We start from the raw sequence: 55925 nt of genomic DNA, 5'->3' as shown, positions 1-55925 counted from the left end.
CCGCCCCCATTGCGGGGCGCGCCGCTTGGCGCTACCCAAGCGGGCATGGCCGACACCCCTTCCGAACGCGTCCCTTCCGATCAGCCGGGGGCCGAGCCGCGCGGGCTTCAGATCGCGCTGGTCGATGATGATCGCAACATCCTCACCACGGTTGCCATCGCACTTCAGGCCGAAGGCTTCGCCACGCGGCTCTATTCCGATGGCGAGACCGCGCTGAAGGCCCTGCTCGACAACCCGCCCGATCTCGCCGTGTTCGACATCAAGATGCCCAAGATGGACGGGATGGAGCTGCTGCGCCGCTTGCGTGAGAATTCCGCGCTCCCCGTCATCTTCCTCACCAGCAAGGACGACGAAAGCGACGAGGAAGCAGGGCTGCAACTGGGTGCGGATGATTACATCGCCAAGCCGTTCAGTCTGCGCCTGCTGATCGCCCGCATCCGCGCGATCCTGCGCCGGGCCGAGCCGCTGGCCCCCGGCACCGCCGCCGCCGCCATGCCCGAGCCCGCGCCCGCGACGCTCACCCGGGGGCGATTGTTCATGGACCCGGCGCGCCATCAGGTGATGTGGGACGGGCAGGCGGTCAGCCTCACGGTCACCGAATTCCTGATCCTCGAAGCGCTCGCCATTCGCCCCGGCGTGATCAAGAGCCGCAACCAGTTGATGGACGCGGCCTATCCCGACGATGTCTTCGTCGATGATCGCACCGTCGACAGCCATATCAAGCGGATGCGCCGCAAGTTCCGGCTGGTCGATCCCACCTTCGATGCGATCGATACGCTCTATGGCGCGGGCTACAGCTTTACCGATGGCTGAGGCCGCCCCGCGCGCCAGCGCCAACGCCAGCGAGCAGATGACCGCCACCGGGCGCTTTGCCCTGACTGGACGCATCCTCGCGGTCAACATCCTGCCGCTGCTGGTGCTGGGCGGCGGGCTGTTCTACCTCGACAGCTACCGCACCCAGCTCATCAACGAGCGCTTCAAGCTTGCCCGGATCGAGGCGCAGATCACCGCCGAAGCGCTGGCCGGTGCGTCGCGCGCCCGGCAAGAAGCGCTGCTGGTGCAGATCGGCAAGGAACAGCGGATGCGCCTGCGCCTGTTCGACGCCGATGGCCGCTTGGCCGCAGACAGCTTCGCGCTGGATGACCCCGCCTTCCGCTTCAACGACATCAGCGACGATGACTGGGAACAGCAATTCGCGCGCTGGATGGATCGCACGGTCGACACCATCGTCGCCGCCGAGCCGGTGCAGGACTATGTCGAGCCCGAAGCGCAGGAGGCCGATGCCTGGCCCGAACTCGCCCGCGCGCGCGAACTCGGCCTGTCGCAGATCAGGCTCTACGACTGGCGCGACGGCACCCCGGTGATCACCGCCGCCGCCCCCGTCGGCCTGCAAGGCGCGACGCTGCTGACCGTGCGCAACGCGGTCGACATCACTGAAAGCGTGCGCGCGGCGCGCTCCACCTTGTTCATCGCCATGCTGCTCGTGCTGGGTGTTTCGGCGGCGCTCTCGCTGTTCCTCGCTCGCACCATCGTCACCCCGCTGCGGCTGCTGGCACGCGCGGCGGTGCGGGTGAAGCAGGGCCGCGACCGCGAGGTGGAGGTGCCGCGCCTGCCCCAGCGCAGCGACGAGATCGGCCTGCTTGCCCGCGCGGTGTCGGACATGACCGGTGCCCTGCGCGGCCGGATCGACGCGGTCGACAGCTTCGCGGCCGATGTGGCGCACGAGATCAAGAACCCGCTCGCCAGCTTGCGCAACGCGATCGACACCCTGCCGCGGGTCGAGGATCCCGCCCTGCGCGCCCAGCTTACAGAGATCGCCGCGCATGATGTGCGCCGGATCGACCGGCTCGTCACCGAAATCTCCGCCGCGAGCCGGGTCGATGCCGAAATCAGCCGCGCGACCCTTGAACGGGTCGACCTGGCCGAACTCTTCGCGAACCTCATCCGCAGCCGCGAGGATCGCGGGATGAATGGTGGGCGGAAGTTGGTGCTCGACGCCGCGCCCGGCCGCCATGTCGTGCGCGGGGTGCCGACCCAGTTGGAGCGCGTTGCCGAAAATCTGCTCGACAACGCCGTGTCCTTCTCGCCGCCCGATGGCGAGGTGCAGGTGCGCCTGCGCCAGAGCGAGCGCACGGTCATCGCCGAGGTGTGCGATTCCGGCCCCGGTATCGCCCCCGACCGGCGCGAGGCGGTGTTCCGGCGGTTCCATTCCGACCGGCCCGAGGGCGAAAGCTTCGGCAATCACTCGGGCCTCGGCCTTGCCATCGGCCGCGCGATTGCCGAGGCGCATGACGGCGCGCTCACCGCAGAAGACCGGCCCGACGGCGCGCCCGGTGCCTGCCTGCGGCTGCGCCTGCCGGTCGCGGCATGAGCCTCGTCTTTGCCGCCAGCGCCGTCGCCATCGGGGGCCGCGCACTGCTGATCGCGGGCCCGCCGGGCAGCGGCAAGTCGAGCCTCGCGCTCGCCCTGATTGATCGCGGCGCGGGGCTGATCGGGGATGATGCGGTGACGCTGCGACAGGAGGGCGAGGCGCTGATCGCCGCGCCGCCGCCCAATATTGCCGGACTGCTGGAGGTGCGCGGGGTCGGGATCATCACCCTGCCAACCGCCCCGCCCGCGCCGGTCGCACTGTTGCTCGACCTGTCGGGCGACCCCGCCGAACGCCTGCCGCCCGATCCCCTGCCGACGCGGGTGATCGCAGGCGTCGCCGTGCCGGTGCTCGCCTTCGACCCCGCCCCCCCCGCACCGGCCCTGCGCGCCGAATGGGCGCTGCGCCTCCACGGCATTGGACATGATCCCGCTTCCCTTTGCTCCGCTGACACGCCAGAATCGTGCCCATGACCGACCCCGCCTCCCCCCCGCGCCCGCTGCTGCTGGTCACCGGCCTTGCCGGGGCGGGCAAATCGACCGCGCTTGCCGTGCTCGAAGACCTCGGCTGGGAGACGATCGACAACTTCCCGGTGCGCCTGCTGAAGCGCCTCGTCACCATGCCCGACGATGCGCGCGGGCCGCTCGCCATCGGCTTCGATTCGCGCACCCGCGGCTTCGTACCCGCCGATATCATCGCGCTGGTGAAAGACCTGAGCCAGCGCCCCGACGTCGCTCTCAGCTTCCTGTTCCTCGACTGCGCCGGGCATGAGCTCGAGCGCCGCTTCAACGAGACCCGCCGCCGTCACCCGATGGCCGATGGCCGCCCGGTGCAGGAGGGCATTGCCGCCGAGCGCGAGCTGCTCGAACCGCTGCGCCGCTGGGCCGAGCTGATGATCGACACCACGGCGATGACCAGCAACGATTTGCAGGGCAAGATCCGCGAGCTCTTCGCCCCCGCCGATCCCGCTGCTGCGACCACGCTCACCCTGTCGAGCTTCGGCTTTGCCCGCGGGATGCCGCCGCTCGCCGATCTGGTGTTCGACATGCGCTTTCTCGACAATCCGCACTGGGTGCCGGGCCTCAAGGAGCAGACCGGGCAGGACGCTGCGGTGGGCGAGCATATCGAGCGTGACCCCGCCTTTGCGGAAAGCTTCGCGCGCATCCGCGACCTGCTGCTGCTGCTGCTCCCGCGCTACGCCGCGCAAGGCAAACCCTATGTCCACGTAGCCTTCGGCTGTACCGGAGGGAGACACCGCTCGGTCTACACCGCCGAGTCCATGGCCAAGGCCTTGCGCGCCGCGGGCTTTTCGCCCACTGTCCGGCACCGCAATCTGGCATCGCGCGCCACCGATGCGATCGAGCGGGATCGGCGCTAGGCCCCTCCCGCATCACCGTCGGCGTTTGGGCATTGTCGGTCAGCGTAGAAACGCGTAAGGCACCCGCCCCGGGTGGGAAGTTAACGGACCCCTATTCACGCATGATCGGCTTGATCCTGGTAACCCATGGCCGCCTCGCGGACCAATTCGTCGAGGCGATGGAGCACGTTGTCGGCCCGCAAGAGGGCATCGTCACGGTCTGCATCGGCCCGCATGACGACATGGAACAGCGCCGCGCCGACATCGCCGAGGCGATTGCCGCGGTGGACGCGGGCACGGGCGTCATCATCCTCACCGACCTGTTCGGCGGCACCCCGTCGAACCTCGCGATCTCGCTGCTCGATGCGGGCCATGTCGAGGTGATCGCGGGGATCAACCTGCCGATGCTGATCCGCCTCGCCGGTGCGCGCAAGGCGATGGACGTGACCGCCGCGGTCCATGCTGCGCAGACCGCCGGGCGCAACTACATCACCATCGCCAGCGAGCTGCTGGGGCAGGACACCGCCCCGGCGCGGGCCAAGGCCTGAGGGCGAACCGCGGGTGGGGGAAGCACGGCAGAGCGTCGAAATCGTCAACCGCCGGGGCCTCCACGCCCGGGCGAGCGCCAAGTTCGTCGGCGCGGTCGCCGCGCTGCCCGATGGCCTGAAGGTCACCGTCAGCAAGGCCCCGCACAGCGCGGCGGGCGGCTCGATCCTCGGGCTGATGATGCTAGGCGCGGCCAAGGGCGACACGGTCGAAGTCGCGGTCGAGGGCGAGAATGCGCAAAACGTGCTTGCCGATCTCGTCGCGCTGATCGCCGACGGCTTCGGCGAGGACTAGTGCCAGCGCCCGCGTTGGCGTAGGCGGCCTGCCATGCGCAAGCACATCACCGGCTTTTCCAATCCGACGGTCAAATACCTGCGGAGCCTGCGGGACAAGAAGCACCGCAAGCGCGCGGGCCAGTTTCTGGTCGAGGGGCTGCGGTTGCTCGAGGACGCACGCGCCTCGGGCCGCGTGCCGCAGACGCTGGTGATGGCCGAGGGGCGCGAACACCCGCTACTCGAACGGCTCGAGGCTGACGTCATGGCGGCAGGCGGCGAGGTGATCGCGACCACGCCCGATATCCTCTCCAAGATCACCGGAAAGGAGAATGCGCAGGCGGTCGCGGGGGTGTTCGACGAGTGGAACACCGGCCTCGCCGCGCTCGACCGCAGCGCCGCGCCGATCTGGCTCGCCGCGCAGGCGCTGCGTGATCCGGGCAACCTCGGCACGATGCTGCGCACCTGCGATGCGGTGGGTGCGGGCGGGCTGATCCTGATCGACGACTGCGCCGACCCCTTCAGCGCCGAGGCCGTGCGCGCCAGTATGGGGGCCGTTTTTACGGTGGGGCTGGCACAGGCGAGGTGGGAGGAGTTCCTGCCATGGCTGCGCGGCGGATCGGGCCAGTTGGTCGCAGCGTCCTTGCGCGATGCGGTGCCCTATCGCGGAGCGCCCTACGCCGCGCCGTGCTTCATTCTGGTCGGCAACGAGTCGCAAGGCCTGCCCGAGGATTACGAGACGGCCTGCGACCTGCGTGTCACCATGCCGATGAAAGGCCGCGCGGATTCGCTGAATGCCGCTGTGGCAGGCGCGGTGCTCGCTTACGAAGTGCTGGCGGGGCTGGAATAAGCGTTACAAAGGTGACACAGTGTCCGCTTCAATCCTGATCATATTATCACATGAATTCAATTATTTGATCCGTAATTTGAAAAGCGGACGGACAGGGTAACGAGGCCTCTTCTGCCAGCGCGAACACGGAGGTCGGGGGCGGACGTCGGGGCGGACGATGCGAAAGAGCGGGCCATGTGATGGCCCGCCAAGCGCGAGTAGGAAAGTCCGGCCTCACACGTTGCCGATGCACCACGGATCGGGCTTCATATCGACTGGCGGCGTCCCCTCGCCCGGCTTGGGGAAGCGCGCCTTGAAGGTGAAGCTCTGCGGGGTCGGGCCGTAGCGGTCGAGCATCCACAGGCGCGACAGGCCCTCGTCGATGCTCGGACGGTGGCCCGCGGGCACCCACCACAAGGCCTGATAGGCACCCTCGAAACGATGGAAATACTCGCGCCGCCGCGCCATTTCGGGGGTGTGAGCCGAGCGGTAGACGAAATCGAACAGGCTCTCGGCGTCTTGCCACACGGACATGTTGACCAGCAGCAGCGGATCAGCGGCGGCGACTTCGAAGTCGGTGGCGTCGCCGCTGTCGCTCTGAAGCCGCCAGACGAAACCGGGGAGGCCATCAGCGATGGCGTTGATCCGGTCGAGCGCATCGAAGAACGGCTGCACAACCGGAGCGCCCTTTGGCGCGACCATCTTGCCGATGTTGATCTGGGCCAAATGCCAGCCCGCACCGCCGTCATTCATCCGCCTTACTCCGCCGCGTCGCGCTTCTCGCTTTCGTCCAGCATATCAGGCGCTTCGAGCGCTGCAACATCTTCGGCATTGTAGCGCGGCGCGCTCGCGACCAGCGGCACCTCGTCGATCTCGCGCTTGCCGATCTCGACACCCTTCTCCGCCAGCCGCCGCCCAGAGGACAGCACATTGCGCTCGAAGCTGCCGACGAACTTGTTGTAATTGTTGACCGCGCTCTCAAGCCCGCCGCCCACGCGCTTCAGGTGCTCGGCGGCGGTCGCGAGGCGATCATAGAGTTCCGCCCCCATCCGGCCGATGGCCTGCGCTTCCTTCGCCAACCCGTCCTGCCGCCAGACCTGCGCCACGGTGCGCGCAATCGCGACGAGGTTGGTCGGCGTCGCCAGCAGCACCCGGCGCTCGAAAGCGAAATCCCACAACGTCGGATCGGCTTCGAGCGCCGCGGTGACGAAATGTTCGCCGGGGACGAACATGATGACGTAATCGGGCGCTTCCTCGAACTGGCTCTGGTAGCTTTTCGCGCCCAGCGTCTGCACGTGGTTGCGCATCGACTTCGCGTGAAGCTCCATCTGCTGCTTGCGCACCGCGTCGTCATCGGCCTCGAAGGCGGCCTGATAGGCGTTGAGCGAGACCTTGGAATCGATCACCAGCTTCTTCTGGCCGGGCACATTGATGATCGCATCGGGGCGCAGCCGGCCCTCTTCGGTGTCGATCGAGTGCTCCATGATGAAGTCGGTGTGCTGCGCCAGCCCGCATTGTTCAAGCAGGTTCTGCAGCGCCCGCTCCCCCCAGCGCCCGCGCGCCTTGGGGGCGTTGGTGAGCGAATTGCCCAGCCGCTGCGCCTCGCGCCGCACCTGTTCCTGCCCTTCCTTCATCGACTGGATCAGACCCGCCAGCTGCCCGAAGGCATCGGTGCGCTTGGCTTCCAGATCGGCGACCTGCCGCTCGTAATTCGCCAGCTTCTCGCCCACCGGCGAAAGCAGCGCCTTCAGCTTCTCCTCGCTCGCCTTTTCGGAATGGCCGAGCCGTTCCTCGGCGCGCTTGAGGAAAGCCTCCTGCGCGCGATTCAACACCTGTGCGCCGGTGTTCTCGAATTCCTTGAGCAGGTTTGCGCGCGATTCTTCCAGCAGCCGCTTCTGCTCCTCGAAAGCGGCACGCTCGGCGCGGAAGCGGGAATTTTCCTCACGCGCGGCATCGAGCTGCTGCGCCAACCCGTCCGCCCGCGCGGCGCGCTCGCCCAGCGTCGCGACCTCGATCCGCGCCTCGCCCAGCTCGGCAACGGCGCGCTTGAACTCGGCCTCGCGCTCACCCCCTGAGCGCTCGGCATCGGCGAGCCGCTGGCGCAAATCGGCAAGCGGGCGCGCGCCGAAAAACCAGCCCGCGGCCATGCCGAGGGCGAGCCCGATAAGAAGGATGGCGAGCGGCAGGACAAGATCGGTCATCGGCGGAACATAGCCTGAACATGATCGCCCGCCAAGCCCATGAATCGCGCAAAAAGGGGAACAATGCCGCCGCGCTCCGCTTGGAATGGGCAGCAAGGAGAATCGATATGTCCATCAAGGAAATGATCGCCGAGCACCCGCAGGTCGGTGCCGACTACAACGAAGCGCTGGCCGAGGCGGTGCGCCACGCGATGTATTGCGCCGCGATCTGCAACTCTTGCGCCGATGCCTGCTCCGCCGAGAAGGGCGACATGAGCGCCTGCATCCGCACCTGCATGGATTGCGCCGACATCTGCACCGCGACCTACCGCGTCGCCACGCGGCGCACCGGCGGCAATGTCGCCGTGATCGAAGCGCAGCTGCGCGCCTGCATCACGGCCTGCGAACAGTGCATCGAGGAATGCAGCAAGCACGACAACGACCATTGTCGCCGCTGCGCGCAGATGTGCCGCGAATGTGCCGACGATTGCCTCAAGGCGCTGAACGGAATGATGCAGGCCGCCTAACTGGACTGCGGCGTGCGGTGGGGAGCGGTCCGGACGAGCCCGCGATCACATCCGGGGCTCGGGCGCTCCCTGTGCCGCCAGCCGGCGCGCTTCGCGCAGCAGGCTGACGAGCTTGAACAGCGCTTCAATGAGTGCCAACGACAGCAAGCCGAGCCAGAACCAGCTTCGGTCCTGCGCCTGCCATTCGCCGACGACCATGTAACTGCACAACCCCATCACGAACAGCCATGCGGCAGCATCGCCGAGGGCGTTCGCAGCCGTGCGGGGCGGTTCGTCGCGCGGGTCGCGGGGGTCGATCGACTCGAGCAGGAAGCCGCCGACCAGCCAGACCAGCGGAAAGAGCAGCAGGATCGGCAGTGCGGTCCCCACCCAATCTGCGATCTCGGCGATCATGCCGCTACGCCGCCCGGCGGATTTTCTCGAGCTTCTTCAGCACCATCGCGCGTTTGAGGCGCGAAAGGTGGTCGATGAAGAGAATGCCTTCGAGGTGGTCCATCTCGTGCTGCAGGCAGGTCGCCATCAGCCCTTCGAGCGCTTCCTCGTGGGTGTTGCCGTCCAGATCCTGATAGCGCACGCGGCAGGTCGCCGGGCGATCGACATCGGCGTAGATCTCGGGGACCGAGAGGCAGCCTTCCTGATAGGTCGAAAGCTCGTCCGCCGGATCGAGGATCACGGGGTTGATGAACACCCGCGGTTCCTTCTTCGTGGCGGGGTGCGTGTGCTTGTGGCCGTCGTGCGAGCATTCCACCGGCGGCGCGTCGGGATCGTCGGGCTGGAGGTCGATCACCAGCACCCGCTTGGGCACGCCGACCTGGATCGCGGCGAGGCCGATGCCGGGGGCATCATACATCGTCTCGAACATGTCTTCGACAAGCGTGCGCAGATCGTCGCCGAACTCGTGCGGTTCGACCGGGGTCGAGATGGTTTTCAGCCGGGGGTCCGGCACTTCAAGGATTTCGCGGATAGCCATGCATGCGATTTAGTGCGCGCGAGCCAAAACCTCAAGTGAGTCCCCGCGCAGGCGGGGACCTCAGGCCAAAACGAAAGAGGTCCCCGCCTACGCGGGGACTCACCTCGCTATTGAACAGGCCGCCTTGCCCGCAGGGCCTGCGCCAGCGTGCCCTCGTCGAGATAGTCGAGCTCTCCTCCCACCGGCAACCCATGCGCAAGCTGCGTGACGCGCACCGGGTGAGCTTCGAGGCGCTCGGCGATGTAGTGCGCGGTGGTCTGGCCTTCGAGCGTGGCATTCATCGCGAGCACCACTTCGTCTACCGCGCCGCCCTCCACCCGGGCGAGCAGGCTGGCGATGTTGAGATTGTCGGGGCCGATGCCGTCGAGCGCCGAAAGCCTGCCGCCGAGAACGTGGTAGCGTCCGGGAAAAAGCCGCGAACGGTCGAGTGCCCAGACGTCGGAGACTTCCTCCACCACGCACAAGGACCGCGCGTCGCGGCGCGGGTCGGCGCAGATGGCGCAAGGGTCGCGCGTGTCGACATTGCCGCAGGTCTGGCATTCGACCAGCGTCTCGGCGACGCCCGCCAGTGCCTCAAGCAGCGCGGGGAGTGCAGACTCGCGGTGCTTGACCAGCCACAGCACCGCGCGCCGCGCCGAACGCGGGCCGAGGCCTGGCAGCCGGGCCAGCGCGGAACTCAGAGCTTCGATCTCTTGCGATGCCATGCCTCTCTCCTAACCGTTCGCCCTGAGCTTGTCGAAGGGCTGCTCTTTTCTTTTCCGTGGTCGAAAGTAAGGACGGCCCTTCGACAGGCTCAGGGCGAACGGACGTTATCTAGTGCGCATCATCTTCATGGGAACGCCCGATTTCGCGGTGCCGGCGCTACGGGCGCTGCACGAGGCGGGGTACGACGTCGCTTGCGTCTACACCCAGCCGCCGCGTCCGGCGGGGCGGGGGAAGAAGCTGATGCCCTCCCCCGTGCAGATCGAAGCCGAGCGGCTGGGGGTGCCGGTGCGAAGCCCCAAGTCTTTGAAGGGCAAGGCCGAGCAGGCGGAACTCGCCGCCTTGCAGGCCGATGTTGCGGTGGTTGCAGCCTATGGCCTGATTCTGCCGCAGCCGGTGCTGGACGCGCCCCGCCACGGCTGCCTCAACATCCACGCCAGCCTGCTGCCGCGCTGGCGCGGGGCGGCGCCGATCCACCGCGCGGTGATGGCGGGCGACGCCGAGACGGGCGTCACGATCATGCAGATGGAAGCGGGGCTGGATACCGGGCCGATGCTCCACACAGTGACCGTGCCGATCGGGCGCAAGACCACGGGCGAGCTGTTCGAGGAACTGGGTGCGGTGGGCGCGGCGGCGATGGTGGAGGTGCTGGCCGACCTCGCCGCCTTCCCGCCCGAGCCGCAGGATGACAGCGCGGCGATCTCCGCCCCCAAGATCGACAAGGCCGAGGCCAGGATCGACTGGGCGCAGCCCGCCGAGGTGATTGAGCGCAAGGTGCGCGGCCTCGCCCCCTTCCCCGGCGCGTGGTTCGAGCTGGAAGGCGAGCGCGTGAAGCTGCTGCTCGCCGAGGTAGTCGAGGGCAAGGGTGCACCGGGCACCGTGCTCGACAACGACTTAGCCATCGCCTGCGGCACGGGCGCGATCCGGCCGGTCAGGCTCCAGCGCGCAGGCAAGCCGGCGATGGCGCGCGGCGATTTTCTGCGCGGGAACCCGGTACTAACAGGCATTGTCATCCCATAGCCGCCCTCCCCCCATTGACCCCGATCGCGGCGGATGGGATCACCGCCCCGTCGAAGTAAAGGGGGGCGCGGCAATGCGATCGATCACTCTGGCGGGCCTGTGCGTGATGGCCCTGGCATCCTGCGGACAAACCCAGCAGGGCGAGCCCGCAACCAGCGCGCCGAGCGGCGGCGGGGCCATTTCGGTGACCACCACCAGCCTGTCGCCCACCCGCAGCAACCCGCCCGAAGACCAGTATATCGAATGCGTCAGCAAGACGGCGGCGGGCAACACCACGCGGCATTTCTTCATCATCTACGCTGGCGGGTTGAAGAGCTATTCCTCGTTCCGCAACTATGCCCGCGACCTGTGCGATCCCGGACAGCCCGATTGCGCGATGGGGTGGCAGGGCGACAAGATCGGCTCCTACAGCCGCAACGGCAACGGCGTGGTCAATCAATTGCTGGTCGATCTCGACAGCATGACGATGGAGCGCGCGGTGACGACTGCCACGCGCGGGGTCGAGATCAGTCAGGCGATCTGCACCGCCTCGCCGCTTCCCGAAGGTATCGTCATCGACTAAGGGCGGCGGCATGTCCCTTGCTGCCGCGCCTTACCGATGACCCGCTTTGCCCTCACGCTCGAATTCGACGGCACGCCCTTCTTCGGGCTGCAACGCCAGAGCCACGGGCCGAGCGTGCAGCAATCCATCGAGGATGCGCTGCACCGGATCACGGGCGAGCGCGTTGTGATGCATTCGGCCGGGCGCACCGATGCGGGCGTCCATGCGCTGGCGATGCGCAGTCATGTCGATGTGGAGAAACCCTTCGACCCCTTCCGCCTCGCCGCCGCGCTCAACGCGCAGCTGCGCCCCGATCCCATCGCGGTGACGGCCTGCGAGGTGGTGCCGGATGATTGGCACGCGCGCTTTTCCTGCACCGGGCGGCGCTATCTCTACCGCATCGTCAATCGCCGCGCCCCGCTGACGCTGCTGCGCGACAAGGCGTGGCACGTGCCCCAGCCGCTCGATGCAGACGCGATGCACCGCGCCGCGCAGGCGCTGGTGGGGCGGCATGACTTCACCACTTTCCGTTCGGTCCATTGTCAGGCCGCCGATCCGGTGAAATCGCTCGACGAGCTGCGGGTCGAGCGTGCCGGCGAGGAAATCCATATCCACGCCGCCGCGCGCTCTTTTCTGCACCATCAGGTGAGGAGCATGGTGGGCTGCCTCAAACTGGTGGGCGCGGGGACATGGGCCGAGAGCCGCATCGCCGAGGCGCTCGCGGCGCGGGATCGCGGCGCGCTCGGGCTAAACGCGCCGCCGCACGGGCTCTATTTCGTCGAGGCGACCTATCCGCAGGACCTGACGTAAGGTCACCCTAGCCTTCTCGTCATTGCGAGCGTAGCGGTAGCGTAACCTCGAACAACAAGAAGGACAGGCAGGATGACCACCGGAAAGCAGCTTTTCACCACCCTCACCGCCGACGGCAAGCTGACGCTGGAGGTGGCGGAAAGCACCTTCCCCGCGCCGACCGGCAATCAGGTGCTGGTCAAGATGGAGGCCGCGCCGATCAACCCTTCCGATCTCGCGATCCTCACCAGCGCCGCCGATTTCGCCACTGCCGACTACACCCCCGGCAAGGTCGTCGCCGAGATGCCCGAGCCCTTCCTCACCGGCAACAAGGCGCGCCACGGGCAGCGGCTTCCGGCGGGCAACGAAGGCGCGGGCACTGTCGTCGCCACGGGTGACGGCGACATGGCCAAGGCGTTGATGGGCCAGCGCGTCGCCTGCGTTCCGGGCCATGCCTTCAGCCAGTATGCCATCGCCGATGCGATGATGTGCCTGCCGCTGGGCGACCATTCGGCAGAGGTCGGCGCCTCGAGCTTCGTCAACCCGATGACCGCGCTCGGCTTTGTCGAGACCGCGAAGATGGAAGGCCACTCGGCTATCGTCCACCTCGCCGCCGCCTCCAACCTCGGCCAAATGCTCAACCGCATCTGCATCGAGGACGGGATGAAGCTGGTCAACATCGTGCGCAGCGAGAGCCACGTCGAACTCCTGAAGTCGCAGGGCGCGCAATATGTCGTGAACTCCTCGGCCCCGACCTACATGGCCGACCTGCGCGCCGCGATTGCCGAGACCGGGGCCTTCCTCGGCTTCGATCCGATCGGCGGCGGGCAGGCGAGCGATGGCGTGCTGAAGGCGATGGAGCAGGTCGCGGTAAGCCAGATGAGCGAGTTTTCGCGCTACGGCTCGAACCAGCAGAAGAAGATGTACATCTACGGCCGTCTCGACCTCTCGCCGACGATCCTGACGCCGTCCTACGGGCTGCAATGGAGCGTGGCGGGCTGGCTGCTCACCCCGTTCCTCGCCCGCGCGGGCATGGAAACCGTGGTGCGGATGCGCAAGCGCGTGATCGACAACCTCACCACCACCTTCGCCTCGCATTACAAGGCCAAGGTGACGCTGGAGGAGATGCTGGAGAAGGACGCAATCTGCGACTACCGCCAGATGAAGACCGGCGAGAAATATCTGGTCACGCCCTGGGGGTGATTTGTCCCACCGTCGTCGCCCCGTGCTAGACACGGGGCGACGGATGGGGTGTGGCCATGGCCCCCGTCAGCTGCGCCCGATCGACGGGAACGGCCCCGATGCGAGCTGTCCCAGAATGCGTTGCAGCGCTGCGACATTGCTGTCGTCCTCGGCGCTCTCGAGCGCGCTTTCCAGCACTTCGCGCAGGTCATCGGCCTCGACCGGCTCCATGTCCCAATGCGGATAGAGGCGCTCCCGCATATCGACGCTCTGGTCGAGCGTGACGATATCGAAATGCCGCGTGTCGCCATGCAGATTGGCGATCAGCGTTCGCACCTCGGCAGGCGGCCCTTCGATCCATTGGAAGAACACGCCGCTGCCGAAGACCAGCACGCCGGTAATGCCGCGGGCGACATTGCGAGCTTGAGAGAACGCGACAAGACGGCTGACCTCATCGGCATCGACACCCTCGGCGGCGCGGCTGCAATAGACGAAGGTTTCCAGCAAGGTTGCGTCCGGGTCCAGCTCGTCATCCATCGAGAAACCGGGTTCGTCGAACATGGGGAAGGCTCACTTTGTCTTTGGCGGGTGGAGGCTGCCTCCCGGTTTCTGGCGGGGGGTTAGCGCATCTGGTTGGAATATGTAAGGAAGCGGTGGCGCATCGGGGGCAATGATCGCCTCACCCCGCGTCAAACGCCGCCTGCACGCTCGCCGCATCTGTAATCCCGTTCGCCACCAGCACCATCAGCAGCACCCGCGCCTTGGCCGGGCCGAGCGCGCGGGCCGCCACCAGCCCCAGCGCGTCATCATCGACCTCGACATTGCGGTCGACGAGCCCCTCGTCGACCCGGGTTGCGCGCACCACCGGGACGCCGCTTGCCGCCGCGCAGGCGAGGGCTTCGATCACGACGCGCGGCGCATTGCCCTGCCCCATCCCGGCGAGGACGATGCCCTTCGCGCCGATGCCGAGCAGCGCCTCGACCGGCTGTTCGTCCATCCCCGCGCCCGCGGTGAGGATCGCGACGCGCGGCAACGCCGCCGGGAAGGCAAAGCGCGCAAGCTCGCCCTCGCGGTGCGGCGGGCCGAACCAGTCGATCCGCGCCGGGGTCACCCGTGCGAGGGGGCCGCGCGGGAAGCTCCTGAAGGCATCGACCGCCGAGGTCGCGGCCTTCCGCGCATCGCGCGCGGCGAGCACCGCGTCGCCCATCACCAGCATCACCCCGCGCCCCGCCGCTTGCCCATCACCCGCGACCTTCACCGCGTTGGCGAAGTTGCGCATCCCGTCCGCCCCCACCGCATCGGCGGGGCGCATCGCGCCGACCAGCACCACGGGCTTCGTCGTCGGCAAGGTGAGGTCGAGCAGGAAGGCAGTCTCCTCCGCCGTGTCGGTGCCGTGGGTGATGATCACCGCGTCCACCGCCGGATCGCCCATCGCGCCCGCACAGGCGGCGTGGAGCGCCTGCCACTCGGCAAAACCGATGTCCTGCGAACCGATCCGCGCGACCTCCTGCGGGAGCAAGTCCACCGCGAGGCCCAGATCGGCGAGGTGGCCAACCAGCACCTCCAGCGCGAGGCCCCCAGGACGATAGGCCGCCCCCGTCCCGCCCGCGCCCGCGCCCGCAATCGTGCCGCCGGTGCCGAGGACGAGGATGCGAGGGGTCTTGCTCATGCCCCCGCCCTAGCCGCCCGCACCGCCCGCGCCTAGGCCTCGGCGTCGAACTGGTCGAACACCGCCGCCAGCCCCGGCACGTCCCTCTCGGCCCTGAGCGCCGCCAGCGCTGCGGCGATGTCGATCTCCAGCACCGAGACCCCCGCTGCATATCCCACCCCTTCCGCCCCGAGCGAGCGGGCGAGCGTCAGCGCGGGGCGGTTTTCGGGGAGGACGTGAACGGTGAACTGCGCCAGCCCCTCGCGCGCGCAATCGAGCAGCAGCACCGCGGTCAGCAGCCGCGCGAGGCCGCGCCCGTGGTATTCGTCGATCACCGCGACCGAGAACTCCGCCATGTCGGGATCATCGGCATCGCGGAAGGCGTGGACCACGCCCAGCGCAGGCGTATCGGCAGAATCGCTGCGCAGCGCGCCCCAGGCGATGTGATCGTGGCCATCGGGGCTCGCCAGCGCGCGCAGCACCTGCGGCGGCGGCTCGCGCATCCCGGAAAAGAACCGCAGATAGCGCGACTGGGGCGAAAGCTGCGCGATCCCGTCGCGCAGCCGCGCCTCGTCCTCGGCCCGCACCCGGCGGATGCACACGGGGGTACCATCATTGAGATGCGTGTGAATGGTCATCGCGCGGCCTATCTACCACACTTGACCGGCGCGCGGACACGGCTAAACCGCGCCGCGTATCGCCAAGCGTGGGGCGGTTAGCTCAGTTGGTAGAGCATCTCGTTTACACCGAGAGGGTCGGCGGTTCGAGCCCGTCACCGCCCACCATGGTCCCGGCCTTTCAAGGCCGCCAAACCGGCCTGCCGCGCCCCAACGGCTTTCGGTTAAATCCGCGCCCGGACGGAACACCCCGAAGGCTGCGCTCTTGTTCCTGCAAGACACGAAACAAGAACGGGAGCAGCGCGTGCAGCAGCATCATCACGATTTCTGGAACTTCAGAGGGTCTTTCAAGATCGCCAAGGTGGTCGATATCGGCACGCAGATGTCGCTCGTCCGGCGCGCGAACGGGCGCTTTCTGGTGCTCGACAGCTACGATATCGACGATGCGGACCGCACCAGCCTGCTCGCCCTGACGGAGGGTGGCCGACTGGTCGATGCGATCATCAACGTTCACCCCTTCCACACCATCCACTGCACCGCGATGGCCAAGCTGCTGCCCGATGCGCGGCTGATCGGCACCGCGCGCCACCGTGACGAAGTGAGCGAGCTCGAATGGGAGCGCGGGGTGATCGAAGACCCCGCCGCGCAGGCCGAATTCGCCGAGGATCTCGAATTCTCCGTCCCCGATGGGCTCGACTTCGTGCCCGATGACAAGAGTGTCCATACTGCCTCGGTGCTGGTGCGCCACCGGGCGAGCCGGATCGTCCACGTCGATGACACAATCATGGTGCTCGCCCCGCCGAGCCTTATCGAAGCCGTGCTGCCCGAGCCGCGGATGCGCTTCCACCCGGCGCTGGGCAAGGCGCTGAAGAACGAAGCGGGGGCCGCGGATGCCTATGCGAACTGGGCGCGGCGGATCGCTGCCGAATGGGCCGACACGCCGCTGGTCTGCGCCGCGCATACCGCCGCGCGCGAGCTGCCCCCCGGCGGCTGGTCGGAAGAAATCCTCGAGGCCTTGGAGAAGGTCGAGAAGGTGCTCGACAAGCATCGCGCCGAACATGGGTGAGCGCATGACGGATAATGAAACGCTGACCTGCGATGTCGCGGTGATCGGCGCGGGCACCGCCGGGCTCGCCGCCGAGCGCGCCGCGCGCAAGAACGGTGCGACCACGTTGCTGATCGACCCGGCGTTTGCGGGCACGACCTGCGCCACGGTCGGCTGCATGCCCTCCAAGCTGCTGATCGCCGCCGCCAAGGCGCGTCACGCGGTCGCGCGCGCCGACAGTTTTGGCATTCGCACCGCAGGGGTGACGATCGACGAGGCCGCGCTGTTCGAGCGCGTGCGGGCCGAGCGCGACCGCTTCGTCCGGTTGACGCGCGAATCAATCGCGAAAATCCCCGATGGCATCCGGATCGAGGCGATGGCGCGCTTCACCGGCCCCGACAGTCTGGAACTGGACAATGGCCAGCGCGTGAAGGCGCGCGCCATCGTTATCGCCACGGGATCGCGCCCGGTCATGCCCGATGCCTTCGCGGCGCTGGGCGACCTTGCGCTCACCAACGAGAATGTCTTCGAGCTTGAGAAGCTGCCGCGCCGCCTCGCGGTGGTCGGCTCCGGCGCGATCGGGCTGGAGTTGGCGCAGGCCTTCGCCCACCTCGGCGTTGAGGTGTCGCTGTTCGACAAGGCCGACACGATAGCGAAAATCCGCTGCCCGCGCGTCCACAAGGCGATGAAGGACATCATCGCCGAGGACATCGACCTCCATCTCGGGGTCGATATCACGCCCTCGCGTGAGGGTGACGAGGTCGCGGTGACGTGGAAGGGCGCAAGCTCCGGCACCGCGCGGTTCGACCGGCTGCTGGTCGCCGTAGGGCGCACGCCGATCCTCGACACGCTCGATCTCACCAAGGCCGGGCTCGAATGCGACGACAAGGGCGTGCCCTGCCACGACCGCGCAACGATGCGCTGCGGCGAGAGCGCGGTCTTCATCGCGGGCGATGTCGCGGCGGATATTCCGCTGCTGCACGAAGCCTCGCACGACGGCGCCATTGCCGGGCGCAACGCGGCCGCCCTGCCCGCCCCGGTCCGCACCGAGCGCCACGTGCCCTTCAGCATCATCTTCACCGAGCCGCCGATCGTCAGCATCGGCAAGGCCGAGGCCGATGGCGCGGTCAGCGGCTACACCGATTACGGCAATCAGGGCCGCGCAAGGGTCGAGGCGCGCAACGAAGGCGCGCTTACGCTCTACGCCGCCGCGCCCGATGGCGTGCTGATCGGCGCGGACATCGCCGCGCCGGGGGCCGAACACCTCGGCCACCTGCTCGCCTGGGTGATCGAACAGGGGATGACCGCGACCGAGGTCTTGGCCTTTCCCTTCTACCACCCCACCATCGAGGAAGGATTGAAATCGGCCCTGCGCACCGTCTGCGCGGCGACACCGATTCCCATCCCCGAGGATCAGGACAGCGGCTCGCCCGCCGGGGCCTGAGCGCCGGGGCGCGGACAGGAGGGACACGGACATGGATCTGCAACTCGGCGGGAAGACCGCGCTGGTGCTCGGCGCGAGCAAGGGGCTGGGCCGCGCGATTGCCGCAGCGCTGGCGGCGGAGGGCGCGGAGGTCATCACCGTCGCGCGTTCGGATCAAGGGCCTGAGGGCGCGCTGGCGCATATTGCCGCCGATCTCGACGATCCCGCCGCGCCCGAAGCGATCATCGCCAAGGTGCGCGCCACCGGGCGCTCGCTCGATATCCTCCTTCTCAACGCAGGCGGCCCGCCGACCGGCGCGGCGGCGACCACCACCCCTGCCGATTTTGCCGCCGTGATGCCGCGGATGTTCGATGCGCAGCTGACGCTCGCCCAAGCCTTCCTCCCCGCGATGCGCGAGCGCGGCTTCGGGCGGATCATCGCGGTCGCTTCGACCAGCCTGATTACGCCGATCGCGGGCCTCGTGCTCTCCAATGCGGTGCGCGCGATGCTGGCTTCGTGGTGCAAGACGCTCGCCGCCGAGGTCGCTGGCGATGGAGTGACGGTGAACCTGCTGCTCCCCGGCCAGATCGCGACCGACCGCCTCTCCAGCCTCCACGCCGGGATGGCGGCGGCGCAGGGGCTTGAGAAAGAACAGGTCACCGCCCGCTCGATCGCGGCGATTCCGGTAGGCCGGCTCGGGCGACCGGAGGAGTTCGGCGATATCGCCGCCTTCCTCGCTAGCCCACGCGCGGGTTTCATCACCGGCAGCGCGATCAAGGTCGATGGCGGGCAGACGGTGACGCTGTGACAAGACTTCCGCCCGCCGCCGCGCTTGCGCACGCCCTCGCCCCGCTCTAGCGCCAGCCCCATGTCCTCCCTCTTCATCGCGCTCCAGCATATCGTCCCGCAACACGCCCTCTCGCGCCTTGCCGGAAGCATCGCCGCGAGCGAGACGCCATGGCTGCGCGACCGGCTGATCCGGCGCTTCGTCGCGGCCTATGGCGTCGACCTGTCGCAGGCGGCGCGCGGGATCGGGGAGTTCAGAAGCTTCAACGACTTCTTCACGCGCGAGCTAAAGCCCGGCGCGCGTCCGCTGGCCGATGCCACGCAAGCCATTCTCTCCCCCGCCGATGGCGCGGTGAGCCAGCTTGGCCCGATCAGTGGCGGGCGGATCATTCAGGCCAAGGGGCGCGACTACAGCGTCGCCGAAATCCTCGGCTGCGGGGCCGAGGACGCCGCGCGGTTCGAAGGCGGCAGCTTCATCACCATCTACCTCAGCCCCAAGGATTACCACCGCGTCCACATGCCCGCCGCGGGCACGCTGGCTGAGACCACCTATATTCCGGGCGACCTCTATTCGGTCAACACCGCCACCGCGGGCGGGGTCGACCGGCTGTTCGCCCGCAACGAGCGGCTGTCGTGCCGGTTCGACGGGCCGGACGGGCATTTCGCCAGCATCATGGTCGGCGCGATGATCGTCGCCGGGATCGACACGGTCTGGCCCAACCAGTTCCGCACCCATGCCAGCGCGCCGGTGCACGAGGATTTCGCCGGGGCTGGCCATGTCTTCGCACCGGGCGAGGAGATGGGCCGCTTCTACCTCGGCTCGACCGTGGTGCTGCTGTTCGAGCCCGGTCGCGTGACATGGCGCGAGGATCTTAAACCGGGCGACCCGCTGCGGATGGGTGAAGGGATCGGCCAGCGGCTGACCGTCTGACGCGCCGAATTCGCGCAAGTTTGCAAGAAATTCACTCGCATCGGGCAGGCCCGCGGATAAGACAAAACCGCGCACGGGGCGCGAGGGGGCACATGATGCAGCCGCTTGACATTGCGGTCATCGGCTGCGGCCCGGCGGGGCTGGCCGCCGCGCTGCTGCTGGCGCGGCAGGGGCACGACGTCCACATCTTCGACCAGTTCCTTGCACCCGGCCCGGTCGGATCGGGGCTGATGATCCAGCCGAGCGGGCTCGCAGTGCTGGACGCGCTGGGACTGGCAGGGGAAATCCTGCGGCGGGCTGCGCGGATCGATGCGCTGGAGGGGATCGAGGAACGCGGGCGCTGCGTGCTCGATGCGCCCTATGCGGCGCTCGGCCTGCCGGGGGCTTTCGGCATCGGCATCCACCGCGCCAGCCTGTTCGGCGTGTTGCTTGAGGCGGCGAGCGCGCAGGCCGGGATCACCTTGCACGCCGATCACGCCGTCACCGGCAGCCTTTGCGAGCCGGCGGGCCGCCGCCTGATCTTCGCAGGCCGCGAAGCCAGCTCGCGCTTCGATCTGGTGGTCGATGCGAGCGGCTGGCGCACGCATTTCGACCCCGCGCCCAAGGGCATTCTCCCCTTCGGCGCGCTGTGGGCGAGCCTGCCTCTGGAACCGGGCGATCCCTTTGCGGGCAATCTGCTCGAACAGCGCTACCGCCGCGCGTCGCAGATGGCGGGTGTGCTGCCGATCGGCCAGCGCGCGGGGGCGGCGGGGCCGGAGGTCGCCTTCTTCTGGTCGCTGAAGGCCGAGGATTATCCGGTCTGGGCCGAGACGCCGCTGGATGACTGGAAGGCCGAAGTGCTGCGCCTGTGGCCCGCGCTGGAAGGCTTGCTCGCCCGGATCGGGGACCGCAGCCAGCTCACCTTCGCGCGTTATGCCCATCGCACCCACCCCGCCCCGGTCATCGAGCGGATGATCGCCATCGGCGACGCATGGCACTCGGCCAGCCCGCAGCTCGGCCAGGGCGCGAACATGGCGCTGCTGGACGCGTGGAGCCTTGCGCGCGGGCTCGCCGAGGGGCGCACCCTTGGCGAAAAGCTGCGGCTGGCGACAAGCTGGCGGCGCGATCACGTGTGGCTTTACCAGATCGTGACGCGGGCCTTCACTCCGCTCTACCAGTCGGAATCGCGCATGCTGCCGAGCCTTCGCGACCGGTTGCTCGCCCCGCTGTCGCGCCACTGGCCCGCGCGCGGCATTCAGGCGCAGCTGATGAGCGGGCTGTTCGGTTTCCCGCTAGGCCCCCTCGGCCTCGCCCTGCCCGATTACGAGGCTTTGAGCGCGTCCCTCACCAGCGCCGCGGCTTCGGGCGAGTCCCATTCATAGGCCCCCGCCACCCGCAGCACTTCCTTGCCCGAAGCGTCGAACAGAATCGTCAGCGGCAGCGCGCCTTCGGGGGTGAACTGGGCCGACAGCGCCGCATCGGGATCAAGCCACGGCTCCAGCCGGGCATAGCCGCCCTTGGCGAAGAATGGCGCGACGACCTCAGCCCCGCGCACATCCTGACTGACGGTGACGACCCGCACCTCGTCCCCCAGCTCCGCCGCCAGCGCATCGAGCTGCGGCATCTCCTTGACGCAAGGCGCGCACCATGTGGCCCAGAGGTTGAGGAGCACCGGGCCATCCTGCGCGCCGAGATCGAGCGTCGCCCCGTCAGGATCGGCGAATTGCATCGCCGGCAGCGGCGTTCCCGCAAATTGCCGCACAACTTCGCCCGTCGGCGTGCTCTCGCCTGCGCTGGCCGGTTGCGCCGGGGCCTCGGCGGCCCTATCGCAGCCCCCGATCAGCAGGAGCGCGACAGCAAGGATGAGCGGCGAGCGGGACATGACAGGCTCCGATAACAGCACGACCAACGCCATGTGGGGCGGGCGCTTCGCTGACGGCCCTAGCGCCATCATGCGCGAAATCAACGCCTCGATCCCCTTCGACAAGGCGCTGTGGCGGCAGGACATCGCCGCGAGCAAGGCGCACGTCGCCATGCTGGGCGCGCAGGGGATCGTGTCGGGCGAAGATGCTTTGGTGATCGCCAACGGCCTCGATGCGGTTGCCGCCGAATACGAGCGCGACGGCGTGCCCGAGGATTGGGACCGCGAAGACATCCACATGACCACCGAGGCGCGGCTGGCCGAACTGATCGGCCCGGTCGCCGGGCGCCTCCATACCGCGCGCAGCCGCAATGATCAGGTCGCGACCGATTTTCGCCTGTGGGTGCGCGATGCCTTCACCCAGATGGACGAAGGCCTCGCCGCGCTGCAACGCGCGCTGGTGACGCGGGCGGGTGAGCATTCGGGCAGCATCATGCCCGGCTTCACCCACTTGCAGACCGCGCAGCCGGTGACGCTCGGCCACCACCTCATGGCCTATTACGAGATGTTCCGCCGCGACCGTGCGCGCATCAGCGATGCAAGGGCACGGATGAACGAATGTCCGCTCGGCTCGGCAGCGCTGGCGGGCACGGGCTTTCCGATCGACCGCGAGACGACCGCGCAGGCGCTCGGCTTCGACCGGCCCACCGCCAACTCGCTCGACGCCGTCTCCGACCGCGATTTCGCGATGGATTTCCTCTACGCCTGCTCGGCCACCGCACTGCACTTGTCGCGGCTTGCCGAAGAGCTGATCCTGTGGGCGAGCCAGCCCTTTGGCTTCATCCGCCTGCCCGACAGCCTCTCGACCGGCTCTTCGATCATGCCGCAAAAGAAGAACCCCGACGCGGCCGAACTGGTGCGCGGGCACAGCGGGCGGGTGATCGGCAGCCTCACCAGCCTGATGATCACGATGAAGGGCCTGCCGCTCGCCTATTCCAAGGACATGCAGGACGACAAGCCGCCGGTGTTCGAAGCCGCCGGGCTGATGGGCCTCAGCATCGCGGCGATGACCGGGATGATCGCGGGCGCCACCTTCAACACCGCCCGGATGCGCGCCGCCGCAGAACTCGGCTATGCCACCGCCACCGATCTGGCCGACTGGCTGGTGCGGCAGGCAGGCATCCCGTTCCGCGAGGCGCATCACATCACCGGGGCCGCCGTGAAACTCGCCGAAAGCCGCGGGATCGCGCTCGACCAGCTGCCGATTGACGACTTGAAGGCGATCGATGCGCGGATCGACGAAAGCGTCTATGCTGCGCTCTCGGTCGATGCCTCGGTCGCGGCGCGCGCGTCTTATGGCGGAACCGCGCCCGATCAGGTCCGTTTGCAGGTCGCCCGCGCGCGCGCCGCGTTGGGCATGGAGGAATGATGCGCCACTTCGCCACTTTCGGCCTTGCCGCCCTGCTCGCCGCCTGCGGGTCGGAAGCGCCGCTGACCCCGCCCGAGGGCGCGAGCCTGCCCGACAAGCCCTATGGCGCGGCGGCGACCCCGTCGGCCGAGGAACTGCTGCGCCGCGATGCCCTCGCCGCGCCGGAACGCTCTGTGGAATTGCGCCGCCGCTCGGAAGAACGGCAGGACGACCCCTTCGATCTCCCCCCGGAATAGACGAGACCCATGGACCATTTTGCCCTTCGTGACGGCGTGATGCACGCCGAGGACGTACCCCTGCCGCTGATCGCAGACGCAGTCGGCACGCCGGTCTATGTCTATTCGCGCGCGACGCTGGAACGCCACGCGCGCGTCTTCCGCGAGGCGCTGGCCGATGTGCCCGACAAGCTGATCGCCTTTGCGGTCAAGTCCAACCCCAACCTCGCCGTGCTCAAGGTGCTCGGCGCGGCTGGCATGGGCGCGGATGTCGTCTCGGTCGGCGAAATGCGCCGCGCGCTCGCAGCCGGGATCGCGCCGGAGATGATCGTCTTCTCGGGCGTGGGCAAGACCGCTGCCGAGATGGTCGCCGCGCTCGAAGCGGGGATCGGCCAGTTCAATATCGAGAGCGAGGAAGAGGGCGTCGAGCTCGCCGAAATCGCCGCCGCGCGCGGGATGACGGCGCAGTGCACCCTGCGGATCAACCCCGATGTCGATGCGGGCACGCACGACAAGATCTCGACCGGCAAGGCCGACAACAAGTTCGGTGTGCCGATCAGCGAGGCGGGGCAGATCTTCGGCAAGCTGGCGGGCCTGCCGGGCGTGAACCTGCGCGGTGTGGCGGTGCATATCGGCAGCCAGCTGGCCGATCTTGCGCCGCTGGAGGTGGCTTTCGAAAAGCTCGGCGAGCTGATGCGGGCGCTGCGCGGCGCAGGGCATGAGATTACCCACGTCGACCTCGGCGGGGGCCTTGGCGTGCCCTATATGGTCGGCGAGGTGCTGCCTGCGCCTGCCGAATATGGCGCGATGGTCGCCCGCGTCACCAAGGACTGGGGGGTCAAACTGATCTTCGAGCCCGGCCGCGTGATCGCGGGCAATGCGGGCGTGCTGCTGACCCGCGTGGTGCGGGTGAAGCGCGGGATCAAGGACCCCTTCGTGATCGTCGATGCGGCGATGAACGATCTGGCGCGGCCCGCGCTCTACGGAGCCTATCACCACTTCGAGGCGGTCGAACCCAAAGGCGCGCGCATGACCGCGAACATCGTCGGCCCGATCTGCGAGACCGGCGACACCTTCGCCATGGGCCGCGAGTGCGATGCGCTGGCGGCTGGCGAGCTTGCGGTGTTCCGCACCGCCGGGGCTTACGGCGCGACGATGGCCTCGTCCTACAATTCGCGCGGATTTGTCGCCGAGGTGCTGGTCGATGGCGACCGGTTCGCCGTGGTCGCCGACCGGATCGAAGCGGGCGCGATCATGGATGCCGAGCGCGTGCCCGAATGGCTCGCCTGAGCCTTCCATGAGCAAAATCGCCAGCCTGCCGCTGTTCCACCAGATCACCGGACAGCAGGTGCTGGTGCTGGGCGATGGCCCGGCGGCCGAGCCCAAGCGGAGGCTGGTCGAGCGCGCAGGCGGCGTGATCGTCGACGATCTCGCCCGCGCGATTGACGAAGGCGTTCGGCTGGCCTTCATCGCCTATGAGGACGCGGCTGCCTGCGAGGTCGCGGCGATCAATGCGCGCTGTGCCGGGATGCTGGTCAACGTGGTCGACCGGCCCGAGCTGTGCGACTTCACTACGCCCTCGATCCTTGACCGCGACCCGCTGCTGGTGGCGATCGGCACGGGGGGCGCGTCGGCGGGGCTGGCGAAACACGTGCGGCTGCGGCTGGAGCAGGTGCTGCCGCAGACGCTGGGCGCGCTGGCGCGGGCGCTGGAGGCGGCGCGGCCAGCCTTGCGCGCGCGCTTTCCCGACGGTGCCGACCGGCGCCGCGCGGTGGACGCCGCCTTGCGCGAGGGCGGTCCGCTCGATCCACTTGACCCCGCCGCGCATGAGCGGGTGAGCGCATGGGCCGAGGTATCATCGCCTGCGCCAGATACGGCCCGGGTGGTGGAGATCGTGCTGCGCTCCGACGATCCAGAAGACCTCACCCTGCGCGAGGCGCGGCTGCTCGGGGTCGCCGATACGCTGCTGATCGCAGAAGGCGTGCCCGCCGCCATTCTAGCCAGGGCCCGGGCGGATGCACGGCGGCTGCCGCTCACCCGCGCCGGGGAGGCAAGCGGAATGACGCTTGCGATCCGCTTCGGGAGCGCGGAGACTGCGGCGGACTGAGACGTTTCCTGAGAGGGGATCATCAAACCATGCCATTGTCTGCCTTGCTCGTGCCGTTGCTCGCTGCACAAATCGTGTTCGAACCGCGCCCGGTCCCGCCGCCCGCGCCGCTCCCGGGTTCGGAATGGTATGAGCAGCAGGCAGAGCGCTATCGCCGCGATCTGGCTGCGGAGTGCATTTCGCCTGCGGGGATCGAGGTCATCCTCACCGTACAGGCCCGTGATCGGCTTGCCGCCTCGTCCGAACCGCAGGAGTGGCGTATTCACCAGCAGGCGGTGGCGCAGGCTGCATGGGCCGAGCCGTTCGACGCCGAGGTTTTCGCCAAAGCCGTCCGCGCCGAAGCCGCGTTCCGGGCCGAACGGGAAATCGCAATGGCCGAGGCCAACCTTGCTACGCTGAGCGCGCTTTCGGGACGGGATCGCGAAATCTACGCCCACCGCATGACCACCGAGGTCAAGGCAGGCTACAGAAAGCCTTGCTGATCCGGCAGCCGCTCAGGCCGCCTGCAAGATCGGCGCGCGCAGGCTGGCGAAATAGGCCGACATCGCCGCAATCGCCTTGTCGCTCAGCGCGATGAAGGCGCGGCGGCGGTCGGCCGGGTCGGGCACGCGCTGGAAGATGCCGCTTTCGACCATCTGGCTCAGCCAGCGCAGCGCGGTGGTCGCGGGAACGCCCGCGGCAATGCACAGCGACGTGACCGAGACCTGCGTGCCCTCGCCATGAGCCGCCGTCAGATCGAGCAGCATATCCCATGCCGGATCGCCAAACAGCGCGGCATCGAAGAACCGGCTGCGCGCCTGACGGCCGGCAATGATCTGACGCACCACTTGCGGATCGGGGAGCGCGGGGCCGAAGCCATGATCGGCCGGACGGGTGCTGCCGAACCCGGCCACCAGCCCGCCTTCGGGCCCGCGATAATCGCGCTTCATCTCGCCAAGAGTGCGATCGGATGACGGGGCAGGTGCAACGGCAGGCCTATGGCCCATCCGGTCGAGCGAATGGGCAATCGCCTCGACCTGCTGCGACAGGCGCAGCAGCGCCACGCGGTCTTCCTCGCCCATCTCGCGCAGGCGCGCCGCCCCCGCTTCGCCCATCACCCGGCCAACCGCGATCACGCGTTCGGCGCGACTGGGCGAGACCAGAATTTGCGGGTTCGACTGGTCGAGCACCGCGAAGACATCATCCAGCCCCGCCATGTTGGTCGCCACGATCAGCTTCGCGCCCGAGCGCGCCACCCGCATATCGAGCCGCGCGAGACCTGCGAGCATCATCCCGTCGATCCCGCGCGTGCCGGTGACCGGGCAATCGACCACCACCACATCGCCAAGCATCGCGATCGGCCCTTCGAGCAGCGCGCGCAATCCGCCCCCGTCGATCGCCCGGAACCCGGCGCCGCCAAGGTCAGCCGCGATCTGGTGGCGCAGGCCTTCATCCTCGCCGAAAATCGCGGCACGGGCGGGAAGCCCGGCACCGTCATCGACGACGTCATAGGCAAAATCGGCTTGATGGCTCGCGCCATTGGTAGGGGAGGTCAGCATCGACTCGACTCCAACAATGTTGGAACGAGAATAGAACAAAACCGGATCAGGTCAAGTATAACTGCCTAGAGACAGCGTGTTACCTGATCTCACGGCCTGATTTCGATCACCGTCCCGTCGGGAACGATGTGCCACAGCTCCTCGATCTCGGCGTTGGAGAGCGCGATGCAGCCGTCGGTCCAGTCGCCCGGCACCCGGCCCGCTGGCAAGCCGTTGGGCTGGCCGTGGAGGAAGATGTCACCCCCCGGTGAGCGGCCATATTGCGCGGCAATGGCGCGGTCGGCGGCGTTGGGGTAGGAGATTTTCAGGCTGAGGTGATAGGCACTGCCGGGATTGCGCCCCTCGATCACGTAGCGCCCCTCGGGCGTGCGCTCGTCCCCTTCGAACCGCTTGTGGCCCTGCGGCGCATCGCCGAATTGCAGCCCCCGCCAGACCCTGACCGGCTGCCCCCCGGCATAGCCGATCATCATCCGCTCGGACTTGTCGACGATGAGGTAATCGAGCGTGGCAATGCGCCGCTGCGGCACAATCCGCGCCGCCTCACGCGCCAGCGAGGGCTGCGCCGAGGGTGCCTCGGCCTGCTTGGGCGCAGGCTGGGCGCAGGCGGCAAGAGCCAGCAGCGGAAGGAAGGCGAGGCGCTTCACGGGTGCAAAGATAACCTCGCACCCTGTGAAAACTCAATCCACAAAGGGATCGCGCATCAGGATCGTGTCGTCACGCTCCGGCGAGGTGCTCACCAGCGCCACCGGGCATTCGATCAGTTCCTGAATGCGTTGGATATACTTGATTGCCGCCGCCGGAAGATCGGCATAGGAGCGCGCGCCCGCGGTGCTCTCGCTCCAGCCGGGCATTTCCTCGTAGATCGGCTCGCATTCGGCCTGATCGGCAGCGTGGCTGGGGAGATAGTCATAGACCTTCCCGCGCAGGCGGTAGCCGGTGCAGATCTTCACCTTCTCCATCCCGTCGAGCACGTCGATCTTGGTGAGCGCGATGCCGGTGACGCCGCTGATCGCGCAGGACTGGCGCACCAACACGGCATCAAACCAGCCGACCCGGCGCTTGCGTCCGGTGACGGTGCCGAATTCATGGCCGCGCTCGCCCAGGCCCTGCCCGATTTCGTCTTCCAGTTCCGTCGGGAACGGGCCGGAGCCAACGCGGGTGGTGTAGGCCTTGACGATCCCGAGCACGAAGCCGGTCGAATTGGGGCCGAGGCCGCTGCCCGATGCCGCCGTGCCGCTCACCGTGTTGGAGCTTGTGACGAAGGGATAGGTGCCGTGATCGACATCGAGCAGCACGCCCTGCGCGCCCTCGAACAGGATTTTCGCGCCCGCGCGGCGGACCTTCTTCAAACGCTTCCACACCGGCTGGGCGAACTTGAGCACGAAGGGCGCAATCTCGCGCAGTTCCTCAAGCAGCGCGGCGCGGTCGACCGGCGGCTGGCCGAAGCCTGCGCGCAGGGCATCGTGATGCGCGCAGAGGCGATCAAGCTGCGGCTCGAGCGTGTCGAGATGCGCCAGATCGCACACCCGGATCGCGCGGCGGCCGACCTTGTCTTCATAGGCCGGGCCGATGCCGCGCCCGGTGGTGCCGATCTTGCCCTTGCCCGCAGCGGTTTCGCGCAGGCCATCTAGGTCGCGGTGGAGCGGCAGGATCAGCGGGCAATTGTCGGCGATGGCGAGGTTCTCGTCGGTGATCGACACCCCCTGCCCTTCGACCTTGGCGACCTCGTCGCGCAGCGCCCAGGGGTCGAGCACCACGCCGTTGCCGATCACCGAGAGGGTGCCCGAGACGATCCCCGAAGGCAGCAGCGAGAGCTTGTAGGTCTTGCCGTCGATCACCAGCGTGTGGCCGGCATTGTGCCCGCCCTGAAAGCGCACCACGGCATCGGCGCGGCTCGCCAGCCAGTCGACGATCTTGCCCTTGCCCTCATCGCCCCACTGGGCGCCGATCACGGTGACGTTGGCCATTTCAATCCTTATCCGACAGGCGGGAAACCGCGCGGGGGCCTAGGCGTTCGGGGCGGTCGGTGCAAGCGGCCTGCGAAGGGTTTGCGCGCCTGCGGCGTTGACGCGGCAGGACTGCCACAAGGATTGCTTCATGAACACCGCCGCCAAGACCCTCACCATCCTTGCCGCCGCCGCGGTGCTCGCCACCCCGATCCTCGCCCAGCAGCGGCGCGGTGGCGGGGGCGAGCGTTTGCCCGAGATGTGCCGCACGGAGATCGTGCAGCTGTGCGGCAGCGACCGCAGCCAATTGCGCACGTGCCTGCGCGAGAAAGCCGCGGACCTGTCCGAAGGGTGCCGCACCGCGTTGCGCGAGCGGATGGGCGCGCGTGAGGGTGCCGCAGGACGCCGCTCGGGACCTGCCGCGAGCACCGCGCCTGCGCCGCAGACGCTCGCCTATGGCAGCGATGCCTTGCAGGGCCTCGACCTGTGGGTGCCCGAGGGCGCGCGGCCCGCGCCGCTGGTGCTGTTCGTCCACGGCGGCGGGTGGAAGCGCGGGTCGAAGGACAATGCGATGGGCCGCGCGATGCCTGCGCACATGATGGAACAGGGCTATGCCTTTGCCTCGATCGACTACCGGCTAGTGCCAGCCGCGACGGTGGAGCAGCAGGCGGCGGATGTCGCGGCGGCGCTCGCCTACCTGCTGAAGCGGGCGGATGAAATCGGCATCGACCGCAATCGCGTGGTCCTCACCGGGCATTCCGCCGGCGCGCATCTGGTCGCACTGGTGGGGACCGACGAGCGCTATCTGACAGCGGCGGGCCTCAGCTTCGCCGATATCGACGGAGTGATGCCCAATGACGGCGCGGCCTATGATGTGGCGGCGCAGATGAAGCAGGCTGGGCCCATGATGAAGGGCACCTACGAACAGGCCTTCGGCACCGACCCCGCGCGCCAGCAGGCGCTCTCACCGCTGTTTCACGCCCCTGCCCCCAATGCCCCCGCCTTCCTGCTGATCCACGTCCAGCGTGAAGACGGCGTGGCGCAGAACGCCGCGCTTGCCGAGGCGCTGCGTCGCGCCGGAACGCAGGTCGAGGTCGGCAGCTTCCCCGGCGATGGCCTGCGCGGCCACGCCGAAATCAACCGCAAGCTCGGCGAGCCCGACTACCCGGCAACCCCGGTGATGGATGCGTGGCTGGCGAAGGTGCTGCGTTGAGTTTCGGCGCTATCTGTGCGCCAGTTCCGTGCGCAGGACTAGCCAGCGACGTTGGGGTCCTTCGCGCAGGGGCCCTTGGTGAAGCGCACCCAATCGACCGAAGTGCCCTCCGGCTGAGAGCGGTCTGGCGAGCCGCCCGTGGTCACGACCACCAGACAGCGATCTGCGCGCCGGAACCTCATGTCGCAATAGCCCAGCCCAGTGCCCGAACAATTGCCGATTTCCGGAAACTCGGCGCACAGGGCATCATCGGTTATGCCTTCACACGGCCCACCCAGCGGCTGCCAGCCAAGATCGAGGATGACCTTGCGCGCCTCGAGGTAGGTCATGTCCTCCAGCCTTGGCGCTGCGTCGGCTCTGCCGAAAATTTCGCGCAAGGTTCTGGGGCTGAAAGCAATGTCGCACGCAGCCCGGTTGCCGTCGCGGCAGGCCACGAAATAGCAGGATTTTGCGTGCCTTGGGCCAGAACCCGATCCGTCGCCGCAATCGACCTTGTCGAGGATGTCGGTGGGATAAAGGTTGCCGTTGAAGCTCTCGGCCATCCGGCACGCCTCGGCATCGCCCTTTGCACAGATTGCGGAGTAGCATTCCTTGGCGTTGCCGTAGCCGCCATTTTCCTCATCCAGACAATTGATGGGGCGGGCGTCAGAGGTCGGTTCTGGCGAAGGTGTGGATGCAGCCGGGGTCGGAGCGGTCTGCGGAGCCTCAGAAACGCGCTCCTCCTCTGCCGAACACGCCGCGAGACTCAGGGCAAGGAGCAGGGCTGCCGCACGCATGACCCATCCTAACACAGCAAATTCAGAGTTCTATCGGATTGTCGCCCGCCAGCACCCAGCCGCAGCCCAATGCCTTGGCATCCTCGGCCTCGGCAAGCTGCGCAACCGTGCGCCAGCCTTCGGCACGTAGCCGCGCCGCTGCCGCGCGGTCGTGGCCCAGCGGGAGGTAGCAGGTCCGTGCAGCCTCGGGTTGAGGCGCGCCTTCGGCGAGGCGGTCGACGTAGAGCGTGAAGCCGGTCGCGGGCTCGTCGCTTCCGGCGATCCGGTAGGTACCGCCCCGTCCCACGGCGCGGCGCAGGCCTTCGGAGTACAGAGTGAAGCCGAACCAGCTCTGATATTCGAAACCGTGGCGCTCGGTCGGGTCGAGGGTGATGCGGGCGGCATCGCCGATCGACGCCGCGATCTTTTCAAGCCCGTCGAGCCGGGTCTTGAGCGCCCCGCCCGCGTCCACCGCCCGCAGCGCGGCGAGCGCGCTGTCGAAGGGCCCGGTGGCATAGAGCAGCGGCAGATAGGCGCTGCCTCCGGCGCTGCGCAATCCGCCCGCGTCCTTGGTGTCGAGCTCGCGGCGCACGGCCTCGATCTGCTCGGGCGCGAGGGGGAAGGCCTTTTCGGCAAGCGTGTCGACAAGGTCGGGCAGCGTCATATCGACCGAAATGCCGGTGAGCCCCGCCGCCTTCATCGCTTCGATCGCCAGCATCACCGCCTCGCTCGCCGCGGCAACGCTATCGCTGCCGATCAGCTCGGCGCCCAGTTGCAGCCGCTCGCGCGCAGGGTCGAGCTGGCTCGCCTTTATCACCACGGTGTCACCGCAATAGGCCAGCCTGAGTGGGCGCGGGGCGGCAGCGAGGCTGGTGGCGGCGATGCGGCCGACCTGCGGGGTCATGTCGCTGCGCAGCGCGAGGGTGCGCAAGCTCGCCGGATCGACGAAGCGGAACATGGTGCTGGTCTCGCCCACCGTCACCCCCGCCATGCGGCCCGCGAGCGAGGCTTCGAACTCAAGCAGCGGCGGGCGCACGCGGTCATAGCCATGCGCGCCGAGCACATCGAGAGAGGCGCGCATCGCGGCGGTGATCCGCGCGGCCTCGGCAGGCAGGCGGTCTTCGAGACCTTCAGGGAGGAGATCGTTGGGCTGGGTCATATTCTCAGGCCCCTACCCAAATCGTCATCCCGGCGAAAGCCGGGATCGCTGTCGGCAGGCGCAGCGCCATGTCTTGAGCGATCCCGGATCCCCGATTTGCATCGGGGCAGGCAAGTCGGGGATGACGCGAGTAGGCAGGAGATCAGAACGCCAAAGCCTTGACCAGCTTCACGCCTTCCAGCTTCTCGGCCTCGGCCACCACGGCGGCGGGCAGCGCCTCGTCGAGGCTCAGCAGCAGCACCGCTTCCCCGCCCGCTTCGCGGCGGCCGAGGTTGAAGGTGCCGATATTGATCCCGTGGCTGCCCAGCAGCGTCCCGATGCGGCCGATGAAGCCCGGCTTGTCGTCGTTGACGATGTAGAGCATGTGCCCGGCCAGCTCGGCCTCGATCCCGATGCCGAAGATTTCCACCAGACGCGGCGCTTCGGTGCCGAACAAGGTGCCGGCGACCGAGCGCGGGCCCTGTTCGGTTTCCACCGTCACCCGCAGCAGCGTGTTGAACGCGCCGTCACGATCATGGCGGATTTCGCGCACGTCGAGCCCGCGTTCCTTGGCGAGGTACGGCGCGTTGACCATGTTCACCGTGTCGGAATAGCGGCGCATGAAGCCCGCGAGCACAGCCGCCGTGATCGGCTTGCCGTTCAGTTGCGCTGCTGCGCCTTCGCGTTCGATGCTGATATTGGTGAGGTTGCCGTGCGCCAGCTGCCCCACAAGGCTGCCAAGCCGTTCGGCCAGCGCCATGTAGGGCTTGAGCTTGGGGGCTTCTTCCGCCGAAAGGCTGGGCACGTTGAGCGCATTGGTCACGCCGCCATTGACGAGGTAATCGGCGAGCTGTTCGGCCACTTGCAGCGCGACGTTGACCTGCGCCTCGGTGGTGCTCGCGCCAAGGTGCGGGGTGCAGATGAAATTGGGCGCACCGAACAGCGGGTGATCGGCGGCGGGCGGCTCGGTCTCGAACACGTCGAGCGCGGCACCAGCCACCTGACCGCTTTCGAGGCAGTCCTTCAGCGCGGCTTCATCAATCAGACCGCCACGGGCGCAGTTGATGATGCGGATGCCCTTCTTGGCGTTCTCGAGCCGGTCGCGGCTGAGGATGTTGCGGGTCTCGTCGGTCAACGGCGTGTGCAGCGTGACGAAATCGGCACGGCTGAGCAGCGTGTCGAGATCGACCTTCTCCACGCCCATTTCCACCGCGCGGTCCTCGGTCAGGAACGGATCATAGGCGATCACCTTCATCCGCAGGCCAAGCGCGCGGCTGGCGACGATCGATCCGATATTGCCCGCACCGATCAGGCCGAGGGTCTTGCCGGTGACTTCGACGCCCATGAACCCGCTCTTGGGCCACTTGCCCGCTTGCGTCTGGGCATTTGCCTCGGGCAGTTGCCGGGCGAGCGCGAACATCAGCGCGATGGCGTGTTCGGCGGTGGTGATCGAGTTGCCGAACGGGGTGTTCATCACCACCACGCCCTTCGAGGAAGCGTAGGGGATATCGACGTTATCGACGCCGATCCCTGCGCGGCCGATCACCTTCAGATTGGTGGCCGCATCGAGGATCGCCTTGGTCACCTTGGTCGAGGAGCGGATGGCGAGGCCATCATACTCGCCGATGCGGGCGATCAGCTGTTCGGGCGTTTCGCCGGTGATGACATCGACATCGCAGCCGCGCTCTTCGAAGATGCGCGCGGCGTTGGGGTCCATCTTGTCGGAAATGAGAACTTTGGGACGGGTCATGGGGAAATCCTTGGCGGGTGCGAGTCCCCGCGCAGGCGGGGACCTCAGGCAATCACGGTATAGCTGGGAGGCATGAGGCCCCCGCCTTCGCGGGGGCGCACACAGGAGGCTGAATCAGCCGTTCTTGACCTTCTCATAGGCCCATTCGATCCACGGCAGCAGGCGCTTGATGTCCTCCTGCTCGACGGTCGAGCCGCACCAGATGCGTAAGCTCGGCGGCGCATCGCGGTAGCCGTTGAAGTCGAAGCCGACGTTGCGTTCCTCGAGCAGCTTGACGATCTTCTTCGGCACGGCGGCCTTGTCGTCTGCCGAGAGGCTGTCGTACCAGTCGCCCTGAAACACCATGCACACGCCGGTGTTGGTCTGCTGCGCCGGGTCGCTCGCCATGTTGCGCAGCCACGGGGTGGCCTCGATCCAGTCCTTGACGATCTTGGCGTTGGCATCGGCCCGCGCGATCAGCGCCTTGCGCCCGCCGATCGACTTCGCCCATTCGAGCGCGGCGATGTAATCTTCCGTCGCCAGCATCGAGGGCGTGTTGATCGTCTCGCCCGCGAAGATGCCGGCGTTGATCTTGTCGCCCTTCTTCATGCGGAACAGCTTGGGCATCGGCCACGGCGGATCGTAGCTTTCGATCCGCGCAACCGCCTTGGGGCTCAAGATCAGCATCCCGTGCTGCGCTTCGCTGCCCATCACCTTCTGCCAGGAATAGGTCGTCGCATCGAGCTTCGACCAGTCCATCTCCATCGCGAAGATCGCGCTGGTGGCATCGTTGATGGTGATCCCCTCGCGGCCCGGCTCCAGCCAGTCAGTGTTGGGGATCTTCGCGCCGCTGGTGGTGCCGTTCCAGGTGAAGACGACATCATTGCGCTGCGGGATGGTGGTGAGATCGGGGATCTCGCCGTAATCGGCGGTCAGCACCTGCAGGTTGGGCAGCTTGAGCTGCTTCACCGCGTCCTGAATCCAGATATTGCCGAAGCTCTCCCACGCGGCGACCGTCACCGGGCGCGCGGGATCGAGCATGGCCCACATCGCCGCTTCGATCGCGCCGGTGTCCGACGCGGGCATGATGCCGATCAGATAATCGTCGGGAATGCCGAGCAGTTCGCGGGAGAGGTCGATGGCATATTTCAGCCGCGCCTTGCCCAGCGCCGAACGGTGCGAGCGACCCAGAGATTCGGTTTTGAGCTTGTCCAGCGACCAGCCGGGGAATTTCGCCGTGGGGCCCGAAGAAAAGAAGGGGCGCTCAGGCTTCAGCACAGGCTCATGCGCGAGCCCGCGAACGTAATCAGTCATGTATTCTCTCCTTGCAGAGAGCTCGCGCGGCGTTGGGACCGCGTGGCCCGTGGGCCGCTCTAGTGGGGCCGCGCGCGGAGTCAATGAAGAAACGGGTCGCAATCGGTTTTACCCGCTTAGCCCTCTCGCAATATGCAAAGACCTCGCCTAACAGAGCGGCTCCATGGACGTTTCCGATCTTCGCATTGCCCTGTTCAGTGGCAACTACAACTACACCCGCGACGGGGCCAATCAGGCTCTGAATCGCCTTGTCGGCTCCTTGCTCGGGCGGGGCGCGAAGGTGCGCGTCTATTCGCCCAAGGTCGCCAATCCCGATTTTGCGGCGACCGGCGATCTGGTCGGCCTGCCCAATGTGCCGATGCCGGTAAAGGGGCGCGGCGAATACCGGATGCCGACCCATTTGGGCGCTGCGGTGAAGCGCGATCTGGAAGCTTTCCGCCCCGATATCGTCCACCTTTCCTCGCCCGATCCGGCTGCCCATGCCGCGCTGCGCTGGGCGCGCGCGCACGATCTGCCGGTGCTCGCCAGCGTCCACACCCGGTTCGAGACCTATCCACGCTATTACAACATGGCCTTCCTCGAACCGCTGATCATCAAGGGGCTGAAGCGCTTCTACAACCGCTGCGATGCGCTGGTGGCGCCTTCGCAATCGATGATCGACGAGCTGCTGGCGATGGGGATGCACACCCGGATCGGGCTGTGGAGCCGGGGGGTGGACCGCACGATCTTTTCCTCCGCGCGCCGCGACCCGGAGTGGCGGCGCAGCCTCGGGCTGGGCGACGACGACGTGGCCATCGTCTTCCTCGGGCGGCTGGTGATGGAAAAGGGGCTCGACGTCTTTGCCGAGACCATCCGCCGCCTGCGCGAGCAGGGCGCGGCGCACAAGGTGCTGGTGATCGGCGATGGTCCGGCGCGGGGCTGGTTCGAGGCGAACCTGCCAGAGGGCGCGATATTCGCCGGGTTCAAGACCGGGGAGGGGCTGGGTCAGGCACTCGCGAGCGGGGACGTTTTCTTCAACCCGAGCGTCACCGAGACCTTCGGCAATGTCACACTGGAAGCCATGGCGAGCGGCCTTCCGGTGGTCGCCGCCGGAGCGACGGGCAGTGCCAGCCTCGTGGCGCACTGGGTGACGGGGCAACTTGTTGCGCCGACGGGCAACCTCAAGACCGATGCCGCCGCCTTCGCCGCAGCCCTCGCCCCCTATTGCGCCGACCGCTCGCTGCGCGCCGCCCACGGTGCCGCGGGCGAAACGCGGGCCTGCGAATACAGCTGGGAAGCGATCAACGCCGTGGTCGCCGATACCTATGTCGATCTGGTGAAGGAACGCCGGGGCAGCCAGGCCTGACCGATCAGCGCAGCACGCCTGCCTGTGCCATGCGGCGGGCATAGACAAGCAAGGCCAGCGTTATCCCCCAGATCGCCGCCTTGAGCGGCAAGGGTGTTTCCAGACCCGCGGGCACATCCATCACCACGGTTTCCGCGACCGTCGTCCCGATCAGCCCGATCAGCGCGACGACCATCGCATGCACCGCCCAGCGCGAGCGCAGCAGCAACAGCACCGAACCCGCAAAGGCCCCCCACACGCCCAGCGCCCAGAAGGCGGTGGACCAAGCAGGGTAGCTCTCCATGAAGGCGATCTGTTCGGGCGTCATGCCCATCTCGGCGAGCATGCCGAGCTTTGTGGTCATGTAGCTGAGAATGCCCATCGCGTTGAACAGCAGCGTCAGCACGCCGATCACCCACACATGCCAGGGCGCGCTGGCCCCGGTGTTGCTTTCGGTTGTCATGGGCTTCCCCTCCCCCATTCCGGCGCGACCCGGACGGGGGAGAGGATATGCCTTTGTCGCGCTTAGGGCAACGGCGGTGTCAAAGGCGTTCGATGCGCTTCGCCATCTCGTCGATCATGTCGACGATCTGGTTGATGGTCGCCTCGTCGAGCTTGCCCGCCCGCGCGCGGTTCTTGAGCACCGAGCCAAGGTTGCCCATGGCGCGGAACACGTCATGCGATCGCACCGTGCTGGTGCGTTCGCCATGGCGGCCAAGGCGACCCATCAGATCGGTGACCTCGTCCTTGCGCTCATCAAGTTCAGCCTCGCCCGCATCTGTCAGCTTGAACGGCTTCTTTGCGCCCTCAGCCTCAGCTTCTTCGATCTTGCCTTCGTCGGCGAGCATTTGCAGCGTCGGATAAACCGCACCGGGACTGGGCGCGTAGGTTCCGTGCGTGGCTTCCTCGATTTCCTTGATGAGTTCGTAGCCATGGCGCGGCTTGTCGGCGATCAGAGCCAGCAGCGCGAGGCGCAATTCGCCCTGCGCGAACATCCGCCCGCGGCGACCGCGCCGTCCGGGACCGGGGCCGCGCTCCTCGCCTTCGCCTTCTTCGCTGTCGAACCGCCAGCGCGCTTTCATGCCGGGGCCGAAATTCATGTTGCCGGCGTTCTGCATCGCCATCGCCGCCATCGCTTCGGCGAACTTTTCCCAGCCGCCGCCGCGGCCATATCTGTTCCAGGTCATTGGTTGCTCCTTCTGCGTTACGATAGCTCCAAGATATATCTTAGACCTATCGTTGCAAGATATGCGCCGCTCGGCGGTTCCCTTTTCCGCCGACATGCCTATCTCGCCCGATGAATGACTGACCTGTTCGGACAAGATGCACCCCCGCCCCCGGCCGCGACCCCCGACGCCGACGCGCCGCTGGCCGACCGAATGCGCCCGACAAGCCTCAGCGAAGTGGTCGGGCAGGAGCACCTCACCGGCCCCGAAGGTGCGATAGGGCGGATGGTGGCGGCCGGCAGGCTTTCGAGCATGATCCTGTGGGGGCCGCCGGGCACAGGCAAAACCAGCATCGCCCGCCTCCTCGCCGATGCGGTAGGGATGCGCTACGCCGCGATCAGCGCGGTGTTTTCCGGCGTGGCGGATCTGAAACAGGCGTTCGCCGAGGCGGAGAAGATGGCGAAAGCGGGCCGCAAGACCCTGCTCTTCGTGGACGAGATTCACCGTTTCAACCGCGCGCAGCAGGACGGCTTCCTCCCCTATGTCGAGCGCGGGGTGGTGACGCTGGTCGGCGCGACCACCGAGAACCCGAGTTTCGCGCTCAACGCCGCGCTATTGAGCCGCGCACAGGTGCTGGTGCTGAACCGGCTGGACGAGGATGCACTGGCCGCCCTGCTCGAAAAGGCGGAAGGCCTTGAAGGCCCCCTCCCCCTCACCCCCGAGGCGCGCAGCGCGCTGATCGCGCAGGCCGATGGCGACGGGCGCTTCCTGTTGGGGCAGGCGGAAACGCTCTATGCCGCAGGGTTGACCGAGCCGCTCGATCCGGGCGCGCTCGGCAACTTCCTGCAACGCCGGGTGGCGGTCTACGACAAGGACCGCGACGGGCATTACAACCTCATTTCCGCGCTCCACAAAGCCGTGCGCGGGTCCGATCCGCAGGCGGCGCTTTATTGGCTGGCGCGAATGCTGACCGCAGGCGAGGAGCCGCTATTCCTCGCCCGGCGGCTGGTGCGCATGGCGGTGGAGGATATCGGCATGGCCGATCCTCACGCGCTCCCGCAATCCATGGCGGCGATGGAGGCCTATCGCTTCCTCGGCTCGCCCGAGGGGGAGCTGGCGCTGGTGCAGGCCTGCCTCTATCTTGCCACCGCGCCCAAATCGAATGCGGTCTACATGGCGCAGAAGGCGGCGTGGAAGGTGGCCAAGGCGACCGGCAGCCTCGCCCCGCCCGCCAACATCCTCAACGCACCCACCAAGCTGATGAAGGACATCGGCTATGGCGAGGGCTACACCCACGATCACAGCACGGCCGAGGGCTTTTCGGGCGACAATTACTGGCCCGAAGGCATGACGGCGGAAGAGTTCTACAGTCCTGTTGAGCGTGGCTTCGAGCGGGAAGTGAGGAAGCGGCTCGAATATTGGGACAAGCTGCGGGGGGAGCGGCAGGCTTGAGCCGCTTCGCGCAGTTCCTTGCGGTCGACTGGTCGGGGGCCAAGGGCCCGCGCCAGAAAGGCATCGCGCTGGCGCTCGCGCGGGCCGAGGGCGGGCCGCCAGTGCTGCTTACCCCGCCCGATCCCAAAGGCTGGGCGCGCGGTGAGGTGCTGGCGCTGCTGCAATCCTTGCGCGAACCGACGCTGGTCGGCCTCGACCTCGGCATCAGCCTGCCTTTCGTGGATGCGGGAAGCTTCTTCCCCGATTGGGACGCCTCACCTGACGAAGCGCGCTCTTTGTGGGCGCTGATCGATGCGCTCTGCGCCGACGATCCCAACCTCGAGGCGGGCGGCTTTGTCACCCACGAACACGCCTCGCGCTATTTCCGTCACGGTGCGGGGGCGGAGGGCGACCGCTTCCTGCTGGCCGGTGCCGCCACTCGCGAAGGCCGCTTCCGCATCGCCGAACACGCGCAGCGCGCACAGGGCGTACGGCCGGTGAGCAATTTCAACCTCGTCGGCGCAGCGCAGGTCGGCAAATCGAGCCTGACAGGGATGCGGATGCTCCATCGCCTCGCAGTCCGGGTGCCTGTCTGGCCGGTCGACCCGCTGCCCAGTGAAGGTTCGGTCATCACCGAAATCTACACCGCGATGGCGGCAAGGCTGGGTGGGGTGACGGGCACGGCGACCAAGATTCGCAGCTTTGAGGCGCTCAACGATGCGCTCGACCGGCTCGATTCCCCCCCGGTTAGCGGGAGCGGCGCGATCGACGATCACTCCTCCGACGCGCTGCTCACCGCCGCATGGCTGCGCCGGGTTCACGCCACCCGCGACCTCTGGCACCCGCCGGGCCTGACCCCCGCAATCGCCCGCACCGAGGGCTGGACCTTCGGCGCGCTCTAGCCCCGGCTTGCCATATGACGGCAAGATTCCAGTCACATTTGTCACGCAAGTGACATGAAACCGACATAGTGCCCGCGCCGAAAGCGCCCTTCCGGGGCCTGCCGAACTGCAAAGGCACCTGTCCATGTCTCCCCTTTCGATGCGATACTCATCCGGCGTGATCGCGCTCGCTTTGCTTGTCAGCCTTGGCAGCGGTGCCCCGGCTCAAGCTCAGGCTCTGCCCGATTCGCCTGCGCCCGCGCCGGAGGATAGCGACCCGGCCCAGACCATCGCCGATCTGCAACGGCAGATTGACGAGCTGAAGGCGATGGTGATGGCGCTTCAGTCGGCCCAGACGGCCGTGCCCGCAGCCCAGCCCGCCCCATCCGTGGCGGTCACGGCTACCACGCCCGCCCCGGCGCTCGCTGCGGCCCCCGCCCCGGCCCAAGCCCCGGCAGGCGATCCGCGTCTCGCCAGCGCCGCTGCGCCCGCAGCGAAGTCCAAGGCGTGGTATGAAAAACTGCGCCTGCGCGGCTACACCCAGCTGCGCTTCAACCAGATCGTCTCGGGCGATGCCAGCGCGCCCGCCGGAATCTCGCGCCTGCGTACGATCCACGACAGCGGCGTGAACGACAACAGCAACTTCACCTTCCGCCGGCTGCGCATGGTGCTGCAGGGCGATCTCAACGATCACGTCTCGCTCTACTTCCAGCCCGATTTCGCCGCCGCGGTTTCCAACCAGTCGGTCGGCGAGCGGCGCGAGGGGACGGTCAGCCTGCGCGACATGTATGCCGATGTCTTCCCCACCGGCGACAAGTCCTTCCGCATCCGGCTCGGCCAGTCGAAAGTGCCCTATGGGTGGGAGAACATGCAGTCCTCCTCCAACCGCCTGGCGCTCGATCGCACCGACGGGATCAACAGCGCCGCGTCGGGCGAACGCGATCTCGGGATCGTCGCCTATTACACCCCGCCGCGCGTGCAGGCGATCTGGGACCGGCTGGCGAAAGACGGGCAGAAGCTTTTCGGCAATTACGGTGCCTTCGGCTTCGGCGCGTTCAACGGGCAGGGTCTGAACCGCACCGAGGCCGACGACAACGTGATGCTGGTGGGCCTTGCCACCTGGCCCTTCGAACTGGACGGGCTGGGGATGGACGGTCAGGTGTTCGAGATCGGCGGATCGGTGATGCGCAACAAAATCCGCCCCGAAATTCGCGCCGGCGGGGTCAGCCCGGTCGGTTTCAAGGACGAGCGCGTCAACATCCACGCGATTCTCTACCCCCAGCCCTTCGGCGTGCAGGCCGAATGGAACTGGGGCACCGGCCCGGAATTCATCCCCGCCACCGGCCAGATCGAAGAACGTCCCCTCGACGGCGGCTATGTGCAGGTGATGGGCAAGATCGACCGGTCGCCGATCGGCCCCTTCTATCCCTTCGCGCGCTGGCAATATTACCGCGGAGGGTTCAAGGCCGCGGTCAACGCGCCGCGGCTGGAGACCGAGGAGCTGGAACTGGGCTTCGAATTCCAGCTCGATCCCTCGCTCGAAATCACCACCACCTATGGCTTTGCCAAGCGCAAGGAGGCCGACGAACGCCGCCTCGGGCAGGCCGAAGGGCAGATCCTGCGCGTGCAGGCCCAGTGGAATTACTAAGCCTCCGCCGCCCCCGGCACCCCCGAGCCCTGCCCTCTTGAGAGCAGGCCCGAATGCGGTTAGGGGCGAGCCTCGCGGTGCGCCGGCTTAGCTCAGATGGTAGAGCACCTGATTTGTAATCAGGGGGCCGCGGGTTCGATCCCTGCAGCCGGCACCGCTTGTGTTTCCGCTGTTTGAGCCATGCGTCAGTCGGGCTCTGTCGCCCCCGCGTCACCCTTTGCGTCTGGCAAGCGCGATCCCGGCGAGGTTCTGCCCGCGCGGTGTCCATTTGACCTGTCTGGGGCGGCGGTGCGCGGCAGCGGCCTCGTAGCGCGCAAGGTGGGCGGCGGCGCTTTCGGAGCCCGGCCGGGACGCGCCATTCGCCTGCCGGACGACCTCCAGCGAATCGCCGATCAGATCGAATTCCGCCGCGTCCAAGGATTGCGCGACCTGCAGTGCCATGCGCAGCGCCAGCCATTCGGCATCGGTATTGGTCCCGATGCCAAGGTCATCGAAGAAATGCGCGACCCCGCGCGCGACCACGGCGACCTCGATGGGGCCGGGGTTGGGCCGGCAGCCGCCGTCAAAATAGACCTTGAGCCTGCGTGGTCGATCCTTCCGCACGGTCGGCGTCTTATCCGAGTTTGAGGAAAAATTCCTCGCGCTCGCGGCGCAGTTGCGCGGGGGTCAGCGCGGCAAGGCTGTCGAGCTCCGCGCGCAGGGCCAGTGCCAGCCGCTTGGCGGTCTCGGCATGGTCGCGATGCGCGCCGCCGCGCGGTTCGTAGACGATGCGGTGGATCACGCCGAGCTTCAGGAGGTCGCCCGCCGTCACCTTCATCGCCTCGGCGGCATTGGCGGCCTGCGCGGCGCTGCGCCACAGGATCGAGGCGCAGCCTTCGGGCGAGATCACCGAATAGACCGCGTGTTCGAACATCAGCACGCGGTTCGCCGCCGCCAGCGCCACCGCTCCGCCCGATCCACCCTCGCCGATGATCACCGCCACCAGCGGCACGCCGAGACCGAGACAGGCCTCGGTTGAGCGGGCAATGGCCTCGGCCTGCCCGCGCGCCTCGGCATCGACGCCGGGGAAGGCGCCGGGGGTATCGACCAGTGTCACCACCGGCAGGCTGAAGCGGTCGGCGAGTTCCATCATGCGGATCGCCTTGCGATAGCCTTCAGGCCGCGCCATGCCGAAATTGTGGTGCAGCCGCCCCGGCGTGTCCTCACCCTTCACATGGCCGATCACCATCACCTTGCGCCCCTCGAAGCGCGCAAAGCCGCCTATGATCGCGTTGTCGTCCCCGAAGGTGCGATCCCCCGCCAGCGGCAGGAAATCGGTGAACAGCTCGGCCACCAGCTTTTCGAAGCGTGGGCGCTGCGGGTGGCGCGCGACCAGCGTGCGCTCCCACGGGGAGAGGCGCGCATAGGTATCGGCGAGCAGCTTGTCGGCCCGCTCGCGCAGCATCCGCGCCTCCTCGAGGCCCTCGGGCAGGGCGGAAAGCTCCGCCACATGCTTGTCGAGCGCCTCGATCGGCTTTTCGAAGGGCAGATACTGGATCACGTGCGGGCTTGTATCACACCGTCATCGACATGCCGCGATAGATCCGCGCCCGGTAGCGCGAGTCCTCCGCATCGGGCAGCGGCGCGCCGACCAGCAGCACCGCGCGGGCAAAGCGGCGCACCTCTTCGAGATGTTCGTCGAGATCGCGCGGCTCTTCCGACTGCACGCGGCGGGTGAGGTTGATCTGGTTGACCGGCACATCATGCACCAGTCGCTCGTTCTCCACGGCGAGCGTCGCGGTGAAGGCATGGAGCGTGGTCTTGATGAAGTTCGCCAGCGCAAAGGCCGGAGACTTGTCGCCCATCGGCACATCGGGGCTGGTCAGCACCAGCTGGCAATCATCGTATAGCGAGGCGCGGCGGCTGACGCGGAAGTGGTGGGTCAGGTTGTCGGCCACCACGCCGCGGAACTCGTCCGGGGTGAGCGGATCGTCGGTGGCGAACAGCTTGCCGGGCAGCGCGGCCATCGGGGTAGAGAGGATCGTGGTCGGCTTGCCCCATTGGGTGAGGGCATCGTCCATCGCGGCTTCGATGTCGCTTTCGACCACCAGCGAGGTGAGCGACTGGGCGACATCCTCGTCGAGCTGCGCGCTGATCGCTTCGAAGGCTTCGGCGGTGCGAGTGATGACGACGACGTTGGCCGCATGGCAATCCTCGATGAAGGCGCGCGCGGTTTCGGCGAGGTAATCGGCAAGATGCTCGCCGATGATCCACACCGTCTTCCCCCGCATCTGGTCGAGGCGCTCCTGCTTGGGGCTGCCGAACAGCTCACGCTCGGTCGTCGAGCGTTCGACGCTGAGGCCGCCTGAGGGCATGAAGGTCTCTCCGCTGACAGCGCGGTCGGCGAGGAAGAACACCGTCGCCTGCGCCACGTCATGCTCGGTCGGCATCTTGCCGAGGTAGAGCTTGGACAGCACCCCGCCGCCGACCTTCTTCGCCTCGGCGGCGATCTTGTCGGCAGGGAGGAAGAGCGCATCTTCGGGCGGCACGCGCAGCAACCAATCGCCGTCTTCGGCAGGCGAACGATCATTCCACTCGGGCGCGTCGAGGAACAGGCCCGCCTGCCTCAATCGCCCGATGAGCGCGGCGGCGATTTGCGGGGTGAGGAGATACTGGTCCCAGGTGCAGGTGCCGTCGCCTTCACGCGCGCAGGCCAGCGCCAGCTCGCGCAACTCGCGCGGGTTGTTGGTGTCGTGGCTCATCTTGACGGTGTCGTTGCGCGCCAGCCGCGCCAGCACCGCCTCGACCCGCACCCCGCGCCGGATCGCCTTGATCGCGGCGGCGTGGACAGCGTTCAGACGCTTGTTTTCGAGGATCAGCTTGCCGCGCCGTTCAAAAAGCCCGGGCTTGCCGCCGGTGCCCGACAGGCGGTCACCATCGACCGGGCCGGGGGCAATCGCGTTAAACTGCACCTCGGGCCCGAGATAGCGCGCCATGCTCTCCACCATCGCGCGCTGCCCGGCCTTGGACACAGCGTAATCGGCACGGTTCGGATAGGCGACCGCGAGATATTTCTCGCCGCCGAAATAGGACGAGACATTGAGGATGTAGCCCGATCCTTGCGCCTTCATCAGCGGCGCGACGTGGTGCATCAGGAAGTAATTCGACACGAGGTTCGCATCGAGCGTGTAGTTCCAGGCGTCGACCCCCATGTCGACCACCATGTCCTCCGCGCCCGCCACCCCGGCGTTGTTGATGAGGTAGTCGATGCGCCCGAAGGCCTTCAATGTCGCGTCGACTGCGCCCTTGAGGCTCTCGAAGTTGCTGACATCGACATTGGCAAGGGTCTGCACCCGGCGCTCGACACCCGCAAATCCGATATCCTCCAGTTCGGAGACGATCTTGGCGCGCGCGACGGCCAATTCGCTCTCGCGGCGGGCGACCATCATCACCTTGCCGCCAGCGAGCGCCAGCAAGCGCGCCACCTGTCCGCCGATGCCGGCCGAACCGCCGGTAATCAGCGCAACCTTGCCCAGATGCAGCCCGGTGATGTTCTCGGAGAAGCCGGGCATGGCCTTGCGCGCGCCGGTCGCCTCGCCGATGTTCGAGGGCACGTAGAGCGTAATCTCGCCAAGCTTGCTTTCCTTCAGCAAAATGCGCGCGGCGTGGCCGGCGGTGAAACGGATGTTCTCGGCCTCGGTATTGGTGAAGCGCACGATCTGGTTGCCCCACTCGGCCTGACGGCGGCGGCCATGGGCAGTGTCGATCTCGCTTTCGTCGCGCCAGATGCGGATCAGCTGCTCGGTCGCGGCGCGCAGGATGTGGCCGTAGATGTCGCCCTTCCCGTCGCTCGCATGGCTGACGAACACGAAGCGCGGCGGCTGGAGCAGGTTGTCGTGGCGCTTCCAGTAGCGGCTCATGGTGCGGGCGAGCGCCATGTTCCCAGCCAGTTCGGCGTCCATCAACGCTTCGACCACGCTGTCGTCCGCCGTGGTGATCGCACCCGCGAGTTCGCCCGCGCTCAAGGCGGGCAGGAACAGCGCGCCACTGACCGGGGTGCCGCCCTTGGTGTAATCCTCCAGCGCCTCTTCCATGCCCGCCGGGTCTTTCCGGCTGAAGCGGATGATCGCGAGCTTGTCGGACAGGCCCAGCGCGGCGCAGCGCTTCTCGGCGATGGCGACATCAGCGGCGCGCGGCAGGCCAAGCACGACCTCGGCCCCACAGGCCAGCTGCACCTGCGCGATTTCCAGCGCCTCTTCGAAATTGTCGCCCGCCGCGATCAGCACGGCAAGTCCCGTGCCGTCCATCGAGCGCATGGTGGGGCGCGCAAGGTAGGTCGAGCGCTGCTCTTTGCGCACAGACATCCCGTGGGTCACTTCAAAATCGTGGCCGTTGTAAGCCGCGCTTTCGTCCGAACCGAGGAACACGCAGGTCGTCGCGATATCGGTCGGCGTCGGGAAGGTCTTGGCCTTGTCGTTGCCGCCAGTGGCGCGCTCGAGGCTCATCATGTCGAAGAATTGCGTGGCGGTTGTGCCTGCATTGTCGCCGCGTGCCGCATCCATCGCGGCGAAGACGTTGCGGATGCGCTCGCTCTCGATCGGCCCGGGATAGACGAGGTTGACGCGGATGCCTTTGGGGCCGAGCTCCAGCGAGAGTTCGCGGCTCCAGGCATTCATCGCCGCCTTGGGGACGACGTAGGCGGCGCGCGCGTAATAGGGCGTGCGGCTGAAAATGGTCGAGACGTTGATGATCGAGCCGCCCTCGGGGATGTGCTCCGCCGCCACCCGCGCGACGTTCCAGGCGACGCCGAAAATGTTGCGCAGCGCATCGCCCACGGTCTCGCTGTCGGTGCTGCCCGCCTTCTGGAGCGCTGCGAGTTCCTCCGCCGACAGGGGCAGATTCTCGATCGGCTGCTTGGGCCCCGCGCTCCCGGCGTTGTTGACGAGAATGTCGATCCGCCCGAACTGCTTCACCACCTCGGCAATCGCGGCGCGCACCGAAGCGATGTCGCCGCCATCTAGAGCGACCGTCGCCAGCCGCGCCGGATCAGCGCCGGTCGCCTTGAGCAGCGCCTCGGCCGCGGCCTTGGTACGCTCGGGCGTGCGCCCGGTCATCACCACGGTTGCGCCTTCTGCCAGATAATGCGTGACGATATGCCCGCCGAGGTTCCCCGCAGCTCCGGTCACGACGGCGATCTTGCCCGCCAGACGGCCCGGAATATCGCCTTGCAGAGCAGGCGCAGCAGCGATGACCTTGGATTTAGCCACGGGACTCTCCTCACAGAATTACAGCGAAGGCTCACTTCGCTTTGTGTTTCGTTCAATCTCTGGGGAGGAGAGGGAAGAACGTTTCAATTATCGCAATGCGCAGGTCAAGGCTCCGGTTCCCCGGCGGACTGCGCAGCCCACGCTTCGAGCAGCGCATCGCGGCTTCTGAGGCCCATTTCGGGGAGCGCGTGGTTGACCACATAGGTGGAGCCGGTGTGCCGGTTCTCCCACATCGCCTGATGCGCTTCCGGCAACCCGTCCCACGGCACGACTTCCGGCTCGGTCACTTCGAGCAAGCCCGCCGCGATCATGTCGTTCATCCGCGCGACCTCGTAGGCGTTGCACAGATGGGTGCCGAAGATCTGCGCGGTGGGCATGAAGATGCGCCGCTGGCGGGTCCACACCTGCGGGGCGTAGAAGGTGAAGCGGTACCCGCTGAGGTCTTCGGCGAAGATCACGCGCCCGGTGAAAGGTTTCACCAGCGAGGTCGAGATGCCGAGCGTGTCCTGCCCCGCGCGCTCGAACACCAGATCGGGGCTACCGCGCGGATTGTCGGGCGAGCGCAGGATCTTGCCCACCGCCGAGCCGAAGGGCTTCATCACCCGGTCCTGATAGTCGCGCACCGCCGCCTTGAAGACCTCGATATCGGCCTTGGCATCGGGCAGGCGCGGCATGGTGTCGGGCCAGAGGAAATTCGCGCCCTCGCGCCGCCGGATGGCTTCGAGACTGACGATCCCCTCGATCGCATCCTCCAGCCCCAGCGATTGCAGGAATTCGCGCTGGCCATCGGTGGTCGTGGCGATCACCGAGCGCGCGTTGAAGCGGCGCGCGGCCTCGATCATTTCGAGCCCGGTTTCGTCGAGCAATTCCTTACTGCCCGGCCCGTAATAGATCAGCACGGCCTCACCCCCGCGAAGCGCCGCGCGGCGGAGCATCTCCTCGGGTGTCGCCGTCCCCGGCTTGCCCATAAAGCTGAAGTGATAGCCGGACGATGCGCCGTAGAAGGCCAGCGTGCCGCCCTCTGCAAGCAGCTGGAACGAGCGCGGAAAGGCGGTCTCGCCCGCATGGCTGACGACATAGTCGGCGAGCTTGCCGCCGTTGAGCGCCTTGAATTCTTCCACCAGCGGCGCGCCTGCGGCTTCCCACTTCTGCGCCTGGGCCTTGTCCTCGGGCACCACGGTATAGAGGTCGGCAAAGCGCGCATCCTTGCGGTTGATCGCGCCGACCGCGCCCTGCACCTTGGTGATGAAGTCCGCGCGCTCTTCCGAGGAGACCAGCCCGGTCACCTGCAAGCCCGTCCGCACCGAAGATCGCAGAGCATCGAGCCCCGTCCCTGTCGCCGCGCCCTCGACGAACAGCGTCCGCCCCGGCGCGATCTGCAAGGTGGTGAACAGGCAGCGCGCGATGGTGCCGAGGTTGAGGACATAACTCCCCGCCTGCTCCAGCGTCAGATCGGGCGGCACCTTGTGCATCTGCGGCGCCTGCACGGTCAGGAACTGCGCATGGCTGCCGGTCTCGGTCTCGTAGCCCTGAATGCTGAAATCGGCATACATCGGGTCATTGCCGACCAGCGGACTCAAGAGGTCATTGGTACCGGAGTAAACCGTGACCAGATCGCCGACCTTGATGCGGCCTTGAGCACGGGTCTCGCTGCCGAGCGCCGCCACCAGAGCAATCCCGCCCGATCCGGTGATCTGGACGTCTTCTTCGTGGCTATCGAAGGGCGAGACGGGGATGCCGGTCAGCGCCCAGATGTCGTTGAAGTTGACCTCGCTCGTCAGCATGTAGAGCAGCGCCTCGTTGGGCGCGGGCTCGGGCACGGTGACGATCAGCTCCTTCTCGTGGCTTGACGGCGGGCCGAAGCGGGGCTGGCCGGTGTCGGGATCGCGGGCGATGCCGAAGGCGTATTGGTGACGCGGGATCGGGGTCACGCCGGGATAAAACGGCGCTCCTACGGGAAGCAGCTCGCCTGCCGCTTCCAACGCCTGCGCACGCATTTCGTGCTCTGCGTCGATCCACACGCCATCGCGCCGCACCGGGAGCGGGGGCGCAATCTTGTCCATGAATTGCTTGATGCCGGTCTTGCCGCCCTCGGGATCGACGATGGCTTCGGCGAAGAGCTTGGCCTCGCGCGCCGTCCCTTGCGTGATACCATGTTCGAGCCCGGTGCGCACCGCATCCAGCGCCCGCGCCCCGGCGATGTCGCGCCCGGCCCATTCGAGCTGGCGCAGGATGCGCTGGAGGAAGTCGTCTTCCAGCACTGCATCGAGGCTAACGTCCGAGGACTCCTCCCAGCGCACGGTGGCCGCCTGCCGCTCGGCAAAGGCGCAGCCGAGCGCGCTGCCGGGCCCGTGCTTCACGAAGTCGCGCACCGCCGCATGGGCGGCAGAGAGAGCATCCTCCGCGCCATCGACCAGATGATCGACCACGCCGATGGCCGCCGCCTGCTCCGCCGTAATGCTGCGCCCGCCGAGGATCAGGTCGAGTGCATCGCGCACGCCTTCCGCCCCCCGCCGGTCGGCGAGCAGGCGCGGCAGGCGCTGGGTGCCGCCATAGCCGGGTAGCAGCCGCAGCCGGATTTCGGGCTGGCCGAAACGCGCAACGGGCTCTGCGATGCGGTAATGGCAGGCGAGCGCGAACTCCATCCCGCCGCCCAGCGCCACGCCTTGGACCGCCGCGACGCAGGGCTTGTTCATCCGCTCGATGGTGCGGAAGGCGAGGTGCGCATTGTTGGGCAGCACCATGGCCTCTTCGACCGTGTGGATTTCCTCGAGCATCTGGCGGATGTCGGCCCCCGCGACGAAGGACGATGTGCCCTCGCCGGTGAAGACCACCGCGACCACGTTATCGTCGCGCGCCAGCGTCGAGGTGACCAGTACCAGCTCGTCGATCGCGCGTTCGTTGAGCGCATTGACCGGCGGGTTGGTGACCGTGACGGTCGCGACCTGCTTGCCCGGAGCAACGGTGTTGTACTGCACGAGGAAATAGCGGTGCCGGTCGAACAGCGCCTGCTCGTCCGAGAGGCGCTGCTTGCGCTGCCAGTCGCCGATCACCTTGCGCAATTCGTCGAGCGCCTCGGGGTTGCGCAGCGTCGTGACGTCGCCAACATCCTCGCCCACCACCAGCGCGCGGACCATGCGGCGCATATATTTGCCCGAGCGGGTTTCGGGGAATTGCGAGACTTCGATGAAGTCCGCCGGGACCGCGACCGCGCCCTTTTCTGTGCGCACGAGATCGAACAGGCGGCGCTTGTCCTCGATGGTGAGCTTGCGACCTGCGACGGGCACCACGAAGGCGAGCGGGGTCAGCCCCTTCTCGCGGTGCGGTGCGCCGACCACAAGCACGTTGCCGACCGGCGAATCCGGCGCGAGCGCCTTGTCACGCAGCACCGCGCCCTCGATCTCCTCGGTCCCCATGCGGTGGCCCGAGACGTTGATAACGTCATCCGAGCGACCGTGGAGCGAGAACGAACCGTCCTCGTGCTGGATCGCGAAATCGCCTTGGGTGTAGGCCCATGCGCCCTTCCAGCGCTTCCAATAGCCCTCTTCCCAGCGTGCCGCGTCCCCGCGCCATTCCGGATCGACGCGGCCGTCTTCAACCTTGAAGCCCGCGATGTCGCCCCAGATGGTGCGCGCGAGGTAGGGATAGGGCGCGGCGATCACGATTTCGCCCTTCTCGCCCATTGCAGCCCGGCGCCACGGCACGCCGCCCGCGTCGACGCGCACGAAGGGCGCGTCTGCACCCGTGCCCTCGGCATCCTCGACCCATACATCGCCCACGATCCACGGCAGCGGATAGGCGTGCGCATCGGGGCGCAGCGGGAAATCGTCGTTCGCGAACATATGCGTCCACGCGATCCCGCCGTGCTCGGTCGCCCAGTAGGAGTTGATGTAGCGCGGGGTGACGTGCTCCATCCCGAAGGCCTGCACCGATGGCGAGACGGGCTCGGCACAGAAGGTCGCCACGCGCAGTCCGCTCATGTCATAGCGCTCAACCTCGGCAAGGTTGCCGGGATCGGACATGATCGCTTTGAGGAAGGTCACCCCTGCCTTGAAGATCGTCACCTTGTGCCGCTCGATCATCGAGGCGAAGCGGCCTGCGTGGGGGAAGACTGGCGAGCCTTCGCTCACAAGCGAGGTCACCCGCGTCATCAACGGCGCGCAAATGAGGTAGCTCTGTCCGGTGATCCAGCCCGGATCGGCGACCACGAACAGCGTGTCCCCGGGCCGCGCGTCGAAACTGACCTTCATCGTCTCGGCCACGCCCGCGGCGTAGCCATGCGAATGCACGATCCCTTTGGGCTTGCCGGTGCTGCCGGAGGTGTAGATGAAGAACATCGGATAGTCGGCATCGACCGGCATCGGCTTTGAGGACGCCCAGATCGCGCGGACGAAGTCGGTGTCGGGCAGCGCCAGCAGATCGGCCTGAGAGGCGACCTCGAACCCGGCGGCGCGTGCCTTTTCCAGCACCGTGACCAGCGCCGCATCGATCAGTTCATGGCTCCAGCGGTCGCGTTCCTCGCGCCAGATCATGTCGGGCTGGTGCGTATGGCGGCACACGATCACCGCCTCGACGCGCGGCGGGAGGGTGACGAGGCTGGAAGCGATCGCGATCCGCACCCGCGCAGCGTCCGCAGAGGTGATGCGCCCCTCGCTGCCAAGTTGGATCAGTGCCTTACCGACACCGCGCATCACGTCCGAGCGGTCGACCGTGATCTCCCCAGCCAGCGCCTCGCGCACCGCGTCAAGGATCGTTTCGTGATCCTGACTGCCGAGTTCCAGATCAAGACCGCCGAGGATTTCCAGCGCGGTCGTCACCGGCACGAAATTGTCGAGCGCGGGGTCGGTGTAGGCGTTCTTGAACCCGGCGACCTGCGCGTTGCGATAGGAGCCATCGGAGGTGACGATCACCCGCGCGCCGGTATCGGCGATGCGGTCGCTGAGGGTCTTGTCCGAGAAGCCCCCGAACACAGCGGTGTAGACCACGCCCATGCGCTTGGCGGCCTCGGTCCAGTAGATCTGCGGCACAATGCTGGGCATGTTGAGCGCCATGCGGTCGCCGGGCTTCAGGCCCAACGTCTCCAGCGCCACGGCGCATTTGGCGACCTCCAGCAGCAGCTTCTTGCGGCTGACGGTGAAGCAGTCGATCGGCGCGCCCTTGCCGCCATTGGCGCTCATGTCCCAGCGGTCGCCTTCGAAGATCAGCGCCGCCTCGTCGCCGTGCCCGGAGAGCACATGGCGGTCGAGTTCGGAGAAGGCGGCATTGGTGCGCCCGCCTACGAACCAGCGCCAATGCGGCGGGGTCGAGCCGTCGAAGCCGGTGTGCCAAGGGGTGAAACCTTCGGGGAGATCGGGGCTGACGGGCGCGGCGCTGGCAGCATCCCAGCCGTGCCAGCGGCCATCTTCGCCCTTGGCCAGCCAAGCGCCGTCAGAGCCTGCGTCGGCCACGAACCAATGCATGTTCCGGTCCGCGATGTCGCCATGGAACGCACCCGGATCGGCCAGCGCGGCAGCGCGCATAGCCTCCCAGTCGGCGCGGGTGCGCACGGGATTGGTCAGCGCCGCAGGCGCGCGGTCGAGCACTATGTCGTCAGAAATGACACCACCCCCCAGATCATCGCAAACAGGCGCGGTGCGTGATCCCTGACGCTCGGCGGCTATGCAGCAAAATTACATGACGCAGCCGCCAGCAGCAAGAAAATGCCAAACCGCACCGTCATCGCGATAACGCTGCTTCAGCGAAACGGTTCCGCGCCCATCGCAAGTCGCGCACGCCTTGTCTTTGCGGCGCTGCGCCGGCCAAGCGGTGTCAAAGGCAGAAGTAACCAATTTTCAATCACGATGCGGCTATGGCGGAATGGCGTGGGCCGCATGCCCCTGGCCCGCGAACAAGGACAAGGCATGCCACTTGGATTTCTCAGATCCGCGCGCGAGCCAGACCGCTCGGCGCCCCAGCAAGGCCATTCGGCCGGAAAGTCGCGGCCCGACCGGGCCGTGGTGCTGGGCGAGGTCGAGGAGCTGGGCATTGGCATGTTCTGGGCGACCGACGCCGAGGGCTGCCTCAACTTCCTGTCGCAGCGCGCGCTGGTGGAACTGGGCGACGCGGGCGAGGCGTTGATGGGCCAGGCCCTGACGCAGGTGTTCCAGGATGTCGACCAGGAAGACGGCGGACCGACCCAGCGTAGCCTCGCCTTCAAGCTCAAGGCGCGCTCCAAGCTCGACGAACACATCGTCGCTGTGGCCGACGGGCGCGGATCGACGCGATGGTGGCGCCTGAACGGTCGGCCGCTGACCGATGCGCGCGGCACCTTTCACGGCTATCGCGGCAGCGCGGTCGATATCTCGGCGCAATATGCCTTTGAAACTCGCGTCACCAAGCAATCGCAGATCGACGAGCTGACCGGGCTGGCCAACCGCCGCAAGCTGAACGAACGCCTGACCGCGATGCTCAATGCGTTTCGCGCCAACAAGCGCTCATGCGCACTGATGATGCTCGATCTCGACCGCTTCAAGCAGGTCAACGACACCATGGGCCACCCAGCCGGTGACGAACTGCTGAAGCAGGTCGCCCAGCGCCTGTCCTCGCTGGTGAAGGATGCCGGCGAAGTGGGCCGCTTGGGCGGCGACGAATTCCAGGTGGTGTTGCCCGACATGGACGACCGCGGCACGCTGGGAGAGCTGGCCAACCGGATCGTGCAGTCAGTGTCGCAGCCCTACACCATCAATGGTCGCCGCGCGATCATCGGGGCATCGGTTGGGATCGCGATTGCGCCCTATGACGGGCTTGACGCCGACGAGCTGACCCGCGCCGCCGACATGGCGCTTTACTCTGCCAAGGAAACGCGCGGCGGCACCTTCTGCTTCTTTACCAGCGAGCTGCGCGACAAGGCGTCCAAGACCGCGCGGCTCGGGGACCGGCTACGCGATGCGGTTGACCGCGACGAGCTAAGGCTCGCCTATCAGCCGCTGGTCGATCCGGCCACCAACGAGGTCAAGTGCTTCGAGGCGCTGCTGCGCTGGCACGACGAGGAAGAGGGCGACATCAGTCCGGCGCAGTTCATCCCGGTGGCGGAGAACGACGATCTGATCATCCGCATCGGCGAGGCCGCGCTGAAGCGGGCCTGCGTGGATGCGCTGGCCTGGCCCGGCAATATCAAGGTCGCGGTCAACGTCTCGGCCAAGCAGTTCACCCGGCCGGGCTTCCGCAAGGCCGTGGCCGCTGCGCTTGAATCCTCGGGCCTGCCACCCTCGCGGCTTGAGCTTGAGATCACCGAAAGCGTGTTCGTCGGCGATCTCGAATCGGTCGACAGCGTCTTCCTCGATCTCAAGAAGCTGGGCGTCAGGCTGGCGCTCGACGATTTCGGCACCGGCTATTCCTCGCTCGGCTATCTCAAGCACGGGCACTTCAACAAGATCAAGATCGACCAGAGCTTCGTGCGCGGCTGCACCGAGAATGGCGACATCAACCCGGCGATCATCACCGCGATCGTTGCGCTGGCCAAGGCGCTGGGGATGGAGACCGTCGCCGAGGGGGTCGAGGCGATGGACGAGCTGGAGCTGGTCAAGGCGCGCGGCGCAGATCTGGTGCAGGGCTACATCTTTTCGCGCGCGCTCTCGCAGGATCAGGTGCTCGAACAGATCGCCCACGGCTCGGCGACGTTCCGCCCCAGCGGCCCGCCGCGCCACCGCGCCGAACGCATCACCATCTTCCGCAAGGTCGGGCTGATCCACGAGGATCACTACTACGACGTGATCCTGCGCAACATTTCCAAGACCGGCGCGCGCATCACGGGCCTTGCCGGGGTGCCGGTGGGGACCGACGTGGTGCTCGATCTTGGCCATGGGCAGCTGGTGGTCAGCAAGGTGGTCAACGCCACCGAGAACAGCCAGGGCCTCAAGTTCGAAACCCCGCTGATCAGCGATGGCAGCGGCGGGTTCATGACCCGCCACCGCATCTCGCCCTACGCCCTGGCCGAGGCGGGCATCCCGCTCGCCGCGCTGGGCGCCGGCGCCTTCCCGCTGGCCAAGTGGCGCGAGGCGCACAAGAGCATTCCCAAGTTCGTGCAGCTCGAGATCGGGAGTTAACCCAGCCCTTTAGCCCCGCCCGCGATAGGACGGCACGCCCTGATCGGGCAGCCACAGATCCTGCGGCGGCGCACCGCTCTGCCAGAACACGTCGATCGGGATGCCGCCGCGCGGATACCAGTAGCCGCCGATCCGCAGCCATTGCGGGCGCATTTCCTCGAACAGGCGCACCCCGATGCCCACGGTGACATCCTCGTGGAAGCCGTTGTGGTTGCGGAAGCTCCCGAGAAACAGCTTCAGGCTCTTGCTCTCGACGATCGTCTCTCCCGGCACGTAGTCGATCACCAGATGCGCGAAGTCCGGCTGGTTGGTCACCGGGCACAGCGAGGTGAACTCGGGGCTGACGAAGCGCACCAGATAGGTGAGGCCCACCCGCGGGTTGGGGACGTAATCGAGCACCGCCTCTTCGGGCGAGGCTGGCAGCGGCGTGTCACGCCCGAGGAATCGCGGCTGGGGCTTGGGTGCAGAGGGAGGTGTGGTTTCCATGCCGCGCTGTTGCCCCGATCCGCCGCACCGCGCAAGACCGGAACTGGACGCAAGCGTGCCGCCGCTACTATGGGAGCGACAGCTGAGGTTAACCCTGCTGCCTGCACACGATCCCACCGCCACCCGCTGAGCCAACCGCCATCTCATGATCCGCTTGCCCGCCCGTCTGCCTGTCTGCCGTTCGGTCTGCCTGTTGGCCGCATCCGTCCTGCTCGCCGCGCCCGCCGCAGCGCAGCCGCAGTCGCCGGGCACCTTCTCGCTGCCTCCGCCGACCCCGACACCCACCCCCGCCCCGGCAGGCCCGGTGGACGAGCGCAGCGGCGTCGCGATCCCGCCGCGCCCCGTACCCACCCCCGTGCCGAGCGCCGCGCCAAGCCCTGCTCCAACGATCCGGCCGACCTTCGGGCCGCCCGCCGAAGGGCCGGTCGATGCCGTGCGCGAACCCGCGCCCCGATTGGTGCCGCCGCGCACAGGGACACCCGCGCCCGCACCTTCGCCCGTTCCGGCGCCGACGCCCGCGGCATCATCGACCTCGGAGCCGACCGCGACCGCCGCGGACACCGCGCCGGCACCCGGCTTCAGCATCCCCGGCCCCGCCCAGCCAGAGAACCCCACCGCGCTTCCGCCGACCACCGACGTTCTGACCGGGCCTTCGGTGCTGCCCGCTTGGTGGCCGCTGGCGGCCGGCGGACTGGGCGCACT

The 55925-nt window shown here is 67.5% G+C and carries 52 protein-coding genes and 2 tRNA genes (1 of these 54 cut by a window edge); 31 read left to right on the top strand and 23 right to left on the bottom strand.

The window, feature by feature from the left end:
* Window positions 1-45 precede the first annotated feature (45 nt).
* The 7 genes from BZF59_RS09500 to BZF59_RS09470 all read left to right on the top strand — a co-directional run bounded on the left by BZF59_RS09500 (window position 46) and on the right by BZF59_RS09470 (window position 5393).
* The gene (locus tag BZF59_RS09500; protein WP_211277381.1) at window positions 46-813 is read left to right on the top strand and encodes a response regulator transcription factor; all 768 of its coding nucleotides are present in this window, start codon (window positions 46-48) and stop codon (window positions 811-813) included.
* Window positions 806-2371, top strand: coding sequence for a sensor histidine kinase (locus BZF59_RS09495; protein WP_086608014.1), 1566 nt, complete (start codon window positions 806-808; stop codon window positions 2369-2371). The genes BZF59_RS09500 and BZF59_RS09495 overlap by 8 nt, the downstream gene beginning before the upstream one ends.
* A complete protein-coding gene (locus tag BZF59_RS09490; protein WP_086608013.1) occupies window positions 2368-2841 on the top strand; it encodes an HPr kinase/phosphorylase in 474 nt (157 codons plus the stop codon). Before BZF59_RS09495 ends, BZF59_RS09490 begins: the two co-directional genes overlap by 4 nt.
* Window positions 2838-3746 carry an RNase adapter RapZ gene (rapZ, locus tag BZF59_RS09485; RefSeq protein WP_086608012.1) on the top strand — a complete coding sequence of 303 codons (909 nt, stop codon included), beginning with the start codon at window positions 2838-2840 and terminating at the stop codon, window positions 3744-3746. Before BZF59_RS09490 ends, rapZ begins: the two co-directional genes overlap by 4 nt.
* A gap of 101 nt (window positions 3747-3847) precedes the next feature.
* Window positions 3848-4273 (top strand): PTS sugar transporter subunit IIA, encoded by a 426-nt coding sequence (locus BZF59_RS09480; RefSeq protein WP_086608011.1) that lies wholly within the window; start codon window positions 3848-3850, stop codon window positions 4271-4273.
* A gap of 13 nt (window positions 4274-4286) precedes the next feature.
* Window positions 4287-4565: an HPr family phosphocarrier protein gene (locus BZF59_RS09475; RefSeq protein ID WP_086608010.1), complete on the top strand. Its 279-nt coding sequence runs from the start codon at window positions 4287-4289 to the stop codon at window positions 4563-4565.
* A 33-nt stretch (window positions 4566-4598) separates the two neighbouring features.
* The gene (locus tag BZF59_RS09470) at window positions 4599-5393 is read left to right on the top strand and encodes a TrmH family RNA methyltransferase (protein ID WP_086608009.1); all 795 of its coding nucleotides are present in this window, start codon (window positions 4599-4601) and stop codon (window positions 5391-5393) included.
* Window positions 5394-5606: 213 nt separating this feature from the next.
* On the opposite strand, the gene BZF59_RS09465 is transcribed toward BZF59_RS09470, so the two are convergent.
* Together BZF59_RS09465 and BZF59_RS09460 are read right to left on the bottom strand one after the other, a co-directional pair.
* A complete protein-coding gene (locus tag BZF59_RS09465) occupies window positions 5607-6125 on the bottom strand; it encodes a DUF3291 domain-containing protein (protein ID WP_086608008.1) in 519 nt (172 codons plus the stop codon).
* 5 nt (window positions 6126-6130) lie between these two features.
* A complete protein-coding gene (locus tag BZF59_RS09460; protein ID WP_086608007.1) occupies window positions 6131-7573 on the bottom strand; it encodes a DNA recombination protein RmuC in 1443 nt (480 codons plus the stop codon).
* A gap of 107 nt (window positions 7574-7680) precedes the next feature.
* On the opposite strand from BZF59_RS09460, the gene BZF59_RS09455 reads away from it, so the two are divergent.
* A complete protein-coding gene (locus BZF59_RS09455; protein WP_086608411.1) occupies window positions 7681-8079 on the top strand; it encodes a four-helix bundle copper-binding protein in 399 nt (132 codons plus the stop codon).
* A gap of 45 nt (window positions 8080-8124) precedes the next feature.
* Here the strand turns inward: BZF59_RS09455 and BZF59_RS09450 are convergent, their stop codons facing one another.
* From BZF59_RS09450 to recR, 3 genes are all read right to left on the bottom strand, one after another.
* Window positions 8125-8472, bottom strand: coding sequence for a hypothetical protein (locus BZF59_RS09450; protein WP_086608006.1), 348 nt, complete (start codon window positions 8470-8472; stop codon window positions 8125-8127).
* A gap of 4 nt (window positions 8473-8476) precedes the next feature.
* Entirely contained in the window at window positions 8477-9049 is a 573-nt protein-coding gene (locus tag BZF59_RS09445; protein ID WP_086608005.1) for a peptide deformylase, read from the bottom strand.
* Window positions 9050-9156: 107 nt separating this feature from the next.
* A complete protein-coding gene (gene recR, locus BZF59_RS09440) occupies window positions 9157-9753 on the bottom strand; it encodes a recombination mediator RecR (RefSeq protein ID WP_086608004.1) in 597 nt (198 codons plus the stop codon).
* Window positions 9754-9865: 112 nt separating this feature from the next.
* On the opposite strand from recR, the gene fmt reads away from it, so the two are divergent.
* The 4 genes from fmt (at window position 9866) to BZF59_RS09420 (ending at window position 13304) form a co-directional block, all read left to right on the top strand.
* Window positions 9866-10771 carry a methionyl-tRNA formyltransferase gene (gene fmt / locus BZF59_RS09435; RefSeq protein WP_086608003.1) on the top strand — a complete coding sequence of 302 codons (906 nt, stop codon included), beginning with the start codon at window positions 9866-9868 and terminating at the stop codon, window positions 10769-10771.
* A gap of 73 nt (window positions 10772-10844) precedes the next feature.
* Complete coding sequence (locus BZF59_RS09430; protein WP_143738137.1) at window positions 10845-11333, top strand: hypothetical protein; 489 nt, start codon at window positions 10845-10847, stop codon at window positions 11331-11333.
* Between the two features lie 36 nt (window positions 11334-11369).
* Entirely contained in the window at window positions 11370-12122 is a 753-nt protein-coding gene (truA, locus tag BZF59_RS09425) for a tRNA pseudouridine(38-40) synthase TruA (protein ID WP_086608001.1), read from the top strand.
* Window positions 12123-12194: 72 nt separating this feature from the next.
* Window positions 12195-13304: a zinc-binding dehydrogenase gene (locus tag BZF59_RS09420; protein WP_086608000.1), complete on the top strand. Its 1110-nt coding sequence runs from the start codon at window positions 12195-12197 to the stop codon at window positions 13302-13304.
* Window positions 13305-13370: 66 nt separating this feature from the next.
* Here the strand turns inward: BZF59_RS09420 and BZF59_RS09415 are convergent, their stop codons facing one another.
* From BZF59_RS09415 to BZF59_RS09405, 3 genes are all read right to left on the bottom strand, one after another.
* Window positions 13371-13844, bottom strand: coding sequence for a BLUF domain-containing protein (locus BZF59_RS09415; RefSeq protein WP_086607999.1), 474 nt, complete (start codon window positions 13842-13844; stop codon window positions 13371-13373).
* A gap of 118 nt (window positions 13845-13962) precedes the next feature.
* On the bottom strand, window positions 13963-14952 hold the full coding sequence (locus tag BZF59_RS09410; protein WP_086607998.1) for an asparaginase: 990 nt from the start codon (window positions 14950-14952) through the stop codon (window positions 13963-13965).
* A 32-nt stretch (window positions 14953-14984) separates the two neighbouring features.
* Entirely contained in the window at window positions 14985-15569 is a 585-nt protein-coding gene (locus BZF59_RS09405; RefSeq protein ID WP_245806096.1) for a GNAT family N-acetyltransferase, read from the bottom strand.
* Between the two features lie 71 nt (window positions 15570-15640).
* On the opposite strand from BZF59_RS09405, the gene BZF59_RS09400 reads away from it, so the two are divergent.
* The 6 genes from BZF59_RS09400 to BZF59_RS09375 all read left to right on the top strand — a co-directional run bounded on the left by BZF59_RS09400 (window position 15641) and on the right by BZF59_RS09375 (window position 21094).
* A tRNA-Val gene (locus BZF59_RS09400) sits at window positions 15641-15716 on the top strand.
* Between the two features lie 136 nt (window positions 15717-15852).
* Window positions 15853-16614, top strand: coding sequence for a hypothetical protein (locus BZF59_RS09395; protein WP_143738136.1), 762 nt, complete (start codon window positions 15853-15855; stop codon window positions 16612-16614).
* A gap of 4 nt (window positions 16615-16618) precedes the next feature.
* Window positions 16619-18037: a dihydrolipoyl dehydrogenase gene (locus BZF59_RS09390; RefSeq protein WP_086608410.1), complete on the top strand. Its 1419-nt coding sequence runs from the start codon at window positions 16619-16621 to the stop codon at window positions 18035-18037.
* A gap of 31 nt (window positions 18038-18068) precedes the next feature.
* A complete protein-coding gene (locus BZF59_RS09385) occupies window positions 18069-18824 on the top strand; it encodes an SDR family oxidoreductase (RefSeq protein ID WP_086607995.1) in 756 nt (251 codons plus the stop codon).
* A 60-nt stretch (window positions 18825-18884) separates the two neighbouring features.
* Window positions 18885-19733, top strand: coding sequence for an archaetidylserine decarboxylase (asd, locus tag BZF59_RS09380; RefSeq protein ID WP_086607994.1), 849 nt, complete (start codon window positions 18885-18887; stop codon window positions 19731-19733).
* Window positions 19734-19825: 92 nt separating this feature from the next.
* Window positions 19826-21094, top strand: a complete 1269-nt coding sequence (locus BZF59_RS09375; RefSeq protein WP_342744118.1) for an FAD-dependent oxidoreductase — start codon at window positions 19826-19828, stop codon at window positions 21092-21094.
* Here the strand turns inward: BZF59_RS09375 and BZF59_RS09370 are convergent.
* Complete coding sequence (locus BZF59_RS09370) at window positions 21034-21594, bottom strand: TlpA family protein disulfide reductase (protein WP_169712062.1); 561 nt, start codon at window positions 21592-21594, stop codon at window positions 21034-21036. The two genes, BZF59_RS09375 and BZF59_RS09370, sit on opposite strands and share 61 nt — an antisense overlap.
* Before the next feature lie 31 nt (window positions 21595-21625).
* Between BZF59_RS09370 and argH the strand changes: the two genes are divergently transcribed.
* The 5 genes from argH to BZF59_RS09345 are packed head-to-tail and all read left to right on the top strand — an operon-like array spanning window position 21626 to window position 25806.
* The gene (gene argH / locus BZF59_RS09365; RefSeq protein ID WP_086608408.1) at window positions 21626-23002 is read left to right on the top strand and encodes an argininosuccinate lyase; all 1377 of its coding nucleotides are present in this window, start codon (window positions 21626-21628) and stop codon (window positions 23000-23002) included.
* Window positions 23002-23238 carry a hypothetical protein gene (locus BZF59_RS09360; RefSeq protein WP_425429575.1) on the top strand — a complete coding sequence of 79 codons (237 nt, stop codon included), beginning with the start codon at window positions 23002-23004 and terminating at the stop codon, window positions 23236-23238. The genes argH and BZF59_RS09360 overlap by 1 nt, the downstream gene beginning before the upstream one ends.
* Before the next feature lie 9 nt (window positions 23239-23247).
* Window positions 23248-24507: a diaminopimelate decarboxylase gene (gene lysA / locus BZF59_RS09355; RefSeq protein WP_086607992.1), complete on the top strand. Its 1260-nt coding sequence runs from the start codon at window positions 23248-23250 to the stop codon at window positions 24505-24507.
* Window positions 24508-24514: 7 nt separating this feature from the next.
* The gene (locus BZF59_RS09350) at window positions 24515-25324 is read left to right on the top strand and encodes a precorrin-2 dehydrogenase/sirohydrochlorin ferrochelatase family protein (protein WP_086607991.1); all 810 of its coding nucleotides are present in this window, start codon (window positions 24515-24517) and stop codon (window positions 25322-25324) included.
* A gap of 29 nt (window positions 25325-25353) precedes the next feature.
* The gene (locus tag BZF59_RS09345; protein ID WP_143738135.1) at window positions 25354-25806 is read left to right on the top strand and encodes a hypothetical protein; all 453 of its coding nucleotides are present in this window, start codon (window positions 25354-25356) and stop codon (window positions 25804-25806) included.
* A gap of 12 nt (window positions 25807-25818) precedes the next feature.
* Here the strand turns inward: BZF59_RS09345 and BZF59_RS09340 are convergent, their stop codons facing one another.
* From BZF59_RS09340 to BZF59_RS09330, 3 genes are all read right to left on the bottom strand, one after another.
* The gene (locus BZF59_RS09340; protein ID WP_086607989.1) at window positions 25819-26862 is read right to left on the bottom strand and encodes a helix-turn-helix domain-containing protein; all 1044 of its coding nucleotides are present in this window, start codon (window positions 26860-26862) and stop codon (window positions 25819-25821) included.
* Window positions 26863-26951: 89 nt separating this feature from the next.
* Window positions 26952-27506, bottom strand: a complete 555-nt coding sequence (locus tag BZF59_RS09335; protein WP_086607988.1) for a L,D-transpeptidase family protein — start codon at window positions 27504-27506, stop codon at window positions 26952-26954.
* 33 nt (window positions 27507-27539) lie between these two features.
* Window positions 27540-28829, bottom strand: coding sequence for an adenylosuccinate synthase (locus BZF59_RS09330; RefSeq protein WP_086607987.1), 1290 nt, complete (start codon window positions 28827-28829; stop codon window positions 27540-27542).
* Window positions 28830-28959: 130 nt separating this feature from the next.
* Between BZF59_RS09330 and BZF59_RS09325 the strand changes: the two genes are divergently transcribed.
* A complete protein-coding gene (locus tag BZF59_RS09325; protein ID WP_086607986.1) occupies window positions 28960-30021 on the top strand; it encodes an alpha/beta hydrolase in 1062 nt (353 codons plus the stop codon).
* 38 nt (window positions 30022-30059) lie between these two features.
* On the opposite strand, the gene BZF59_RS09320 is transcribed toward BZF59_RS09325, so the two are convergent.
* The 4 genes from BZF59_RS09320 to BZF59_RS09305 all read right to left on the bottom strand — a co-directional run bounded on the left by BZF59_RS09320 (window position 30060) and on the right by BZF59_RS09305 (window position 34957).
* Window positions 30060-30797, bottom strand: a complete 738-nt coding sequence (locus BZF59_RS09320) for a hypothetical protein (RefSeq protein WP_143738134.1) — start codon at window positions 30795-30797, stop codon at window positions 30060-30062.
* A 22-nt stretch (window positions 30798-30819) separates the two neighbouring features.
* Window positions 30820-31935, bottom strand: a complete 1116-nt coding sequence (locus BZF59_RS09315) for an ATP phosphoribosyltransferase regulatory subunit (protein ID WP_086607984.1) — start codon at window positions 31933-31935, stop codon at window positions 30820-30822.
* A 142-nt stretch (window positions 31936-32077) separates the two neighbouring features.
* Complete coding sequence (serA, locus tag BZF59_RS09310) at window positions 32078-33664, bottom strand: phosphoglycerate dehydrogenase (protein ID WP_086607983.1); 1587 nt, start codon at window positions 33662-33664, stop codon at window positions 32078-32080.
* A 114-nt stretch (window positions 33665-33778) separates the two neighbouring features.
* Window positions 33779-34957, bottom strand: coding sequence for a phosphoserine transaminase (locus tag BZF59_RS09305; protein ID WP_086607982.1), 1179 nt, complete (start codon window positions 34955-34957; stop codon window positions 33779-33781).
* Between the two features lie 163 nt (window positions 34958-35120).
* Between BZF59_RS09305 and BZF59_RS09300 the strand changes: the two genes are divergently transcribed.
* Entirely contained in the window at window positions 35121-36302 is a 1182-nt protein-coding gene (locus BZF59_RS09300) for a glycosyltransferase family 4 protein (RefSeq protein ID WP_086607981.1), read from the top strand.
* 4 nt (window positions 36303-36306) lie between these two features.
* Here BZF59_RS09300 and BZF59_RS09295 read toward each other — a convergent pair whose 3' ends face one another.
* Both BZF59_RS09295 and BZF59_RS09290 read right to left on the bottom strand, forming a co-directional pair.
* Window positions 36307-36744: a hypothetical protein gene (locus BZF59_RS09295; protein WP_245806095.1), complete on the bottom strand. Its 438-nt coding sequence runs from the start codon at window positions 36742-36744 to the stop codon at window positions 36307-36309.
* 79 nt (window positions 36745-36823) lie between these two features.
* Window positions 36824-37468, bottom strand: coding sequence for a PadR family transcriptional regulator (locus BZF59_RS09290; RefSeq protein ID WP_086607979.1), 645 nt, complete (start codon window positions 37466-37468; stop codon window positions 36824-36826).
* 114 nt (window positions 37469-37582) lie between these two features.
* Here BZF59_RS09290 and BZF59_RS09285 point away from each other — a divergent pair, with 114 nt between their 5' ends.
* The 4 genes from BZF59_RS09285 to BZF59_RS09270 all read left to right on the top strand — a co-directional run bounded on the left by BZF59_RS09285 (window position 37583) and on the right by BZF59_RS09270 (window position 41561).
* Window positions 37583-38899 (top strand): replication-associated recombination protein A, encoded by a 1317-nt coding sequence (locus BZF59_RS09285; RefSeq protein ID WP_086607978.1) that lies wholly within the window; start codon window positions 37583-37585, stop codon window positions 38897-38899.
* A complete protein-coding gene (locus BZF59_RS09280) occupies window positions 38896-39780 on the top strand; it encodes a hypothetical protein (protein WP_086607977.1) in 885 nt (294 codons plus the stop codon). The genes BZF59_RS09285 and BZF59_RS09280 overlap by 4 nt, the downstream gene beginning before the upstream one ends.
* A gap of 124 nt (window positions 39781-39904) precedes the next feature.
* Window positions 39905-41407 carry a porin gene (locus BZF59_RS09275; protein ID WP_245806094.1) on the top strand — a complete coding sequence of 501 codons (1503 nt, stop codon included), beginning with the start codon at window positions 39905-39907 and terminating at the stop codon, window positions 41405-41407.
* A gap of 81 nt (window positions 41408-41488) precedes the next feature.
* Window positions 41489-41561: transfer RNA gene (locus BZF59_RS09270), tRNA-Thr, on the top strand.
* 56 nt (window positions 41562-41617) lie between these two features.
* Here BZF59_RS09270 and BZF59_RS09265 read toward each other — a convergent pair.
* From BZF59_RS09265 to BZF59_RS09250, 4 genes are all read right to left on the bottom strand, one after another.
* Complete coding sequence (locus tag BZF59_RS09265) at window positions 41618-42010, bottom strand: ribonuclease HI (RefSeq protein WP_245806093.1); 393 nt, start codon at window positions 42008-42010, stop codon at window positions 41618-41620.
* A 10-nt stretch (window positions 42011-42020) separates the two neighbouring features.
* Window positions 42021-42947 carry an acetyl-CoA carboxylase carboxyltransferase subunit alpha gene (locus BZF59_RS09260; protein ID WP_086607975.1) on the bottom strand — a complete coding sequence of 309 codons (927 nt, stop codon included), beginning with the start codon at window positions 42945-42947 and terminating at the stop codon, window positions 42021-42023.
* Between the two features lie 13 nt (window positions 42948-42960).
* A complete protein-coding gene (locus BZF59_RS09255; protein ID WP_086607974.1) occupies window positions 42961-46653 on the bottom strand; it encodes an SDR family NAD(P)-dependent oxidoreductase in 3693 nt (1230 codons plus the stop codon).
* Between the two features lie 104 nt (window positions 46654-46757).
* Window positions 46758-52235, bottom strand: a complete 5478-nt coding sequence (locus BZF59_RS09250; RefSeq protein WP_281251650.1) for an AMP-binding protein — start codon at window positions 52233-52235, stop codon at window positions 46758-46760.
* Between the two features lie 318 nt (window positions 52236-52553).
* Between BZF59_RS09250 and BZF59_RS09245 the strand changes: the two genes are divergently transcribed.
* The gene (locus tag BZF59_RS09245) at window positions 52554-54737 is read left to right on the top strand and encodes a putative bifunctional diguanylate cyclase/phosphodiesterase (RefSeq protein ID WP_086608404.1); all 2184 of its coding nucleotides are present in this window, start codon (window positions 52554-52556) and stop codon (window positions 54735-54737) included.
* Between the two features lie 9 nt (window positions 54738-54746).
* Here the strand turns inward: BZF59_RS09245 and queF are convergent, their stop codons facing one another.
* Window positions 54747-55223: a preQ(1) synthase gene (queF, locus tag BZF59_RS09240; protein WP_086607973.1), complete on the bottom strand. Its 477-nt coding sequence runs from the start codon at window positions 55221-55223 to the stop codon at window positions 54747-54749.
* 193 nt (window positions 55224-55416) lie between these two features.
* On the opposite strand from queF, the gene BZF59_RS09235 reads away from it, so the two are divergent.
* Window positions 55417-55925 carry the start of a hypothetical protein gene (locus tag BZF59_RS09235; RefSeq protein ID WP_086607972.1) on the top strand. The gene runs 601 nt beyond the window's last position, so only the first 509 of its 1110 coding nucleotides appear in the window; the start codon lies at window positions 55417-55419; its stop codon lies beyond the right edge, outside the window.

It is taken from the genome of Erythrobacter donghaensis (assembly GCF_002155425.1).
Taxonomy (GTDB): Bacteria; Pseudomonadota; Alphaproteobacteria; order Sphingomonadales; family Sphingomonadaceae; genus Erythrobacter; species Erythrobacter donghaensis.
Note: the sequence above shows the minus strand (reverse complement) of the source record. Positions and strands in the feature narration are given on the sequence as shown.

Bases quoted from the DNA above. Each gene is read 5' to 3' on its own strand.
- BZF59_RS09500 (WP_211277381.1), top strand. From the start codon at position 46: ATGGCCGACACCCCTTCCGAACGCGTCCCTTCCGATCAGCCGGGGGCC.
- BZF59_RS09295 (WP_245806095.1), bottom strand. From the start codon at position 36,744: ATGACAACCGAAAGCAACACCGGGGCCAGCGCGCCCTGGCATGTGTGG.
- BZF59_RS09375 (WP_342744118.1), top strand. From the start codon at position 19,826: ATGATGCAGCCGCTTGACATTGCGGTCATCGGCTGCGGCCCGGCGGGG.
- BZF59_RS09480 (WP_086608011.1), top strand. From the start codon at position 3,848: ATGATCGGCTTGATCCTGGTAACCCATGGCCGCCTCGCGGACCAATTC.
- BZF59_RS09450 (WP_086608006.1), bottom strand. From the start codon at position 8,472: ATGATCGCCGAGATCGCAGATTGGGTGGGGACCGCACTGCCGATCCTG.
- BZF59_RS09315 (WP_086607984.1), bottom strand. From the start codon at position 31,935: ATGACCCAGCCCAACGATCTCCTCCCTGAAGGTCTCGAAGACCGCCTG.
- asd (WP_086607994.1), top strand. From the start codon at position 18,885: ATGTCCTCCCTCTTCATCGCGCTCCAGCATATCGTCCCGCAACACGCC.
- BZF59_RS09490 (WP_086608013.1), top strand. From the start codon at position 2,368: ATGAGCCTCGTCTTTGCCGCCAGCGCCGTCGCCATCGGGGGCCGCGCA.
- BZF59_RS09370 (WP_169712062.1), bottom strand. From the start codon at position 21,594: ATGTCCCGCTCGCCGCTCATCCTTGCTGTCGCGCTCCTGCTGATCGGG.
- BZF59_RS09275 (WP_245806094.1), top strand. From the start codon at position 39,905: ATGTCTCCCCTTTCGATGCGATACTCATCCGGCGTGATCGCGCTCGCT.
- BZF59_RS09285 (WP_086607978.1), top strand. From the start codon at position 37,583: ATGACTGACCTGTTCGGACAAGATGCACCCCCGCCCCCGGCCGCGACC.
- BZF59_RS09350 (WP_086607991.1), top strand. From the start codon at position 24,515: ATGAGCAAAATCGCCAGCCTGCCGCTGTTCCACCAGATCACCGGACAG.
- BZF59_RS09420 (WP_086608000.1), top strand. From the start codon at position 12,195: ATGACCACCGGAAAGCAGCTTTTCACCACCCTCACCGCCGACGGCAAG.
- BZF59_RS09330 (WP_086607987.1), bottom strand. From the start codon at position 28,829: ATGGCCAACGTCACCGTGATCGGCGCCCAGTGGGGCGATGAGGGCAAG.
- BZF59_RS09345 (WP_143738135.1), top strand. From the start codon at position 25,354: ATGCCATTGTCTGCCTTGCTCGTGCCGTTGCTCGCTGCACAAATCGTG.
- BZF59_RS09305 (WP_086607982.1), bottom strand. From the start codon at position 34,957: ATGACTGATTACGTTCGCGGGCTCGCGCATGAGCCTGTGCTGAAGCCT.
- BZF59_RS09445 (WP_086608005.1), bottom strand. From the start codon at position 9,049: ATGGCTATCCGCGAAATCCTTGAAGTGCCGGACCCCCGGCTGAAAACC.
- BZF59_RS09390 (WP_086608410.1), top strand. From the start codon at position 16,619: ATGACGGATAATGAAACGCTGACCTGCGATGTCGCGGTGATCGGCGCG.
- queF (WP_086607973.1), bottom strand. From the start codon at position 55,223: ATGGAAACCACACCTCCCTCTGCACCCAAGCCCCAGCCGCGATTCCTC.
- BZF59_RS09415 (WP_086607999.1), bottom strand. From the start codon at position 13,844: ATGTTCGACGAACCCGGTTTCTCGATGGATGACGAGCTGGACCCGGAC.
- recR (WP_086608004.1), bottom strand. From the start codon at position 9,753: ATGGCATCGCAAGAGATCGAAGCTCTGAGTTCCGCGCTGGCCCGGCTG.
- BZF59_RS09495 (WP_086608014.1), top strand. From the start codon at position 806: ATGGCTGAGGCCGCCCCGCGCGCCAGCGCCAACGCCAGCGAGCAGATG.
- rapZ (WP_086608012.1), top strand. From the start codon at position 2,838: ATGACCGACCCCGCCTCCCCCCCGCGCCCGCTGCTGCTGGTCACCGGC.
- BZF59_RS09340 (WP_086607989.1), bottom strand. From the start codon at position 26,862: ATGCTGACCTCCCCTACCAATGGCGCGAGCCATCAAGCCGATTTTGCC.
- truA (WP_086608001.1), top strand. From the start codon at position 11,370: ATGACCCGCTTTGCCCTCACGCTCGAATTCGACGGCACGCCCTTCTTC.
- BZF59_RS09405 (WP_245806096.1), bottom strand. From the start codon at position 15,569: ATGACCATTCACACGCATCTCAATGATGGTACCCCCGTGTGCATCCGC.
- argH (WP_086608408.1), top strand. From the start codon at position 21,626: ATGTGGGGCGGGCGCTTCGCTGACGGCCCTAGCGCCATCATGCGCGAA.
- BZF59_RS09470 (WP_086608009.1), top strand. From the start codon at position 4,599: ATGCGCAAGCACATCACCGGCTTTTCCAATCCGACGGTCAAATACCTG.
- BZF59_RS09410 (WP_086607998.1), bottom strand. From the start codon at position 14,952: ATGAGCAAGACCCCTCGCATCCTCGTCCTCGGCACCGGCGGCACGATT.
- BZF59_RS09325 (WP_086607986.1), top strand. From the start codon at position 28,960: ATGAACACCGCCGCCAAGACCCTCACCATCCTTGCCGCCGCCGCGGTG.
- BZF59_RS09430 (WP_143738137.1), top strand. From the start codon at position 10,845: ATGCGATCGATCACTCTGGCGGGCCTGTGCGTGATGGCCCTGGCATCC.
- serA (WP_086607983.1), bottom strand. From the start codon at position 33,664: ATGACCCGTCCCAAAGTTCTCATTTCCGACAAGATGGACCCCAACGCC.
- BZF59_RS09360 (WP_425429575.1), top strand. From the start codon at position 23,002: ATGCGCCACTTCGCCACTTTCGGCCTTGCCGCCCTGCTCGCCGCCTGC.
- BZF59_RS09300 (WP_086607981.1), top strand. From the start codon at position 35,121: ATGGACGTTTCCGATCTTCGCATTGCCCTGTTCAGTGGCAACTACAAC.
- BZF59_RS09460 (WP_086608007.1), bottom strand. From the start codon at position 7,573: ATGACCGATCTTGTCCTGCCGCTCGCCATCCTTCTTATCGGGCTCGCC.
- BZF59_RS09290 (WP_086607979.1), bottom strand. From the start codon at position 37,468: ATGACCTGGAACAGATATGGCCGCGGCGGCGGCTGGGAAAAGTTCGCC.
- BZF59_RS09245 (WP_086608404.1), top strand. From the start codon at position 52,554: ATGCCACTTGGATTTCTCAGATCCGCGCGCGAGCCAGACCGCTCGGCG.
- BZF59_RS09385 (WP_086607995.1), top strand. From the start codon at position 18,069: ATGGATCTGCAACTCGGCGGGAAGACCGCGCTGGTGCTCGGCGCGAGC.
- BZF59_RS09465 (WP_086608008.1), bottom strand. From the start codon at position 6,125: ATGAATGACGGCGGTGCGGGCTGGCATTTGGCCCAGATCAACATCGGC.
- BZF59_RS09320 (WP_143738134.1), bottom strand. From the start codon at position 30,797: ATGCGTGCGGCAGCCCTGCTCCTTGCCCTGAGTCTCGCGGCGTGTTCG.
- lysA (WP_086607992.1), top strand. From the start codon at position 23,248: ATGGACCATTTTGCCCTTCGTGACGGCGTGATGCACGCCGAGGACGTA.
- BZF59_RS09455 (WP_086608411.1), top strand. From the start codon at position 7,681: ATGTCCATCAAGGAAATGATCGCCGAGCACCCGCAGGTCGGTGCCGAC.